The organism is Cyclobacterium xiamenense (assembly GCF_009467825.1).
Lineage (GTDB): Bacteria > Bacteroidota > Bacteroidia > Cytophagales > Cyclobacteriaceae > Cyclobacterium > Cyclobacterium xiamenense.
On record NZ_WIOK01000020.1, the window covers coordinates 1 to 57,671 of the forward strand.

The following is a 57,671-nucleotide window of genomic DNA, read 5'->3' on the forward strand; positions in this document are numbered from 1 at the left end:
TTTATCAGTGCCACCAAATAGTGGAGATTCAAACTTTTCCGAATATTCGGGAAAAATAGCCGCATAAAAAAGGCTGCCCTTTTCGGACAGCCTCTTTTTGTATTTCCTGTAAGCAAAAATATCCGGCAGCTGAAGAGATCGCTGCGCTGGCTGACCGAAATCCAGGCAATACGAAGCCAAATGCGTTACTGACAAGGGCAAGATGTGAAGAAAGGCTTAGTATGTTCCCTGAACATTACGAGAGTAAACCCTTTATGAAAGACTGTCGGGGAAAGTTAGACCCACCAGAGAAAAGCTGTCCACAATTCGGTATTATCTCCCTTGCTGAGCAACTCTTATCTAGGCAGGTTTGACCAATATATGAAGGGATTGAATTGGCCGCAAGTCAGAATATCCCTTTTTGAAAGGTCTGGACAGAGGAATACCGCTTGTACCCACAATTCTGTAAAAGGGGTAAATATAGAAAATTTAATTTTTTATCTTTACACTAATCGATTGACTATACCGATTAACTTCAGACCGGCGATAGAAATTAATTATTTCTTGTGATGGTAATTATAGGGATTCTTGCGTAGTTAAGGAAGATATCAACAATTCAAATACCTGGAAAATATGGCAGAAAACAGACGCTCATTTTTGACTAAGATCGGTTGGTTGACAGGGGGTTTGATCACGCCTGTAAATACGATTCGGGCCAGGGTTCCTTTCAAATTGGCAAATGACCGGGTCTATTTCACCAATGGATTTAAAGTGATGGAAGTTTCCCAGAATGAAGCGATCATCTGGACCAGGTTATGCGCCAATGAAAAACCCAATCCCCTCATCCACCTGAAAGAAAAACACAAAAGTCAGAATAACGAATACCCCATTGATTTTAATGAACAAATGCCAGTTGAGGAAATGGATGGAGGAGTGACCGGCTCAACGGGATGGGTAAGGGCAATTTTGGAAAACCAGAGGGATAAGCATGTATCAGACTGGCAGAAGGCAAGTTCCGATGGGGATTTTACTGTCAGTTTTCCCTTTACAGGTTTGAAATCCGCTACCGAATACAAGGTGCAGTTGGAGGGAAAAACGGAAAAAGGTAAAATCACGGCCCACCAATCCGGATCCTTTAGGACAGCTGGTAGTGAAGAAAGGCCTTCTGAACTATTGCTCACCACCTCGACCTGCCAGTATTTTTGGAATTACGACGATAAAAACCGGGGCTTTAAAACCTATGATGCCATGCGTCAATTAAAACCCGATTTTTTCATTCATACAGGAGATTATGTGTACTACGACCGCATAGGTCCCATGGTGGATAACCTGGAAAAGGCCCGGCACAAATGGCATGCCATGGATGGCTGGCCTTCGTTGAAGGAATTTTACCAGCAGGTGCCCATCTACATGCTGAAGGATGATCATGATCTTTTAAAGGATGATGTGTATCCGGATAGCAGCCCATTAGGTGAGTTTACCTTGGAGCAAGGGTTGAAAGTATGGCGTGAAAATGTACCAATAAAAGATAAACCATACAGAACTTTCAGATGGGGAAAGGATTTACAGATTTGGCTGGTGGAAGGACGAGAGTTTCGGAGCCCAAGGGATTTTCAGGAAGGTGGCGATATAACCATCTGGGGAGACGAGCAGAAGCAGTGGTTTGTAGATACTATGGAGGATTCAGATTCGACTTTTAAATTACTATTTTCCCCTACGCCTGTGGTAGGGCCTGACAGAGAAAATAAGAGGGACAACCATGCCAATAAGTTATTTGAAGAAGAAGGCAATTGGTTAAGGCAATTTCTTTCCGGTAAAAAGGGTGTTTTTGTGGTCAATGGAGATCGGCATTGGCAATATTATTCCATTGATAAGGCCACCGGTTTGAGGGAATTTGGTGCAGGTCCCGTATCCGACGCTCAATCAGGAGGCTGGTCTCAAGATGATAAACGGCCTGAACACCAGTTTTTAAGGGTTAATGGAGGATTTCTGGGCATCAAAGTTTTCAGAATGGAAAACGTCCCGAAAATTGATTTCAGGCATTATGATGTAGAAGGAAATGTGATGAATCAGATAGTTTTTGAACGCTAAAGACTAGGAAACCTGAAGCTATTTGAGATCCAGGTTTAATAGAAAAGAAGAATATAATGAAATGGTTTTTAGGTATTTTAATCTCAATCTCAATTTTAATTTTAAAACGTTATCCCGTTATATGACGAATCCCAACTACTTTATAGTTTACCAGGATCTGAGTAGAATTACCTATTTGAAAATGGCTGTTATCGGCACTTTGCTGCTGTGCTTTGGACTGCCTTTTCAAAATCATGCCCAGGATTTCGGCGAACAAGGTCATCCAATGAATAAAAACACGGATAGCAGGGAGATCCTTAACTATTGGGGCACTACTTCCGATGCTGATCAAAAATTTTATGAATCGGCTTATACCGTTTTATCATCGGGAAAAAATAGCTCCTATGCCGACCTTATGGAATCAACTTTATTTAATCAACTGGTTGAAAGTCAGGGAAGAAAAATTTTGGCTGGCCCCATGCTTGGCCAAATCAAATCCGATGGTGCTACAGTATGGGTTAGAACATTGGAACCGGCAAAGATTGAAGTGGAAATAGAAAAGGAAGATGGAATAGTTGTTTTTGGTCCGGCATATTCCAATTTTGAAACGGATTTATCTGTTGAAATAAGGATTGATGGGTTACAATCTTCCTCTCGCTACCCCTATCAACTAATAGTTAACGACAAGGATATTTCTCCCAGCACCGATCAAGTGATCAATACCGTGCCGGAATTGGGAACAAACCAAGAGGTTAAAATTGCCTTTGGTTCTTGTCCTCACCGTTGGGGCTTGGGAAATCACAACTTATTGGAACAGATCAGGAATAGGGGTAATCATGCCATGTTATTATTGGGAGATATTGCGGTACAGGATCGAAATGATCATCTGGGTTTGCATCGTGCCGATTACCTGCTCAGGGATTTTTTGCCTGCCTGGAAACAATTCGCTTCAACCGTCCCCGTTTATGCTTCCTGGGATGATCACGATTATTTTGATAATGATAAAGCCGGAATTCCGGAGGGATATTCCGAAAAAGATCGGGATGCCGTTAGAAAAGTTTTCCAGGAATCCTGGGTGAATCCATCTTACGGTGATAAATCTTTAAACCAAGGAATTTTCACCCGGGATAGGATAGGACCATTTGATATTATCATGACGGACAACCGATTTTTCAGGACCGGAGAAAAGGGGTCATTTTTGGGAAAGAGCCAGATGGATTGGTTAAAGGAACAGTTATTGGACTGTAAAGGACCCTTTATTATTTTATCCTGCGGCACGATGTGGAGTGATTATGTATCCGGGGGTAAGGATTCCTGGGGAGTAAACGATCCCGAGGGAAGGGAGGAGATTTTTAGGTTTATTGAAGAAAACAAAATCGGTGGGGTGCTTTTGATATCCGGTGATCGACACGGTGCCCGTGGATTTACGATTCCCTGGAAATCCAACTTTGGATTCTATGAATTTGAAGCGGCAAGCCTGGGGGCAAGAGTTGGACCCCCGGCACAGGATCCTTCCTGGGATACCCAGTTGTACGGTATTGATGGGGAATTTGCCTTTGGTGAATTTACTTATCATCCTTCCAACGAGGATCCAGCTGTTACCTTCCGACTTGTTAGTGAAGATGGTAACTACCTATTTGAAAAAACCATAAATAAAGGTGAATTGACACCATGATGATCAAAATAATTCTTGGTCGATGTCGACTCTATTTAAAACAACATCAAGTTATGTTAAAATAAAAATTTTTTACCCATCACCTTTTTTCAAAAAAGCAAATCTAGCATGAAGTAATTCCATTTTATTACTACTCAAAAAAGTTCTAAATTAGGGAAAAATGGAAATTTAACACTACACCCAAAAGCCTTTTTTGCATGAAAAGCATTTACCCGTTTTGGATTATGCTGCCTGGGTTTATCTTGATTTTGCTGCTTTATTCGTCGTTCGAGGTAAACCGTAAGAGGTCAGAGAAACCCAACATCATCCTAATCAACGTCGACGATCTGGGATGGAAAGACCTGGGCTTTATGGGAAGCGCCTACTACGAAACCACAAATCTGGATGCATTGGCAGGGCAAGGCATGGTTTTTTACCATGCCTATGCCGCCGCTGCCAATTGTGCACCCAGTAGGGCCTGCATGATGAGCGGTAGGAATACACCCAGCCACGGGGTCTATACGGTGGACAATTCGGAAAGGGGCCATCCAAAAACCCGCCAACTTATCCCAACCCCCAACCGGCATTTTCTGCCCGATTCGATCTATACCCTGGCGATGATGCTACGGGATCATGGGTATGTAAACGGTACTTTTGGGAAGTGGCACATCAACGAAGATCCGCTGCAGGCGGGTTTTCACGTAAACGTGGGCGGCAGCCATCGGGGCAATCCCGGGAGCGGCGGGTATGTTAGCCCCTACAAGATCGATTTTATCGAAAACGGTCCGGAAGGAGAATACCTGACCGACCGCCTGACTGACGAAGCCATACGCTTTGTTAAGGCAAACAAAGAAAGCCCCTTTTTCCTGTACCTGCCGTTTTATTCGGTACATACGCCCATCATGGGAAAGCAGGAACTGATCGCAGCCTTTGCCGATAAGCCCGGAACGAATGGCCAGGACCGGGCTGATTATGCAGCCATGGTGGCCTCGGTGGATCAGAATGTGGGGAGATTGCTGGCGGTTTTGGACGAACTCAAGCTGGCAGACAATACGCTGGTGATTTTCACATCCGATAACGGAGGCATCCGGGATATTTCCTACCAGTCGCCCCTGCGCGCAGGAAAGGGTTCCTACTACGAGGGCGGTATCCGTGTTCCGTTGGTCATCCGCTGGCCTGGCAAGGTGCAGGCGGGAAGCAAGACGGATGTTCCGGTGACGAACATGGACATTTATCCCACCCTAAAAAACATCATCGGAGCTAAAATACCAGACCATAGACAGTTGGAGGGTAGGGACCTTGCGCCCCTTTTTCGCAACCAACCGCTGGAGGAGCGAGCGCTGTTTTGGCACTTTCCCATCTACCTTCAGGCGTACAATCCCAAAGAAGACGGCGGAAAGGATCCCCTGTTCCGAACACGACCCGGGTCTGTCATTCGGAAGGGAAAATGGAAGTTGCACCACTATTTTGAACAAAATGACTACGAACTCTACGATCTGGAAAAAGATCCGGGGGAAACAACGAACCTGGCGGAAAGTCAACCAGCAATCCGGGATCGAATGATTCAATTGCTCGATGATTGGCGGGAGCAGGTCAACGCACCCGTTCCGGATCAGGCAAATCCACGTTACGATAAGGAATTTGAAACCAACCTAATAAAATCAAAATTGGATGAAGATTAAATGGATTGTATGTTCAGCGCTGACACTGTTGTCCCTGTTTCAGCCAAACCGCATTTTTGGGTTTAGTCCGGCAGATAAAAAGCCCAACATTATTTTTATCCTTACCGATGATTTGGGATACGGTGACCTGGGCGTCTTGTTTCAGAATCAACGAAAAGCCGAAGGGAAACCGTATCACCAAACTCCAAACCTGGATAAGATGGCGCAAGAGGGAATGATACTGAGCCGGCATTACGTGCCCGCGCCGGTATGTGCGCCTTCCCGGGCAACGCTATTGCTCGGCTTGCATCAAGGGCATGCCGCTATTAGAAATAACCAATTTGATAAAGCACTCCCCGCCAACCACAATCTCGCCACCGTCCTAAAAGAGGCCGGTTACGCAACCGCATTGATTGGTAAGTACGGACTTCAGGGGCAGGAGGGAGACAGTCCTTCGAGCTGGGAAGCGTATCCGACGAAGCGTGGATTCGACTATTTCTTCGGATATGTTCGTCACCGTGACGGCCACAATCACTATCCGGCACACGATGTGGCAAGTCGCGGGCCCATGGAACTCTACGATGGCAACCAGGAGATATCTGCTGCACTGGCAGGCTGTTATACCACCGATTTGTTTACCGCACGGGCAAAGAAATACATTCAAGACCATAAAACTGGCAATCCGGAACAACCGTTTTTTATGTACCTGGCCTACGACACGCCCCATGCAGGTCTGGAAATACCCAGCATGCCCTATCCTTCCGGGGGAGGTACGAGCGGAGGCGTGCAGTATCTGGGAGAAAAAGGCAATTTTATCAATACAGCCAACGGAGAAATAAACAGCTTTATCCATCCCGAGTACCGCAAGGAAGAATGGCCGGAAGTGCAGCGACGCTTTGCCAGCATGGTTCGGCGCATTGACGACGCAGTAGGCGATCTGATTCACTTATTGCAAGACCTGAATATCGACGAGGAAACACTGATCGTCTTTACCTCGGATAACGGTCCGCACCTGGAATCCTACGGATACGGGGACTATGCGCCTACCTTTTTCGAAAGTTATGGGGAAATGGACGGTACCAAACGGGATACCTGGGAAGGAGGAATTCGGGTTCCGGCACTTGTGCGCTGGCCGGGAAGCATACAGGCCGGCTCCAGAAATGATTCCCCGTCCGGTTTCCATGATTGGTTGCCCACCTTTGCCGAGTTAAGTGGTTTGCCCGCCCCGGCGAATACAGATGGGCGTTCGCTTTGGCCCATTCTCTCCGGAAAGGAAACGGTGCATCCGGGCAAGGTGTACATCGAATACCAGGTCAATAACGCTACGTCTGATTATGCGTCGTTTCTTGAATCCCGACGTGGGCAAAAGCGGGGAGAGATGCAGGTACTCTACCTAAACGGATACAAAGGCATCCGATACACTATTTTATCACATCAAGATGATTTCAGCATTTTTGATACCCAAACCGATCCTGGAGAAAGCAACGACCTCGCCGGAACGAACGACGAGTATGTTGCACTTCAACAAGAAATGAAAAATAGCGTGTTGCGCTGGCGAAGGGCGAATAGCTCCGCCGAACGCCCCTACGACAAGGAACCGGTTCCTGCATTGGACCTAAATGCGATTCCAGCTAGAGGGGTTCAGGTTGCCAGCTACGTAGGGGACTTCCCCTGGGTGCCGTTGATTAATACAGAAAATGAAATGCCAAAGGAGCTTGTCCTTTTGTCGCGCTTGCAGGACCATGTACCGAAAAAGGGTGCTGACGTACTGGTTTTCCAGGGGCTGCTAAAAGTTGAGCGAACCGGCACCTATGACATTAGCTTCCAAACCAACGGCGGACTGGTCATGCACGTTCACGAGGCCCTGGTGATTGATAATGACAACCCAAACCTGGCAACAGAATCCGGTAGTTCCCAGTTACTTTTGGAAGAAGGGTATCACCCAATCAAATGGGTGACCAAAAAGCCCAAGGATGCTGAAAACCTAACCCTCGAGCTGAAATGGTCTGGACCGGGTATTCAAGGCGAGCCTTTGCCCTTGTATCAACCTACTCTCCGCCACTAGTATGCGCAACCTTTTAACTATATGGGTACCGTATCCGCTGCTGTTTTCTGGGTTTACCCTTCTGGCGTTAGCCCTTTCCTGCCAGCAAAAGGCAGATCCTTTGAAGACAAGGCCAAACATCATCTACATCATGGCAGATGATTTGGGATACGGAGATGTGGGCTTCAATGGTCAAGAACACATACAAACGCCACGCATCGATCAGTTGGCATCCGAAGGAATGGTTTTCACCCAACATTATGCGGGATCAACGGTTTGCGGTCCCTCGCGGTCCGTCCTGTTAACCGGGCAGCATACGGGTAGAACGCGGGTAAGAGGCAACCCTACCTGGACCCGGAGCGGGCAACCCGTAGACTTGCTACCTCAGGACGTGACGGTAGCCGAAGAACTGAAACGAGCCGGTTATGTCAATGGCATCGTCGGAAAATGGGGTATGGATGAAACGTTTACCACAGCACATCCCCTGGACCAGGGATTTGACTATTTTTATGGGTATAGAACCCATGTGGAGGCTCACCACTATTATCCGGAATTTTTGTGGCGCAATAAGGAGAAAGTATTGCTAGAAGGGAATGTGCCGGATCAAAAAATAGGGGCGTATTCCCACGACCTGATTACCGAAGAATCCCTGAAATTCATCGAAGCCAACCAGGACACCTCCTTCTTTCTGATGCTGTCCTATACCCTGCCTCATTACGAACTGACCGTGCCCGAAGATTCTAAAAAACCCTATCTGAATAGGGATTGGCCAAAAAGGGAAATGAAACCCGGCCATTATTACCACGACGAAGCGGGGAATGTGACCTACGCGGGAATGGTTTCCAGACTAGACCGCGATGTGGGTCGGGTAATGGATTTGCTGGATGAATTGGAGCTGGCGGAAAACACCCTGGTGATTTTTACCAGTGATAACGGGCCCGTTTATGACAATGGTTTTTTTAAAAGCAATGGAGGCTTGCGCGGTATGAAAAGGGATTTGTACGAAGGTGGCATTCGGGTTCCCTTCGTTGCCCGATGGAAGGACACCATACGGGCAGGTTCCGTATCCAACCACGTTTCCGCATTTTGGGATTTTCTTCCCACTGCATGCGAATTGGCAGGGTTGGAACCGGAGGCACCTACCACCGGACTATCCTATTTACCCAGCCTGCTGGGTGATACGGACAACCAATCGGAACACGAATACCTTTACTGGGAATTCAACGAGGCGAAAGGTCCCATGCAGGCCGTACGAAGCGGTGCCTGGAAAGTGGTGAAACAGTTTCAGAAACCGCCAGAGTTGTACCATTTGGAAAGCGACCCCCGAGAAACCCGAAATTTGGTCCAAGAAAAACCGGAAGTTTTGAGACGCTTAAATGAATTGCTGCAAACTGCCCGGACGCCCCACGAAGAATTCCCTCTGGAAAGAATCGACCGAAATAAGTAGTGAATGATTGGGTGCTTCCGGGAGTTCCTGGCTAAATTTTGAGGGTTTAATTCCGGATTAGTTTGATATCTTTCCTAAAAAAATGGTTAAATTGATGCGTCAATTTCCATAGAACCAAAACAAAATAACGATCGTTGAATGCAAATGCAGTTAAACATACAACCGGCACTGCTGCTCACCCTGCAGCTGAGTTTTCTCCTTTCTTTTACGGTTTTCGCCCAATCGGAAAAGCCCAATATCATCTATATATTATCCGATGATCAGTCCTGGACGGATTACGGGTTTATGGGGCACCCGCATATCGAGACTCCAAACATCGACCAATTGGCTGCGGATGGCCTTACCTTTACCAGAGGCTATGTGACAGCGCCGCTTTGCAGCCCTTCGCTGGCATCCATTATTACCGGCTTGTATCCCTACCAGCACGGTATTACCGGAAATGATCCCGAATTCACCTTCGAAAAACCCCGCTACCAGACCGACTGGCAGGAGGCCCGCTCGCGGCTTTACAAGGACTACCTGGACGAGTTTCAAAAACATCCAACCGTACCGCAGTTATTACAAAAATTGGGTTACGTGTCGTTTCAGTCTGGTAAATGGTGGGGTGGCCACTGGAAAGAAGGTGGATTTACCGATGGCATGACCCACGGCGATCCTACCCGGGGCGGTAGGCATGGAGACGAAGGACTGAAAATTGGAAGGGAAGGGATGGAGCCCATTTTTGATTTTATGGATAAGGCCATTGCAGACAACGATCCGTTCTTCGTTTGGTATGCACCTTTTCTGCCCCACTCCCCACATACCCCACCAGATTCGCTGCTAAACAAGTACCTATCGAAGGCGCCTACCAAGGCAGTTGCCGCTTATTGGGCCATGTGCGAATGGTTGGATATTACCGTAGGACAGCTACTCGATAAGGTGGAACAGGAAGGTCTAACGGAAAATACCCTGGTGGTGTTTGTTACCGATAATGGTTGGATTCAGGACCCGGAGCGGCCTAACCGATACGCACCCGGTTCCAAACAAGATCCCCAGGACATGGGTATTCGCACGCCTATCATTTATAAATGGCCGGGGAAAATAACGCCACGTATGGAAACCGAGTACCTGACAAGCAGCATCGATATGGTCCCGACCACGCTTGCAGCGGTGGGCATGGACCCCCTTCCGGAGATGCAAGGCATCAACGTTATTGACCGAAAAGCACTGGCCCGTCGCAAGCGGATTTACAGCATGGACTTCTCGCACGATATGGTGGCGGTGGATCAACCGGAAAAAACCCTGGAAAGTCGCATGATTATCAGCGGTACCTGGAAGCTAATTGCTCCCGGCCCGGCAAACCCCAATACGGGTGAAATACAGCTCTATGATATTCTACAGGATCCAATGGAACAACAGAATCTGGCCGAAGCAAACCCAAAAGTGGTCAAACAGCTGCTGGCCAGCCTGGATGGTTGGTGGCCCGGGGACGGTAGGTGAAAATACGCAAGTCAACAAACAACTGATTTTACCATAGTAAGCGGGGCAATGATCCCCGCTTTTTTTTTTGGATGGGTTTTTGCAGGAGTATCGGGTAAAAAACAACTAAAATTATGAAAAGGCTTAGCAAAATTTGCAATTACCTCTCGGTTACTTTCTTTTTATACCTGCTTCAATTTCGTTACGCTTTGGGCCAGGCAGACGAAGCGTATGCAGACGAATATCCGTTAAACCCTTCCCGTTTTTGGGTGGTTATCGCCATGATTATCTCATTTGTTGTGATTGGGGTGGCGGTTAAATTGCTCTACCGACCCCGGAAAAAGCAAAATCCCTGAAAGTCGTTGACCGAAAAAAAACGGTCGGGGCATCCATGTGCAGACTAAAGGGAGGCCTACTTTTTTAAAGATAAAATTGGGACTGCTCCCGCTCGCTAGTACTTCCATCACCGGTACGTTGCTGGCAATACGGTACAAAGGAAGGGGAGAACCCACTCGGATTTAGATCCTGCTGCAAACGGCAGGAGCCCTATTAACAATTGAAGGAATAGAAACGCTTTCTTCTCCACTTATTGGCGCTGTACACCATTAATAGAATAAAAATTTAATTTTATACGATTTTTTGTATTTTTAATATATTATTAATCGAAAAAATCGATTTTTAATAAAATAATACCTAAAATAATATGTTAAAATTTGCGTATTTACTACTAAAAGTTATATTTATCCATGGTGTCGCTTTTTCTCAATCCACACTTAATGGAAAAGTGCGGGACCAATCCTCTAAAGAAACGCTTCCCGGGGCCTACGTATTTGTTACCAGTGTCGCGGGAGATACCCTGCATACGACGTTTACCGATGAGAATGGCCGCTTTTCATTTGAGCGCCCTACCCAACGTACCCTGGACCTCAGCATTAGTTTTGTGGGCTACGAGACCTTGGAAAAGCGCGTGCAGGTCACCAATCGGAAAAATTTAGGTGCCTTTGAGATGGTGGAAGAAGGAAGCCTGCTGGAAACCTACGAGCTGGAGGCGCAGACCATGAGCGGTCAAATGAAAGGCGATACGGTATCCATGAATGCCGCCGCTTACCAGACCAGGGGACAGGCAAGCGCCGGGGAACTGATTCGAAAGATGCCCGGAGTAGTCATGCAAGGTGGTACCGTGGAAGTACAGGGGGAAACCGTGGGGCGCGTTTTGGTAGATGGAGAGCCCTTTTTCGGGGATGACCCGGCCATGGCCCTGCAAAACCTGCCCGTAGAAATCATTGACCGGATAGAATTTTTAGATCAATTGAGCGATCAGGCCCAATTAACGGGTTTTGATGATGGGGAAACCGTCAAAACCATCAACATCATCACCAAGAAAGAAAAGCGAGGGGGGAAATTTGGCCGTCTGTTTGCCGGCTACGGGACGGACGATAACTACCTGGTAGGAGGGAGTGTGAATTTTTTCAACGAAACCCAACGTATTACCGCCCTGGGATTAAGTAATAACATCAATCAGCAAAACTTTTCGGCAGATGACCTTTCCGGTGCCTTTGGAGGAAACGACAATCGGCGAGGCGGGGGAGGCAGGCGTGGAAATCCACTCACCACCCGGGAAATGCCCGGAATTACGCATACCAATGCCATCGGCCTTAACTTTACGGACAAGTTTGACGAAGGGAGAGCCAAACTTACCGGGAGTTATTTTTTTAACGAAAGCCGGAATTTTCTCAACCGAAATTCTTCCCGGGAGTACATCCTGCCCAGCGATAGCCTGCAACTGTACGACGAGATCCGGAATAACGAAGACAGGAGTCAAAACCACCGTTTGGACCTGCGTTTGGATTACGACATGTCCGATAAACACGCCATTATCTGGCGGCCACGAGTTCGGTACGAAAACGGAACATCCAATAGCTTGCTTTCTGCACAAAACCTATTCAATCCCAATACCCCTATCAATGAGACCGAAAATACAAGCTCGGGGGCCAATGAATCCTTTCGATTTTTAAGTGATTTTACCTACCGTTACAAATTTAATAAAGAGGGGCGTACCCTTTCCGCCAAGTTTGATACCCGGATGGACAACCGCAGCAGTGATTCCCGATTGGTGTCAGTTAGCCGGGACTTTCAGACCGGAAATCGAGATAGCCTGATCCAAAATACGCTCGGCAAATCCAATTCCTTCTCGTACGAAGCGGAGATTGAATACACCGAGCCCATAGGCGATCATTCTCAGATCCGGTTGGAGTACGAAGTTGGGAACGATTTGGGCAATACCTTACAAGAGGTTTCCCAACGGGAGATGGAAGCTACCCGTTTTGTGTTGGATTCCACGCTATCCAACGAGTTTGAAAATACCTACTTGCAGCACGAGGTCGGTTTGGGCTATCGTTACAATAAGAACAAAATTCGCATTTACTCCTCATTTGATTACCAGGTATCCCTGCTGGATAGCGACCGGCTGTTTCCTGGCTTCGAAAACACCAACCGCACCTTTAGAAATTTTGTACCGCGAATGGTGTTTATTTACGACCCCAACGAAAACACCAATATCCGGATCTATTATCGAGGAGACACCGATGCTCCCTCGGTTCGGCAGCTGCAGGATGTGATCGACAACAGCAATCCCATTCAGATTTCTACAGGTAATCCAAATCTGGATCAGGAATACGAGCACCGGCTATTTACGCGCATTCGAAAAATCAACCCCGAGACCAACCGTTCGTTTTTTATGTACCTGGGTGGGCGGGTTACCAGCAATTACCTGGGAAACGCTACCTACATCGCCAGCAAGGATACCCTCATTCAAGGAGACGTTTTGCTCCGGCAGGGCGGGCAGTTAAACCGACCGGAAAACCTGGATCAATACTGGGACCTGCGCAGCTATTTTTCCTTTGGTTTCCCGCTTAACTTTATGGAGAGCAACCTGAACCTAAGCGCCCGTGCAGGAATTACCAATCGGCCGGGGTTGATCAACGATCAAACCAACTATAATCGGAACGTGTACGTTGGGCCCGGAATTGGAATAAGCAGTAACCTGGGCGAACACCTGGATTTTAACCTGTCTACCCGGGGAAACGTCAATATCGTGCGCAGCAGTTTGCAGGAAAGCCTCAATAATAATTACTATACGCAAAGTACCCGGCTGGACCTGTATTGGAATTTTGCGGGTGGATTTTTTGTCAGCACCAATGTGAATAACCAATGGTTCCAGGGGTTGGGCGAGGAATTTGATCAATCCGTCTGGCTTATGAACGCCGACCTGGGTTACCGATTCCCGCCCACCGAGCAGTTTGAATTGAAGATGACGGTTTTTGACTTGCTCAATCAAAACACCAGTATTGACCGGAACGTCACCGACGTGTACATCGAAGACACCCGCACACAGGTCGTGCAGCAGTTTTTTATGCTCACGCTTACCTACAACCTGAGAGCCTTTGGAGGAACCGGAGCGCCAGGCCGCTAATGCCTTGGCCCTTTGCGGTGCGGTCGAAACCCAACCATCCTATCCATTTCCTGGATGGGCAGAGCAACGAGGTCCGGCTAATCCGATGCAAGCGCCTGTATACCCTTCTGGTTCGAAGAGACCTGCGGGCCTTCCTGTAAAACTAGATTTTTCCATATATGCAGGAAAACCGGCAATAATGCGGGACGATATTTTTTATTTTACTCCCTTCGAAAAAGATGTATTGCATAAAGGTAAAAAAATGCATACTTTATCGAAGTAAAGACCTCCCAACTAACCGGGGTAAAGCGATATCCTGGACCGTTGATCACAATCAATCCACCGTTTCCATTTTTCGATTGAGTAGCAGCCTAAAACTAACCGATATGTAAAGTTCCTATTAACAAGCATTTCATTCACTCACCAAAATCAATAAACCCATGAAAAGCAAAACTACCAAAAGCAACCTGGCGATGGCCGTTCTTTTGTCGGGTTCGCTGCTGCATTTCGGCCTTTCGGCAGAAGAAATGCCCGATCCCTGGACATACGTTCGTCCGTTTGCCGCATCCACTGCCGCCGATCCTAACGGGGATGTCAGGTACATTACCGTCACCGGTACCGTCACCGATCAGGATGGAATCCCCATTCCGGGAGCGACGGTCGTGATTGAAGGAACGACCACCGGAACCGTCACGGATATTCAGGGGCAGTTTTCCATCGAAGCAGATCAGGGAGATGTACTCCAGATTTCGTTTATCGGCTACCAGACGCAGCGAATACCCCTGGAAAACCAGACCCAATTATCGGTGGTGCTCCAGGAAGATCAATCTGATCTGGAGGAAGTCGTGGTCGTCGGCTACGGAACACAGCGAAAAAGTGACCTGACAGGAGCCATATCGTCCATCAGCAGCAAGGACCTACAGGAAACCCCCGCCGGAAATTTTCTGGAACAATCCCAGGGAAGACTGGCAGGTGTGGACATTGTCCGGGCAAATGGCTCTCCCGGTGCGCCGGTACAAATCCGGATACGGGGAAACCGCTCCATCAACGCTTCCAACGAACCCCTTTACGTGATCGATGGAATTCCCACCAGTGCCAATATCAACGACTTTAATCCCAACGATATTGAGTCCATGGAAGTACTAAAAGATGCCAGCGCAGTGGCCATTTACGGCTCCCGGGGTGCCAACGGGGTGGTTTTGATCACCACCAAGCGAGGCAAAACTGGAAAAGCGGTGGTCAGTTACGATGGGTATTACGGAGTGAAGCAGCCCGTGCAAGACCTGAACCTAATGGATGGTCGGGAGTTTGCCGCTTATTCCCGAATTTCCCGGGGACATGCCGGAGATGATCCCAGCTTCGATGCCAATTTTTTCGCACCGCTGGAAATCGAAAATTTGCAAGCCGGGCGGTTTACCGATTGGTTGGATTTGGCCATTCAATCCGGAAGTCAGCAAGACCATCAGGTATCGGTAAGTGGCGGAACGGATAAAATCAACTACTACGTTTCCGGCTCCTTTTTTAGCGAAGACGGGTACATTCCGGATACCGATTTTGAGCGGACGGCCGTTCGGGTAAACCTGGAATCCCAACTGACCGACAAATTGAAGCTGGGGGTGAGCGCCACGGTCAGTGTCAGCGAACGCAACCAAATGTCCAACGCTCCCTACAACAATTCCCTGGGGTATTCGCCATTGGTGGGACCTACCGATGCGGAGGGAAATTTTCTCGCTTTTCCCAATCCACGAGAAGGACTTCTGGCCAATCCCCTGCTGAATTACCAACCCTACCAATACGTAGATGAAACCCGCAGACACCGGATATTTGCTAATATTTATGGCGAATACCAATTCAACGAGTACCTGAAACTCCGTGTAAACTATGGCCCGGACTTCAACCTTTCCCGAAGAGGTACGTACACCGGATTGCTTGAAGGAAACATCAATCGGGGTTCAGTTCGAAACGACATGGACTTTTCCTATACCCAGGAAAACATTCTTTCCTACGACCGAAGTTTTGGCAAACACGCGCTGAACCTGGTGGGATTGTTTTCCATTCAGACCGCGCGGTTTGAGGAATCCTCACTATCGGGGCAGGATATTCCCATCGAGAAATCGCTTTTTTACGATTTGGGCAGCTCGTCAACCATCACGGGTATTGGTAGTTCGCTTGGCGAATGGGGCTTGATGTCCTATATGGGGCGGGTCAATTACCGCTACGACGATAAATTTCTGTTTACCCTGACCGGTAGGGCTGATGGCTCCTCCCGATTGGCTGAAGGGAACAAATGGGCTTTTTTCCCGGCTTTTTCTGCGGGTTATATTTTGACCGAGGAAGAATTCTTGCAGGGCGGACAGGTTTCATTTCTCAAGTTACGCGCCGGATACGGAGAGGTAGGTAATACGGCGATCGACCCTTTTCAGACGCTGGGTGGTTTGGCACGTTCTACCTATATTTTTGGTACAAATGCGGGCTTTGGGTACCGGAATAACCTGATTCCCAATCCGGATTTACGCTGGGAGATTTCCAAGACGGTGAATATCGGACTGGACTACGGCCTCTTTGAAGACCGGATCAACGGCTCCCTGGAATACTACGTGACCAATACCAGCGATTTGTTGCTCAATCGCTTACTGCCCATTACCTCCGGCTACAATTCTGTGCTGCAAAACATCGGCAGCACCCGAAATTCGGGCTGGGAACTCACGGCCAATGCCAATGTAGTTAACCGCCCCTCTGGATTCCGCTGGGACGTAAACCTGAACGTATTTTCCAACCGGGAGCAAATTACGGAGCTATTTGAAGGACAGCGCGATGACGTGGGAAACCGTTGGTTTATCGGGGAGCCCATCAATGTTTTTTATAGCTTTGACCAGGCGGGTATCTGGCAGACCAGCGAAGCAGACCTGGCTGCAGACCAGGGCCAGGCGCCAGGCGATATACGGATTCGGGACGTAAACGGCCGGGGTAGCGACGGCGAGTTGACCGATCAGCCGGACGGACAAATCAATGCCGATGACCGGCGCGTGTTGGGCTCTACCGTGCCCAATTGGTCCGGAGGACTCACCAACCGGGTTTCGTTCAAAGGCTTTGACCTCTCGGTGTTGGTACACGCCCGCATGGGCCAAATGCTACGAAGCGATTACCACAACCTTGGCGGTAACAACTGGCAGGGTAGGTACAATTCCATCAATTTGGATTACTGGACAACGGATAACCCCACCAATGCCTTTCCCCGACCCAATGCAGGGGAGGCACCCCTGTATTCGGATGCGGTGCGCTACTTTGACGGATCCTTTATTAAAATCCGAAACATAGCGCTTGGATATAATTTCCAACCGAGTTGGATCAGCAAATTGGGGATGAGTTCTGCGCGCGTTTACTCCACCGTAAACAATGCCTTTATTTTTTCACCCTATACCACTGTGGATCCGGAGACCTCCAACGGAATCGTTGGCGCGGGAAGCCCGCTTACCACGGCCACGTACATTTTTGGATTAAACCTAAAATTTTAAATTGTAGCGACCATGAAAAATACATGCATACTAATCGGGCTGGCCTTTACCCTTGGGTTGGGCGCTTGTGAAGAAATACTAGTTGAAGACCCGGTGAGCCTGGCCACGGCCGAAGGCTACTACGTTACCCCTGGCGGAATAGAAGATGGACTAAAGGCATCCTATACCACCTTGCGAAGTTTTTACGGGCAGCAGAACGGGTTTTTTCTGACCGTGACCGGTACGGACATATTTACCAACGGCTTTGGCGGCGTTGCGAACAACCCTCATATCAACAATTATTCGCCAAATTTTCTGGGTACCAGCGGCACCGTCACGGCCATCTGGAACGCCCTCTATGTGGGCGTAAACCAATGCAACACGGTGGTTAATCGGGTACAAGACGTCAACGGGCTATCCAATCAGCGAAAAGCAGAAATTGAGGCCGAGGCACGCTTCCTTCGAGGGTTGTACTATTTCCATCTGGTGCAACAGTGGGGGGACGTACATTTTTCCCTGGACGAGACCCAGGGTGTGGAGACGGAAGCCAATCGGACTCCGGTGAATACCATTTACGAAAATGGGATCTTACCGGACTTGGAGTTTGCCGTGGCCAACCTGCCGGTGGCTGCTTCCGAACCGGGTAGGGCCTACAAGGCTGCTGCCGAAGGACTGCTGGCCCGGGTGCAACTAACCATCGGCAACTGGGCCGAAGCCGAACGGCTGGCAGCGAACGTGATCAACAATTACAATTTTGAACTGGTGACGCCCTATGGGGATTTGTGGGACATAAACAACGAGGACAACAGCGAGTTTATCTGGACCGTACAGTTTACCGACGATCCCCTGCTCAACGGACCGGGCAATTCCGGCCATTTGTACTTTATCTTCGATTATACCTTCAACCCGGCCATGGTGCGCGATACGGAAAATGGCCGACCTTTTCAGCGCTTTCTTCCCACCAACTATCTATTCAGCCTATACGACCGGGAAAAGGACGCCCGCTGGAACGGCTCTTTTAAGACCGTTTGGTATGCCAATATATCCGCGGAAATCAACGGACACCCCGTAAACCCGGGGGATACAGCCATTCACATCGTCATGGAGCCGGTACCTGACGAAGTAAAACAAGCCGCGCCTTACTGGATCATTGACTACAAAGGCAACTGGATCGGAGACGTGAGTAGTTACCAGGAAATCGGCACCAACCGTCGACGAAATTACCCCTCCCTGCTGAAATTTCTGGATCCCCTTCGGCCCAGTATCAACGAAACCGCAGGCAGACGGGATTTTCCGGTGATGCGCCTGGCTGAAATGTACCTGATAGCAGGAGAGGCCGCCTGGAGGCAAAACAAAAACGACGTAGCGGCCAACTACATCAACGTACTACGGACACGGGCAGCAATCGACGGCAAGGAAGCCGATATGCAGGTAGCACCGGGCGATATTGACCTGGACTTTATTTTGGAAGAACGGGCCAGGGAATTGATCGGCGAAAAGCACCGCTGGTACGACCTGAAGCGTACCGGTACCCTCCTGGAGCGCGTGCGGCAACACAACCTGGATGCGGCACCCAATATCCAGGAAATGCACCTGGTGCGACCCATCCCCCAAACCCAAATCGATCGGGCGAGCAATCCTGCTGAATTCCAACAAAACCCCGGATACTAAATCATGTATGTTCGGGCAATGGCCTCCGACAAAGTTGTTGGGGGCCATTTATTCAAACCAGCAGGGGTCAAGTACCGCATTTGTTACTACCGGGTGGTTGATGGTTATTTGTGGAGGGTTCGTTTAGCGGGGCGATGGCCAATTCCTGCTGGAAGTCTGCCATTACTCCTTTTCCTACTATTTTTGGTAGGCTGTCAGCACGGGGGAAAGAAATCCATAGCGGAGCGTCCCCATATCCTGATCATCCTGGCGGATGACTTGGGTTACTCGGATTTGGGCTGCTACGGGTCCGAAATAGCGACGCCAAACCTGGATGCGTTGGCAAAAGAGGGCTTGGTATTTCAACGGTTTTACAATGCGGCCCGGTGTTGTCCTACCCGGGCTTCGCTGCTTACAGGCCTGTATCCCCACGAAGCAGGAATGGGAGGGATGGTCAGTTCGGTTTTCGGTGATCCGGAACCCGGCCCGTACCAGGGGTTTTTGAACAAGGAATCCGCCACGATTGCCGAACTGCTTCGGGAAGCAGGATACGCCACCTACATGTCAGGAAAATGGCATGTGGGGGAAAAACGGGAACATTGGCCAAGAAAGCGAGGTTTTGACAGGTATTTTGGATTGATCAGTGGCGGTAGCAGTTATTTTGAGTTGGACAAGGACTCGGTACGGCTGCGGCAAATGGCGTTGGATGACGATTCCTGGGAGCCTCCGGGGGAGAATTTTTACATGACGGATGCCTTTTCGGATCACGCGATCGAATTTGTCCGGGATCATAGCGAGCGCTCGCCGGAAAAACCCTTTCTACTTTACCTTTCCTATACCGCGCCCCATTGGCCCCTGCACGCCTTACCGGAAGATATTCAGAAATACCGGGGGCGGTATGCCATCGGTTGGGATTCCTTGCGGCAACAGCGGTACCAACGGCAGTTGAGTCTGGGTCTATTGGACCCTGCTTTCCGCCTTTCTCCCCGGGAGGCAGGTGTGCCGACCTGGGAAGAAGCAGCGGATAAGCCCGACTGGGCAAGGCGAATGGAAGTGCATGCGGCCATGGTAGACCGAATGGATCAGGGAATCGGTCGGCTGATCAGCGAATTAAAAGCCAATGGAATGTTTGAAAATACCGTTGTTCTATTCCTTTCCGATAATGGGGCATCTCCCGAAGATATTTCCGGAAGAAACATGCACGACCCTGATTCAGAAATAGGCTATCCGGGTTCGTATGTAGCTTTCAAAAAGCCATGGGCCATTGCGGCAACCACCCCGTTTCGTAGGTACAAACGTTGGCTGGAGGAAGCAGGAATGGTCACACCCATGATCGTGCACTGGCCTGCCGGCCTGCATACAAAAGGGATTACCCGGGAAACGGGGCATGTGGTGGATATCATGGCTACCTGCCTGGATTTGGCGGATGCGAGCTATCCGGATGCCTACCAGGGAAAGCCGCTAACCGCCCTTCGGGGCAAAAGCCTTCGGCCGGTTTTTGATGGGGGAGCCATGGAGAAAAGCCGGGAAATGTATTGGGAGCATTTTGGCCATCAGGCCATGCGAAAAGGGAAATGGAAGATTATCTCCAAAGCCCCTGATTTTGACTGGGAATTATTTGACCTGGAAAAAGATCCCACTGAACTCAACGAAATCGGCAGGCAAAATCCACAAATTCTTTCGGAAATGGTTAATGATTACGTTAGCTGGGCTGAAGAGGTTGGTGTCAGATAGAAAATCAATGTAGGTATAGAGCTATCATTTAACCTGAGTTAAATTATGCTGCAGTATGATTTGTTGCTTTCACCTATTCTTGAGCTAATAAGTTCTTGATTGAGAGAAGAGCCACTTGAACAGCTATCCAAATTCTATTTTCAATGGCTCTCCGCCAAGAGATAGGGAGACTGGCTATGGAATTACGTGGCCAGACAATCGTGAAAGAACAAATCCCCCGTTCTCTCAATGGGGAAAAGGGGGATTTAGGGATGAAAATGTAAACTTGTGGTAGGACTAACAATGAATAAAATGTAAACCGGTATACTTTTTTCGGGATGAGTCACTATAGTTTGAAGGATCTCCATCAAGGTCCGGATCGATAAAACTACCGGAATCACCGAAAAGTATATGAATAGAAAAGAGGTATCTATGAGCGTAGCGACTCATTGTCTGACAAGAATTGAATAAAATCAGAACCGAAAGATGAGGTTTTATCGGAACGATGGAAACCATAATATAATTGTATCCAATAAAATGAGTATTCTGACCACGGTTGATTCCACGTTGGCAAGGCAATGGGTTTTAATAGCCAATTAAGGTATAAAGCACATACAGATCACAGGATTTTTAGTTAAATTTAACCGTCTGCATCAGCAAGCCAGGCAAACAGCCGGTTCAGAGCAGATTTGGCCTGAATTCAAGGTTCAGCCGATAAAACACCTTAAATGGATTTATATCACACGTTGATCCAGTTTGCCAGGATGTCCAATGCACCCAATTAAAACCAAATTATCCATGAAAAAAGCTAACAGAAGGGGGTTTTTCAAGAAAACGGGGATAAGTCTCCTTTCACTGATGGCCATTCCAAAAATCTTTGCCCATCCCATCCATAAATTCCTGAATCTGGTTTCAAGGTCCGCAACCGGCGTTTACTTCACCAATGGATTTAAAATCGCCGAAGTGGGAAAGGATTCCGTCATGCTTTGGACCCGGCTCTGTGGGCAGGAATTTCCGCAGCCGGTACGCCATGAGCGGCAGGAAAAAGTGTTTCGGCACCCCATCGATTTTGATGAGGAGCAGCCGGTAAACGAAATGGACGGTGCGGTATCCGGAGCTTCCGGCCAGGTAAGGGCCCGTATCCTGGATAGCAGCGATCAAATCGTATGGACCTCGGACTGGCAACAGGCGCAGCCCGAACAGGACTATACCGTAAAGATGTCCGTGAAGGGACTCCAGCCCGCCACCAAATACCGGGTCCATTGGGAAGCAAAGCCGCTAGACGGAGGATCGATCCGGAAAGAGGAGGGAAGTTTCGCTACGGCGCCGTCGGAACAGGATCCGGTACCCGTACGTTTCACCACCTCTACCTGTCAGTATTTCTGGAGTTTTGACGACGAGCGCAGGGGATTTCAGACCTACGATAGCATGCGAAGGCTGGAGCCTGATTTTTTTGTCCATACCGGAGATTATATCTACTACGATAAGCCCGGGCCATTGGCCAAAAACCTGGAAAAAGCCCGGCATAAATGGCATGCCATGGACGGTTGGCTATCCTTGAGGGATTTCTACCGGCAAGTACCCCTGTACATGGTCAAGGACGACCACGATTTACTCAAAGACGATATGTATCGAGGCAAGGGACCTTATGGGGATTTGACTTTTGACGATGGACTCAAACTTTGGTACGAAAATGTACCCATCGAAGGAAAGCCGTACCGAACCCTTCGCTGGGGCCAGGACCTGCAGGTATGGATGGTAGAGGGAAGGGAATACCGTTCCGAAAACACCATGGAGGACGGTCCGGAGAAGACCATCTGGGCTGAGGAACAAAAGCAGTGGTTTCAGGAGACGGTAAGGGCCTCGGACGCTACCTTTAAGATTTTGATTACGGCCACCCCGGTGGTGGGGCCGGATCGAGAGAAAAAAACAGACAATCATGCGAATGAAAGTTTCCGGCACGAGGGAGAGTGGTTGCGGGGATTCCTTTCGGGTCAAGGCAACATGTACGTGGTCAATGGGGACCGGCATTGGCAATACGTTTCGAAGGATAGCGAAACCGGGCTGATGGAATTTGGATCGGGTCCGGTAAGCGATTGCCATTCCCAGGGCTGGAAAGAGGGAGATGTGCGTCCGGAGCACCGGTTTTTGCGGCTCAAAGGCGGTTTTTTAAGTGTCCAGGTAGACCGCAATTCCGGAAAGCCCGAAATTCGATTCGAGCATCGGGATGTCCTGGGCAAGGTGGTGCACGAGGAAAGGTTTGAGGCTTGATAAGGAAACTTAGCTATTGTGGAATTTTACTGGAGTTCTGCTAGAATTACCAAAGAAATTGACTTAATTTAACCTTAGACGCAGTTCAAGGGCCTAGTTGCCAGCTCCCTTTTGAGACCACTTACACACCATAACGATTCGACGATCGTTCGCCTTATCCGTCAAGGCGATAAGCAGGCCTTTGATGAATTGTATCATCGGTACGTGGATCGCTTGTTGGGTTTTGCAGATGCTTTTTTGGGGGATGCTGACGAGTCCGAGGAGGTGGTTCAGGTACTTTTTGTAGCCATTTGGGAGAAACGGAAACAGCTGAATGCATCCAAAAAAATCGAATCCTATCTGTTCACCTCTATCAAAAATGCAATTCTAAACCGCATCCGGGATACCAAAAAACGCTGCGATTTGACCAGCATACCGCCGGAAACACAGGCCAGTCAGGAGGACATCCTAAAACGCATTTGTTTGCAGGAGTTGACCGAACAGGTATTGGAAAGAATACAAAAAATGCCGGAAGTGCAGCAAAAAGTTTTCCTGCTTAGCAAAATAGAAGGGCTGTCTAACAACGAAATCGCGGAAAAATTGAAGCTTTCCAAGCGAACCATCGAACATCATCTTTATTTGGGAAATAAATTTTTTAAGATCAAAAGTTTTGATAAAGTAATAATTGTTGGGTTTATTAGTACAATTATTTCGATTTTTCGGGTTATCGCGTAACTTTTGTTTGTCGCAGTCTTATTTTTTCCAAAGATCGTTAAGTAAAATTTCAAAGGTCCGTGTACTGTAAGAAAGAACAAGTACATTGGATAAAGCAATCATCGCTCGGTTTTTAAACGGCACGGCTACAGTGGCAGAGGTGGAGCAGGTCATGCGTTGGCTCGGTCAACCCCATGCAGGACAGGAATTGGAGAAATTATTCACCGATGTCTGGGAGGAAGAGGGCTTGCGTCTTCAGGACGAGCTGCGCAGACAAAGACTGCATCACCAGATCAATGAGGCCTTGCAGCGGTCCGTTCCGGATTCCAATAGCAGACGCTCATCTGGGATGTCGGCTTTTCTTCGCACCGCCGCTACCTGGATCCTGCTGTTAGGGGTGGCTTATCTTGGCCTACGGGTTATTCGGGACAATCGCCCTGGTTTGGAAGACCAAATCGGCACGGTTCAATGGGTAGAGAAAACCGTGTTACCGGGTCAGAAATTGCAGTTGGAGCTACCGGACCATACCAAAGTCTGGGTAAATGCAAATTCCGAAATCCGTTTTCCGAAAGCCTTTTCTTCGGATTTTCGAGACGTATACCTGGACGGGGAAGCTTTCTTCGAGGTTCAACAAGAATCCGCTCGTCCTTTTCGGGTCTTTGCGGGTGGTATAACTACCGAGGTATTGGGTACGCGCTTTAATATCAAGGTGCAGGAAGAGAAAACCGAGTTGGCCTTGCTAGATGGGAGTGTTCGGGTCAACATCGGCCAGAACAGGGAAAGTCAGCGTGTATTGAGTCCCGGGCAACAGGCTACCTATTACCCGGATACGTCAGATTTCCTTCGCATTCGTTCCTTTGACCGGGAGAAGGCATTTTTGTGGAAGGACCGGATCATTCACTTTGAAAACCAACGGTTTGCAACCATTATCCCCATGCTTGAAAATTGGTACGGGGTGTCCATACACCATTCCGGGCGCTTTAAAAATAAGGATCGACGGGTGTCGGGTACCTTTAGTAACGATAACCTGGAGAATTTGCTGATCGGACTGGGATTTACCCTGGATTTTACCTTTGAATTACGCAACGATACGGTCACCCTTTATCCCCAATAGCCTATGAAACAATAAACGCAGGGCAAACCATTTCATCGCCAAATTTCCTGGTTCACCCTGCCTGCTTTTATGTGAAATAACAATAAAAACGTTCGAAATTATGAAAAGAAAAATACTTTACCTAATCGCAATGGTATCACGTCAACTGCTGTATGGATTGGTGCTTCAGGTGCTGTTTTTGACCACCCTTCTGGCCAATGACACGGAAGCGCAAATCAAACCCATCGATGAAACATTCATTCGTCTGAACCAATCCCAGTGGCCAATAGCGGCCCTGCTCCGCGAAGTAGAAGCAAAAACCGACTACCACGTGATTTTTGCGGATGATCTGGTTGACTCCTCACAGTCCGTTCAACTCGCCATCGGCAATCAGTCGGTATACGCAGTGCTCTCCGAAATAGCGAAAATCACTCGCCTAAAATTCAAGCAGGTGAACAAGACCATTTTCGTTGGCGCTCTTTCGGAGGAGGGAGCAATCTCTGAGACACTGGAAAACAGCTACGGTCCAGTCAGGGGAACAGTAACCGACGAAAATGGGCAGCCCATACCCGGGGCAACGGTCGTCATTGAAGGGATGTCTACGGGTACCGTAACGGATATCGACGGATCATTTCAATTGGACGTGCCAGAAGGAGCTGCACTCTTGGTTTCCTTTATTGGCTACCAATCCCAACGGATCGAGCCGGGAAACCGAACGCAATTGAGCATCACTTTGCTGGAAGACCAAAAATCCCTGGAGGAAGTCGTGGTAGTAGGCTATGGCGTGCAAGAAAAATTATCCATCACCAATTCCCTGGCGGAGGTTTCCGGAGAAGTATTGGAGAAACGGCCTGTAGCGGATTTTCAGCAATCCCTTCAGGGATTTGCACCCGGTGTGACTGTAGTGGACCAGGGCGGTCGGCCCGGAAACAATAATATCAATATCCGAATCAGAGGAATCACTACCTTGGGTAACAACAATCCCCTAATCATCGTGGATGGTATCGAACAGCGGATCAACGATATCAATCCCAACGATATCGAGTCCGTTACAGTCCTAAAAGATGCTTCTTCTGCTGCGATCTACGGATCCAGGGCAGCCAACGGGGTAATACTCGTCACCACCCGACGGGGATCGGAAGGGAAAATCACCGTGGGCTATGACGGGTATTATGCCTTGCAGGACGTGACCAACCGTCCCGAGCATATGGACGTGGAGAGTTACCTGCGCCTGGAAAACGTGGCCCATGCAAATGCAGGCCGGTCCCTACCGTATACCGAGGAGGCAATTCGGGAGTACGTAGCCAATAGTCCCAGTCCGGAATTCCCGCTTCCCTATCCCTATTGGAGGAGGGATGACTTGGGTATGTTGAAGGTAGCGCCTCAGCAGAATCACACGCTTTCGGTGAGCGGCGGTGGAGAATCGTTCAACGGTCGTTTTAGCGTGCGCCACCAAAGCATCGATGGCGTCGCGCCGAATTTCAGCGATCAACTCAACGAGTTCCGCATGAACCTGGATCTGAAAGCTTCCGAAAAAATCCGGTTTTCTGGAGATTTAAACTACCGGACCAAGGAATCCATGCAGCCCGCCGGCTTATCCGCTTCCGGGGATGGAGAAACCCGGGTGTTCCAATACATGCTGCATGCCAGTAAATTTTCCTGGCCCCGGTATGAAACCGGAGAATATGGGTTGGGACCTCAGGTCAATAATCCGCTGATTTTTGCCGAATTGACTGGCGAAAGCCGCACCATCAACGACTACATCACGGGAAGCGTGAAGTTTGACTACGACATTTTACCGGGTCTTACCTTTTCCACACAGTACGCAATGCGTAACGATCATACCCAGATAAAAACCTTTTCCGACAGGTTTTTTAACCGGGACCCCATTAATGGCAGGGTGGCCCAGCGGCAGGTCAACCGACTCACCGAATTCAGGAGGTACCTGACCGAATATACCTTGAATAGTCTCCTTACGTACAACAAAGAAATTGGTTCTCATGGGTTTACCGGTTTGTTGGGGTATTCGACGATTGACAACCAAACCAATCAGGTGAGCGGCTTTCGTCAGGAGTTCTACAACAACGACGTCCAATCACTCAGTCAAGGGTCGAATGAAAACAGGGATGCCGATGGCTTCGATGCCGAGTGGGGACTGCGTTCTTACTTTGCACGGTTTAATTACAATTATGCCAATAAGTACTTTCTGGAACTGAACGGCCGTTATGATGGATCCTCGCGATTCAGCGAAGATAATCGGTATAGCTTTTTCCCCTCCTTTTCGGCTGGGTGGAGGCTTTCCGAAGAAGGCTTTTGGACGGGCATAAAGGAAACGATCAATGAATTCAAATTGCGCGGCTCCCGGGGAGCTACCGGAAACCAGGCGGTGGGATTGTATACGTACTTCGAGACCCTGAGTGCCATCAACTACTCCTTCAACGAATCTCCTGTTCAGGGTTTTGCCCAGTCGAATCTGGCCAACCAGAACCTGACCTGGGAAACCACCTACCAAACCAATTTGGGATTTGATATGGGCATGTGGGAAGACCGGGTGACCCTTACCTTTGATTACTACAACAAACTAACCGACGGGATTTTATTGCAATTACCCATACCGGCTTTGATCGGATTGGGAGCTCCGGTACAAAACGCCGGAAAGGTAAGAAACGAAGGGTACGAGATCGGTGTGAATTACCGAGGCGGGCAAAAGCTGACCTACGATTTGGGTGTCAATTTCAGTGACAATACCAACGAAGTGATCGACTTGGTTAATTCAGGTCCGTATATTTCCGGAGGAACCACGGCTCCGCGCTTTATCATTGAAGAGGGCTTGCCCATCAATTCCCACTGGGGATACCTTACAGATGGGGTCTTCCAGACACAGGAAGAAGCCGATAACTATCCCAACCTACGGCCCAATACTGCACCTGGAGATGTCAAATACCTGGATATGAACGAGGATGGCATCATCAATGAAAGCGACCACCAATATCTGGGCATGTCGTTTCCGCGGTTTGATTTTGGCCTGAATGGGACCTTTACCTACGGTAACTTTGACCTGTTTCTTCAATTTCAGGGAGCAGCGGGGCATAAGACCCGGTTAGACGGGGCGTTTCAACAAATTGCCACCTATGAGACCTTTACGCACGCCATCTATACGGACAACTATTGGACACCAGAAAATCCCAATGCGGAATTTCCGCGCCCCATTAAAGGAGATCCGAGAAATTTTCAAACCTCAGATACCCAGCTAATCGACGCATCCTATTTGCGGCTGAAAAACATCGTGCTGGGTTACAATTTACCCGCACAGATCATTGACAAACTCTCCGTGGAGCGGATAAGGGTATTTTTGGGAGCCACCAATGTGCTTACCTTTTCCGAACTGAACCGCTGGGACCTGGATCCGGAAATACCCTCCGGCCGGGGACAGTATTACCCGCAGGTAAGTATGTATTCTTTAGGTGCCAATGTACGATTCTAAAATACGGATAGACATGAAAAATTTACGTTATATAGTGCTAGGAATTTCTATCTCCATGATGGGATGGATGGGTTGCCAGCCCGACCTTTTGGAAACCATCCCGAACGATCGGATTTCAAAGGAAATATTTTGGCAGACGATTGAAGACGCCACCTTTGCCGCGAACGCGGTTTATCCTTCTCTGGATGGGACCAGCCTGTTTTCCTACGATGGGCTTAGCGACCACGTGTTGACCAATCATCCCTTCAATGCCAACGTGGAGTTGCAACGCGGATTCGGAACCATTGCCTCTGGCAGGTACTTTAGCGAGTGGCAGAATGCCTACCGTGCAATTCGGCGCGCCAATGATTTTATGGACAACATCGATCAGGTTGAGGAATCCGATCAGGAAGCCATCAACCGCCTGAAAGGAGAGGTGATGACCCTGCGCGCTTACCAGTACATCAAGCTGGCCATGCTGTTTGGGGACGTTCCGCTGATCACTTCGGGATTAGACATTGAGACCGGGAGAACGGTCACCAGAGACCCGGTGAGTCAGGTATGGGATTTTGTATCTGCCGATTTGAGCCAGGCGGCAGATTGGCTTCCCTATCAGAATGGAGGAAGAGTTGGAAAAGGCGCAGCGCTGGGATTAAAAGCCCGAGCCATGCTCTACGCAGGCCGGTACGACGAGGCGGCCGCTGCCGCTAAGACCATTATCGATAGTCAGGAGTACGCGTTGTATCCGGATTATTTTGAGCTCTTTCAGTACGAAGGGGAAAGTAGCCAGGAAGCGCTTTTGTCCAGGGAATTTGCTGCGGATGTCAATGCGCACAATATCTACGCCACCGCCGCGCCTTGGAGTCAGATTCCGGGCAGTACGGGCAGTCTGTATGTTCCGACTCAGACCCTAATCGACCTGTACCCCATGGCCAACGGATTGCCGATTTCAGATCCAAACAGCGGTTACGACCCAAGAAATCCCTTTGAAAACAGAGACCCCAGGCTGTACCATTCCGTGTTCCTTTCCGAACGGACCCCTCTACCGGATGGAGGCACCTATGGCTCGACCCCTGGAACGGACGGATCGGATGCGGTTCAGATCACCGTTTATTCCACCGCGACGGGATACAATATCCGCAAGTACGTAGATGAGGAAGATTACAACAACCCCTCCAATTCCGGACTAAACGTCATGTTGCTGCGCTATGCAGAGGTTTTACTCACCTACGCGGAGGCAAAAATCGAGTTGGGCCAAATCGATCAGTCGGTGTACGATGCGATCAACCAGGTCCGGCAGCGTTCCAGCGTCGGGTTGCCTCCGATTACGCCGGAACAGGCTGGAACCGTAGACGAATTACGGGAGCGGGTACGAACGGAGCGTTCCATTGAACTGGCATTTGAAGGCTTTCGCCTCTTTGATATCCGTCGTTGGGAAGTAGCAGAACACGTGATGCCAGGGGTTCCGATGGGAAGGTATTACGAAGACAATGGTGAATGGGTGCAAATCCGATTGGATGGCTTTGACCGGTCTTTTGACCCAAGCCGGGATTACCTATGGCCCATTCCCCTGCGGGAGCAGGAGTTGAATACCAACTTGACACAGAATCCAGGTTATTAATGAACCCTTCCCTCCGGTGTAGCCCGGAGGGAATTTCTTTCTCACCGTAAATCCGTATCTTTAAAACAAAAACGCATGATGATCAAGCAGGCCTTTCTGGGATTATTCCTTCTAAGCTGGATTTCGGTAAACGCGCAGTCCAGCGACAAACCAAATGTTCTTTTTATTATTTCCGACGACCTGACCACTACCGCCGTTTCTTCCTACGAAAACAGTGCCGGCTACACACCCAATATAGATCGCCTGGCCAGCGAAGGAACCCGATTTACCCGTGCGTACTGCCAATACCCGGTTTGTGGGCCTTCCCGTGCCTCCCTGATGTCCGGCTACTATCCCCATGCCACGGGCACCTTTGGCTACGTGAGTGGACGGGAAAATATTGGACCGGATAAAAAAATGTGGCCCCAGCTTTTCAGAGATAATGGCTGGCATACCGCACGCGTAAGCAAAATCTTTCACATGGGCGTGCCCATTGATATTGAAAAAGGATCCAATGGTACCGACGACGAGGCTTCCTGGACCGAGCGGTACAACAGCCAGGGACCCGAGTGGACCGCTGAAGGAGAAGCAGAATTGGTGCAGAACAACCCCTATGGCCTGTTGCCCAGAAAGGGCGGCAATGTCATGACCATCGTCAAAGCCGACGGAGACGATTTGGTCCATTCGGACGGCAAGACCGCGCAGAAAGCCTCTGAGTTGATTCGGAAGCTGAAGGACCAGCCCTTCTTTTTGGCGGTGGGCCTGGTGCGGCCTCACGTCCCTTTCGTTGCGCCGAAAACGTACTTCGATCGGTATCCCTACGAGCAGACCGTATTGCCTCCAAAAGTGCTCGGTGATTGGGACGATATCCCGGAACGGGGTATTAACTACGTAACCACGCTGAATGCGAAAATGACGGAAGAACAACAGAAGAAAGCCATCGCGGCCTATTATGCTTCCGTCACCTACATGGATGCACAAGTGGGCAAAATCCTGCAAACCTTAGAAGAGGAGGGACTCGAGGAAAACACCATCGTGATCTTTACCTCCGATCACGGCTTTCACCTCGGAGAGCACGATTTTTGGATGAAAGTCAGCCTGAAGGAAGAGTCTTCCCGCGTACCCCTGATCGTCAAGGTGCCAGGGAAAGCCCCACAGGTATGCCATTCCTTTGTCGAGCTAATCGATTTGTATCCCACCGTAACGGAGCTGGCAGGAGTGCAGGCAGTGGACCGGATTCAGGGCAAAAGTTTTGCTCCGGCGTTGGATGATCCCGCTTATCAAACCCGGGAGTTTGCCTTCTCGGTCAATACCTGGAGAGGTACCCATACCTTTCTGATTCGAAACGAAAAGTGGGCCTTTATCCAATATGGAGAGGAAGGAGAGGAAGGGATGGAGTTGTTTGATATGGAGCAGGATCCCAAGCAATACACCAATCTGGCCCAATTACCCGCTTACAAAAAAACGGTGGAACGTATGCAGGAAATACTCCAAACGAAGCTCCGCGAGGTCCGGGATAATGACCTTCCCGAAAAAGGATAAGTAATGCCAGAAGTAAGTTGTCTTAATCAAATGATGATGAGATGGTTATGCCTATTTGGTTCAATGTTTTTTTGCCCATTGATTCTCCCATGCAGGAGCAGCCCGCGGGCAAAAATGTTCCCTTTCCTTTACCTGACTACTGCATCGATGCATTCCAACTACCAAACCCAAATCGGATGAAAACCCCTGTGCACGTTACCTTTTCGCTAGTGCTGCTGCTATCCATTGCCGGGATTGCTACTGCCCAAACTACCGGATCCGGTGGACCGCAGGAGTCAGCGCCAAACATACTGATCATCACGGTAGACAATGTGGGATACGGGGACCTGAGACCGTTTAACGAGGCTTCTCCTATTCACACACCTAACCTGGATTTGCTTGCACGTCAGGGAGCCCTGTTGACGGATTTCTACACGGCGTCCCCCACCTGCACAGCGTCTCGAGCGGCCCTCCTCACCGGCCGGATTCCCCAACGCAACAAGCTATCCGAACAATTGGTAGGCCTTGCAGGTAACTACGGCGTCGGACTTCCCCACTCGGAAGTAATCCTCCCGCAGGTGGTCAAGAACAGTCCGCACGGATACGCCACGGCTGCCTTTGGAAAGTGGAACATCGGCTTTGCTCCGGGGTCCCGCCCCACCGAACGCGGGTTTGACGAATTTTTGGGCATCGCTTCGGGAAATGCCGATCATTTTACCCATGTGTACGCGGGTAGGAAAGACCTGTACCACAATACGAAAGCCATCAACCGGGAAGGGGAGTACAGTACCGATTTGTTTGCGAATGCGGCCATCTCCTTTATCGAGGACAAAACAGACGAGGGGCAACCCTGGATGGTGTACCTGCCCTTTGACGCACCCCACCATCCGGGTGACCGGAATGTGGCGCCTGATGAGCCCAATACCTGGAAAGCGCCGGACCACGCCTTTGCGCCTTATGGCCTGTCGCCAGAGGTAACAGACCCCAAACAGCGCTTCAACGCGGTGGTAACGGCCATTGACCTGGCCATCGGTAGGTTGATGAAGCGCCTCGATGCGTTGGGAATTGCCGACAATACCTTCGTCTTCTTTTATTCGGACAACGGGGCCTTTTATCCCTACCTGGATATTCAGTCCAATGCACCCTTTTCCGGAGCCGGGGTGACCCTTTGGGAAGGGGGTATCCGCGTCCCGGCCATCGTGCGCTGGCCAGGAAGGATCGCTGCCAATTCCCGTATTGGTACCCGCTTGTGGTCACCCGACCTGTTTGTGGCAGCCGCTTCCCTGGCAGATGCTCCCTTGCCGGAGGATCGCTTTATTGATGGAAAGGACCCCTTGCCGGTACTTACCGGTGAAACGGTGCATTCCCCGCATGCAGCCCTTTACTTTCGTTACCAGCAATATGCGGCACTGATTTGGGGAGAGTATAAAATTTTGCGGGAAAAACCCTCCGAGCCATGGAAACTGTTTCACCTTCGCGAGGATCCTTCGGAATCCCTGGATTTGGCGGAAACCCGGCCCGAACTGGTTAAAAAGCTCGAAGAACCTTACCGACTGACCGAAGCAGAGATAGAAAGTTATTTGGAAAGGGAAAAAAATACGCTACCTTAATTCACCCAAATCAATCTGGCACCTCATGAAAAATATCACGTATCTGAACTACCTGTCCCTGTCAACGTTCCTGCTGTTTCTAACGTTTTCCTGCAAGCAATCTACAGAACAAGCGGCCGAGACAGCGCCGGTACTGCCCAATGTGGTCTTGCTATTGGGAGACGACCACGGATGGGACGAGACCGGTTACAACGGGCATCCCTACCTGAATACCCCCGTGCTCGACGAAATGGCAGCGACCGGCCTGCGCATGGATCGCTTCTACTCGGCCTCCCCGGTTTGCTCGCCTACCCGCGGGAGCATCATCACCGGAAGGCATCCCAATCGCTACGGTACCTTCACCCCCGGCTACTCCATACGGCCGGAAGAAATCAGTATCGCCAGCCTGATGCAAGAGGCAGGCTATGCCACGGCGCACTACGGGAAATGGCACCTGGGCCCGGTGAAAGCCTCCTCCCCAACCAATCCGGCAGCGATGGGCTTTCAGGAGTACCTTTCTCACGACAATTTTTTTGAAATGAATCCCCCGCTTTCGGACAACGGTGCCGAGCCGGTGATCTTCCAGGGAGAGAGTTCCGAGATTCTGGTCCGCGAAGCCCAGCAGTTTATGGATCAGGCACTGGAACAAGGCAAGCCTTTCTTTGTAGTTATTTGGTACGGTTCTCCGCACGAGCCCTACAGCGGGCTGCCCGAAGACCTGGCCTTGTACGAGGACCTGCCCGAGGATTTCGGCGACCGGATGGTGCGGTTGACCTCCAACGAAACCGGTGCACCGGTAGAGCGCCTGCAGCGCGAGGTGCTGCAAGAGCGTTTTGCGGAAATTACTGCTATGGACCGGTCCATTGGACAATTGCGCAACTACCTCTCGGAAAAGGGACAGCGGGACAATACGCTACTTTGGTATTTTGGTGACAACGGCACCCCTCAGGAGGGAAATGCCACGGTGCCATTCCGGGAGCAAAAGGGAAGTGTATACGAGGGAGGAATCCGCGTACCGGCCGTGTTGGAGTGGCCGGCCAAACTGTCCCAGGCCCTGGTATCCGACGCTTCTCTGGTGTCAAGCGATGTATTGTCTACGCTGTGTAGCCTGGTAGGCATTCCCCTTCCGGAAAGGCCGCTGGATGGACTGGATATCAGCCCGGTTTTTGAAGGAAAGATGGACCAACGACCGGAGCCCATTGGTTTCTGGAACGGACGGCCCCGCAGCGGAGGAGAGGACCTGGAACCTTACATAGCAGCCGAGTTGCAAACCGGGACCACGCCTCTGGTAAAGCTAATGAATGGCATCGCGACCCGAAACTTCAGAAACTACCGCCATCCAGATATAGAGGAGGAGGATTTTGCCGGTGACCGGGCCTGGCTGGATTACCCCTACAAATTGGTGATCCACGGAAAAACCGGGGAGGATACGAAACGGGAACTCTTCGATTTGTCGACCGACCCGGCAGAGGAGCATAACCTGTATGCCGATCAGCCAGAGCGCGTCGGAACAATGGAGCAGGAGTTGCGAAATTGGCAGCAGTCCGTGCTGGAAAGCCTAACAGGCGCGGATTATTGAGTCAAATCGATTCGCAGCAGTCCGGCTTCCTTGCGAAGCTCTACATCCTGGCTTTTTCCATTCACCGTAATCCGGTACTGGCCAAAGAAAGCCGGTAGTTCCCAGGTTTCTTGGGCATTAAAACGACGTTCTGCTTTTGTCCACCATTGGCCAAATACCAGGTTTTGGTAAGCGTTGGCAGCCGGCCGGGCTTGCCAGTCCCGGGTGTACAGGGAAGAGGCAGGAATCCAGTTGACACCTTCCCAGAATCCCCACATCAGGATGCCTTCCACGGCCGGATGAGCAAAGCAAATGCGGTAGTAGTCCACAAGTTCCTGTGCATTGAGGGCCTCCTCTTCTGCGGTCATCGGCAGTTGGGTATCTCTGTAAAATTTGGAGCGCTGTCCGGGCATGTTGAATTCGGTGATTCGGATGGGTAGCCCAAACTGGGCCAGGGAGTCCAGGCTGGCTTGCAGCGCCATGCGATCAAAGCTGCTGCCGTGCAGGTGTCCCTGAACTCCGATACCGGCGATCGGCAGGCCCTGCGCCAGCAGGTCCCGGATTTGGCGCAGGTAATCCTCCAGTCGGTTGCCCGTTAGGATATCGTAGTCGTTTAGGTAGAGTTTTGCATCGGGATCTCCTTCCAGTACCCACCCGACCATTTTGCCGGTGATACCCGGCCCCAGGCGTTCCTCGTAATAGTTGCCATGAATCATTTCGTTATTGAGGTCGTATTCTGCAAAACGGCCTTTGTAGCGGCGGGCAATGGAAATGGCTCGTTCCCGGATGGTGCGTTCCAGTTCGTCATCGCTCAGTTCTTTTACCCAGGGCTGCACAAATTTCTCAATGCCCCAGAACAGGTTGTGTCCCCGAAGGAGCAGGTTATTCTCCTCGGTCCATGCCAAAATGCCTTCCACGGTTTGGTGGTTGACTTTTCCTTTTTCGGGTTCCATATTGGCCCATTTTAGCGCATTTTCCGTGACAGCACTGTTGAAGTTTTCCAGAAAACGGGCGCTGTACCTGCGCCGGTCGTCCGGGTCCATGCTGCCCGATCCCAGGCCGTTGGCAATGGCGGCACCGAACCAGAATTCGTGAGCGAGCTGGGTAACCTGCACGTTTGCACCCGCAGGGGCGGTAATGAGGAGTTGACCTTTGCGGTGTCGGGAGATGGCCTGGTCCAGGTAATCCGTTTGGGATTGTGCTTGGTGAGCTAAAAAACTTAGAAGAAACAATAGAAAGCCGAATCGAAGCATCGTAAACTGGGTTTTGGAAGGATTGTTTAGGGGTGAAATGTACGGATTTTTAGAACGAAAGGAAAGCAGGTAGGCAGGGTGCGCACTTATTCCCCGGGAATTGTCTGGGTAAATTCCGCCCGGGTCATAAGCAGGGGTAAGGCAATCAGGAACAAGGCTACCAGATTGATCAGTACCACGTTGTAAAGGGCGCCGTAATAGACGGAAACGCCGCTATCGATCAAAAACCAGGAGGTGATTCCGTACCACATGGCCCGGTAGGCCCAGGGTTCCTTCTTTTTAAACGCATTTTCTGAAATCAGTAGCATCAGTGTATGGAACCCGACAATGCTGCCTCCGATAATGCCAAAGAGCCAGTTTTTAAAGACCAGAACCTCCCGGCTAAACGGCTCCCCTTCGAAAAAAACCTGCCGGCTGAAGGCATTGTGTTGGGCAAAAAAGATGGAATTTCCTGCAAAGGCTACCAACAAGCCAACGGCAATAATCAGCAGGTTGGCGTAGGTCAGCCATTTTTGCCAAAAAACGAATCGTTGCTCCCTGTTGCTCATGGGTAAATCCGGTGTGTTTCACGAGTACAGCCCACTTGCAGGGATCCGTTTCCGGTCTGTCAGGGATGGACCAGTGAGCGTCCATATATAGCCTAACGGAATGAGACCTGTCAGGTTTCCAAAACCTGACAGGTTTGGCCTTAAACAGGTAGTCCCCAGCGCAGGCATTTTTGCCAGATTCGGGGCAATCGGTTGATTTGCCAAAAGGAATCCCGTATATTTCCTCTAAATCGACGGAACCGTCCGTCTCAACCCAACCGAATTACCCATGATGCCGAAGCTTCTCCTGCTCCTTTATTTCGTAGGGATTGGTTTGGTGCTGTCTGTTTCTGCACAGCAATCCACCCGACCCAACATTGTCTACATTCTTGCCGACGACATGGGGATTGGTGATGCCTCCTGTTACAACCCCGAGGCTGCTTTTTCCACTCCCCATATCGACCGGCTCGCACGCAACGGCATGCGATTTACCGATGCCCATACCAGTTCGGCCGTGTGTACGCCTACTCGATACAGCATCCTTACCGGGCGGTACAACTGGCGTTCGGAATTAAAAAGCGGGGTACTGGGAGGCTTCTCAGCACCGCTGATTTCCCAGGACCGACTCACGGCCGGCGCCTTCCTGCAGGAAGCGGGGTACCATACGGCCTTTGTAGGGAAATGGCACTTGGGCTGGGATTGGACCTTATCTAAAGAATACACGCAAATCGACGGGTTGAATCAGGTGCTAGAGGTAGATTACACCCAACCCATTCGGAATGGACCCGGGGAGAGGGGATTTAGCTATTCGTACGGGTTTAGCAGTTCCCTGGACATTCCCCCCTATGTCTATGTGGAAAACGACCGGGTGACCGCCCTGCCGGATCGTACCACCCGAAACGTGGACGAGAAGGGCTTTTGGCGCGAAGGCCCCACCGGAGCGGATTTTGATCATACTCAAACCCTACCGCATGTCACCAAAAAGGCACTGGCATACATCGACAGGCAGGCTGCTGCGGGCTCCCCGTTTTTCCTGTACTTTGCCCTGCCTGCTCCCCATACGCCCATACTCCCGCTCTCCGAATTTATGGGAAAAAGCAATGCCAACATGTACGGCGATTTTATGCTGCAGGTAGACGATGTGGTGGGGCAGGTTACCCGGGCATTGGAAGAAAACGGCCTGCTTGACAATACCGTAATTATTTTCACCTCGGATAACGGTTGCTCTCCCCGGGCCGATTATCCGGAACTCGCCCAGGTAGGACACGATCCCAGCAACGGCTGGCGGGGACACAAAGCGGATATCTACGAAGGCGGACACCGGGTGCCTTTTCTGGTGCACTGGCCGGTAAAGGTTGCTGCCGGAAGTGTTTCCGACCAATTGGTCTGCACCACGGACCTGATGGCCACGGTTGCCGAACTCCTGCAAAAACCCTTGCCCGAAGATGCAGCTGAGGATAGCTACAGCTTTCTTTCCGCGCTGATGCGGAAGGAATCGCCGTCAAGACGTACCTCGATTGTCCACCACTCGATCGAAGGGCGCTTTGCCATCCGAAGAGGAGATTGGAAACTGATATGCTGGCCGGGTTCCGGAGGCTGGACCGCGCCACTCAGCAACGGGGGATTGGAGGGACTACCCGATTTTCAGTTGTACAACCTCGCCGAAGATCCCGGAGAGCTAGACAACCTGGTGGAGCGGTATCCGGAACGAGTGGCGGCATTGAAAGAGGAATTGATCGGATTGATCAAAGCAGGAAGAAGTACGCCCGGTCCGGCGCAAAAAAACGATGGGGAACCCATCTGGGAGCAGGTCCGCTGGGCGTATGGGGAGTAATCCAACCACACAAAATGTCCTATTTATCAGGGAATTATCACCCAATACAAAGAGGACAAGGGACGCTGTTGGGCCGGGGATAGTTGCTGACGAATCGGTTTGTATGGGTAATGGGACGTAATATATCAAGCCTCGCTGACAGAAACCGCTTCCGTTTAAAGTTATTTTACACCGAATACCCGAAAAATACAACCGTTGGTACCATACCCATCCGATGGATGCCGCCGGATTGCGAAATTACAGGTAGGGAAGCGGTGGTGCCCAAGCAGTTAATCGCCAATGCATTGGGTATCGAACTATCTCCTGCCGACCATCTGTCAAATGCTTATTTACCCGCTAATTCAATTCGTTACACATGAAATCTGCCCGTTAACCAATAACCACATGCAAGCACTAAAAAATTTCTTCGTTTTCGGCAAGGGGTACTTCTCGAAAAACCTACTGTTTCTTGCCGTCCTGTTCGTTTTTTCCCTGGGCCTCTCGGGTACCGTCCCAGTTGCGGCGAATGATCCCGATCCGGTACAAAACGAAATCCGGATCGTTCGGCAGGTACCCGTACCCATGCGGGACGGAACCATTCTGTATGCCGATATCTACCGCCCGGTCAAACCGGGAAAATATCCGGTGATCGTCACCCGTACGCCCTATGGATTGCAACGGGAAGGCGTGCACCACGAGCGCATGATAAAATTCGCGCAGCGGGGATACATCGGGATCGTGCAGGACGTAAGAGGGCGCTATGAAAGCGAAGGAAAGTGGGATCCTTTCCGGGACGAGGCAAACGACGGCCACGATACCATCGAATGGATCGCTGAGCAGGATTTTTCAAACGGAAAGATCGCCATGCAGGGCGGATCGTACCTGGGCCACAACCAATGGGCGGCGGCCAGTCAAAGTCCCCCCAGCCTGGATGCCATCTTTCCCTCGGTGGCCTCGACCAACCTGTACGCCAACTGGATTACCATGGGTGGTGCTTTTCGGTTGAGTTTTAATTACGGCTGGGGCGTGGTGCGGATGCCCAACCGCATCATGTTGCCCCAAAACTGGCACACGGCGAGTTACACGCCCGAGGAGTTGAGATACGAAAATATCCTGATGCACCTTCCCTTGAAGGATGGGGACCTGCAGAGTGCAGGCTATGCAGTACCGCACTACCGGGATTGGCTGACCCACGAGAGTTACGACGACTATTGGAAATCCATCAGCGACGAAGAACGTTTTGACAAGGTGATGGTCCCCGCCTATAATACCGGCGGCTGGTTTGATATATTCCTGATGGGTACCCTGAATGGGTACACGGGTATGAAAAAATATGGCGGGACAGCCGCTGCCCGCGCCGGCACCAAGCTGCTCGTTGGCCCCTGGGGCCACGGTCCGGGTACCGGGTTTGGCGACCTCGAATTTGGCGACCATGCCTTTGTGGATCTCTTTGAAGAGGAATTGCGCTATTACGATTTTCACCTAAAGGGAATTGCCAATGGCTTGGACAAAGAAAAACCGGTAAAGCTCTTTTACATGGGTGAAAACACCTGGAGGGAGGAAGCGGATTGGCCCATTCCGGGAACGCAGTACAAGGCGCTGTACCTGACGGGGGAGGGTCCGGCCAGCTCCCTGCGCGGGTCCGGAAAACTTACCTTCGACAAGCCGGCCGCCGCGGGTAGCGATACGTATCGTTATGATCCCAATCTTCCCGTCATGACCTACGGGGGAAACAATTGCTGTGGCACCCCGACCATCGCCGGACCCAAGGATCAGCGGGTAATTGAGCGCAGAAACGATGTATTGGTCTATACCTCGGAGTACCTCACAACACCAGTGACTGTGGCCGGCCCGATTACCATGAAATTGCATGCCGCCACCGACGGTCCCGATACGGATTGGATGATCAAGCTCGTCGATGTGTATCCGGATGGAAGCGCCTACCCGGTCTCGGAAGGCATCCTGCGCGCCCGTTTCAAAGACGGCCTGGATCAGATCAATCTGCTCACCCCGAATCAAGTGTACGAGTTCGAAATCGAGATGATGGGGACGGCAAATGTGTTTCAGCCAGGTCATCGCATACGGGTGGATATCACCTCCAGTAATTTCCCACAGTTTGACCGAAATCCCAATACGGGGAAGCCCCTGGGAGCGGATGCGGAGGTGCGCATTGCCGAGCAAACCATTCACCACGGGGGAAACCGCCCCAGTCATATTGTATTACCGATTGTACCCGGATTTTAAAACACGGCTTATGCTTACACGAAGAAAACTACTCAAACGAATCACCGCCATTCCTTTTTTGGGAGGGTTGCTCGGCAGCGGTATGGCGTTGCCGGCTGTCGCAACCGCCGCTGCCGCACCGGCAAAACGGAACGTAATTCAGGAATTGGGCCTGCGGACCTTCATCAATGCCGCTGGTAACTATACCTCCATGACTGCCTCTCTGATGCCCGAAGAAGTCATGGAAACCATAAACGAATCATCCAGGCATTACGTGATGCTTGACGACGTGCAGGATGCAGTCGGCAAGAAAATCGCTGCCCTCTGTCATTCCGAGGCAGCCATGGTAACGGCAGGCTGCTGGTCGGCCCTGGTATTGGGTACGGCGGGAGTACTCACCGGTAAAGATCCTAAGAAAGTAGCCATGTTGCCGTTTCTGGAGGGTAGCGGCATGAAAACAGAAATCATCCTGCAAAAAACTCACGCAAACGGCTACCACCATGCGCTGACGAACACCGGTGCCCGATTGGTGCTGGTGGAGACGCTGGAAGAATTGGAAGCCGCGATCTCTGAAAAAACGGCCATGATGTGGTTTTTAAACCGGGAGGAACCGCAGGGGCAAATCAAGCACCGTACCTGGATCGAAGTTGCCAAAAAGCACGGCATCCCCACCATGAACGACATCGCAGCCGATGTACCGCCGGTGGAAAACCTTTGGAAATACAACGACATGGGCTACGACCTGGTGGCCATCTCGGGAGGGAAGGCCCTATGTGGACCGCAGAGTGCGGGTATCTTGATGGGAAGGAAGGATTTGATAGAAGCTGCCCGGATGCATTCGCCCCCACGTGGCGGAAATATTGGTCGTGGAAACAAAGTCAATAAGGAAGAAATTCTCGGCATGTACGTTGCCCTGGAAACCTTTATCAACCGGGACCATGACAAAATCTGGAAAACCTGGGAAAATCGGGTTGCCTACATTGCTGAGGCCCTGGCCGATATCCCGGGGATACGCACGGAGACCTTTATTCCGGAAATCGCCAATGAAAACCCTACCTTGAAAATTTCCTGGGACAAGGACCGGGTAAAATTGACAGGAAAGCAGCTGGGAGAAAAAATGAGAAACGGCTCGCCCTCTATCGAAACCATTTCCTGGGAAAGTGACGATTACATACGGGTAGCGGTCTTTATGCTGGAAAAAGGACAGGAAAAGATCGTCGCCAAACGACTTCGGGAATCGCTTTTGGAAACCGTGGGCTAAGCCAAATCGGAAATTTTTGGCAGGAGTGCACGATCTCATCCGTAACATAAAGGGCGGTAAATGAAAGCATCGGCAGTCAAAAACCGGATTTTATCTTGCTGTACCTGCCTGGAAGTAGCCTGATTTTTTCTACCTTGGTTCCGAAAAAGCGAAATAAACCCCGAATGAACCGAAGAAAATTTATCAAGCATAACGGCCACTTGGCACTGTTGGTGCCCTTTGCACCGAATTTACTGATACCGGGAAGTGAAGGCTCTCCCGTGCTTCCCTTCGATCGATCGGAAAAGCCCGAGTGGCTGGTCCGGATGATTAAGAAAAACGACGCCAACCTGGCCACCATCTTTCCCCGCCTGGAGGAAGACCGGGATGATCCGGATTTTGGGGCGGTATTGGATGGAAACGGCATGCCCTCACCCCATGCCGCCACCGCATTTCTCAAAACCGGGTGCTGCGCGCTGATTTGCCCCGAATCGGTACATTATGCCGATGCCGGGCTGGTGGAAAGGCTGGGGCGGGCAGCGAATTTCCTGCTGCGTCTGCAGCACAGCGATGGCACCATCGACCTGCTTTCGACGAATTTTCATTCCACCCCCGATACCGGTTTTATTGTCAAATGGCTTGCGCCGGTTTGGCGCCTGCTAGCAGGCAGCAACGTACCGGGAAAAGATAGCATCACCCTGCCGCTCAAACAGTTTCTACTGCAAGGGGGAGAAGCGCTGAAAGTCGGAGGCATTCATACGCCCAACCACCGTTGGGTGGTTTGTTCGGCGTTGGCTGAGCTACACAAAATCGAACAGGACCCGGCCTACCTGGCCCGAGCCGAGCGCTGGCTTTCCGAGGGGATAGACATGGATGAAGACGGTCAGTACGAAGAAAAAAGCAGCTATATCTATTCTTCCCTGAGTAATCGGGTGCTGATCAGCACGGCACGCGGATTCGATAAACCGGAACTGTATGCCTATGTGCGCCGAAATCTGGACATGAATTTTTATTACCTGCACCCAAACGGGGAGATTGTCACGGAAGCTTCCGGGCGGCAGGACAATTCCATCATCGGCACGTTGGAAAATTACTACTACCCGTACCGGTACATGGCGTTGAAAGACGGAAACGGGCAATATGCAGCCGCTTGCCGCCTGATTGAGGAAACAGCCTTCGAAAAGACCGCCGGTTTTCTGTACTATTTCCTCGAAGACGAGCGCTTATGGGAAGAACTGCCTGCAGCGAAACCCTTACCGAGGTCCTATGCAAAGGTGTTTCCGAATTCCAACCTGGCGCGCGTGCGGCGAGGAGCCTACGATGCCTCCATTCTGGCAAAAAGTCCCGTATTTTTCACCTTCCATAAAGCCGGCCTGGCATTGCAGGGAATACGTTTTGCAAGTGCCTTTTTTGGAAAAGGGCAATTTGTCTCCGAAACCCTGACCGAAAACGAGGGAGCCTTTCAGCTCAGCAGTTATTTGCAAGGACCTTATTACCAACCGTTTCCAGCAGATAAAATCCCCGGGGATGGTGACTGGGCCAAAATGCCCCGATCGGAACGCCCCCAATCCGAGGTGCAGAAACTGCACAGCCAGGTAACCGTCCGGGAGGAGGGACAGGGCTTTTCGGTAGAAATCAGTATTGAAGGCACCGAACGGGTCCCGGTCGCCCTGGAACTTATTTTCAGGCCTGGAGGTACTTTTGTCGGAACCGTTCCGCACGAAACGCTGGAGGATACCTACTACCTGAAATCCGGAACGGGAACTTACTCCCATGCCGGTTCGTCCATTCGGTTTGGTCCGGGGCTGCACAGACACCGCTGGGTGCAGATTCGGGGCGCCCTGCCCAAGCAGGATGCGCCGACGGTTTTTTTAACGGGCTACACGCCTTTTCACCACGTTCTTTCCATTACGTAAATTTCTTTGAATGCCGATGAAACAGTTTTCGATACTTTCCTTTTTGATGCAGTGGATTGCATGCCTGGGCTTATTTATTCCCGGTTTGTCTGCAGCACGAACGAACAATCCGGATAAGAAAGCCACCCCCCCAAATCTGGTGTTTTTGATTTCGGAGGACAATTCCCTGCATTTCATGAAGTTGTTTGATCCGAATGGGGTCTCCACACCAGCCATTGAAAAAATGGCTACCGAGGGCCTTACGTATACCCATGCCTTTTCCAACGCCCCGGTATGTTCGGTGGCCCGAAGCACCCTGATTACCGGTACCCTGGCTACGCGAACCGGCATGCACCTGCACCGGAAAATTCAGCCGGTACCCATGCCGGAGGGATTGGACATGTTTCCGGCTTATTTGCGAAAGGCCGGGTATTACACCACCAATAATGCAAAAAAGGATTACAACGCAATCGAAGGAGAAGGGGTGTGGGACGAATCGTCAAATCAGGCTTCCTGGCATAACCGTCCGGAGCCGGGGCAGCCGTTTTTTCATCAGGAAACCTTTACAGGTTCGCACGAAAGTCGTTTGCATTTCGACCAGGCGCGGATGGACGCCTACCGGCCCAATGACGATCCATCTCAGGTCCGGCTTTTCCCCATGTATCCAGATACGCCTTTGTTTCGCTATACCACGGCTTATCACCGGGATAAGATCCGGGAAATCGACGATTGGGTAGCCGAGAAAATCCGGGAATTGGAGGAAGCAGGGCTGCTCGAGAACACCTTTGTGTTCTACTTCGGCGACCACGGCGGTGTACTGCCGGGCAGTAAAGGTTATTTGTACGAAACGGGTTTGAACGTGCCCCTCGTGGTGCGTATTCCCGAAAACTACCAGGAGCTGGTTCCATACCAACGCGGCGAATCTCCGGAGGCTTTCGTTAGTTTTATAGATTTTGCACCCACCCTCCTTCAACTCGCAGGTGTCGAAGTTCCGGAGCCCATGGATGGACAGCCGTTTTTAGGCAAAGACCTGTCCAGGGAGACGCTTGAATCCCGGGATGAAGCATACGGCTACGCTGACCGCTTTGACGAAAAATACGAAATGGTCCGGTCCCTGCGGAAAGGTAAATGGAAATACATCCGAAGTTACCAGCCCTGGTATCCGGATGCCTTGCACAACAATTACCGGTACAAGATGCGGGCATTTGCCGAATGGAGAAGCCTGCACGGGCAAGGCAAGTTGGATCCGACCGAAGGAGCGTTTTTTGAGTCCAAGCCGGTAGAGCGGCTTTACAATATGGAGAATGATCCCTTCGAAACTAATAATCTGGCAACCGAGCCGGGTATGGCTAGCCGGCTTCGGGGCATGCGGCAGGCCTTAAGTGCCTGGTTGGCCGCGCACAACGACCTGGGTTTTCTGCCGGAAAACTGGTTTTTGGAAGAAGCCCTGGCGAACCCGGTGGCCTATGGGCGAAGCCGCCATGCCGACCTGGAACGGGCAATAGCGGTATCCGACTGGGCCACCCGTCCCTGGTCGGCCATTCGGGAGGAACTTATTCAAACCCTACATACCGGTACGCCTCTGGAAAGGTATTGGGGCTACACCGTAGCAGCTTCTTTCGGAAAAGGAATCGGCAGCGACTACGCCCAGTTTCCCGATTGGGAGAAGGAGTCCGAAGCCATGGTGCAGCTACGCGCCATTGAGTTGGCAGGCATTTTAGAGGTCAAAAACCCGTTTCCTGCGCTTTTTTCCTGGATTGAGCGTGCTGGGGATCCGGTCGAAGCGTTAATAGGTCTGAATACGCTGGTGTATTTTCTCGATCACAGTAATTACGAGCCGGAGAGGGACCCTGCCGGGCTGGAAGTAAGTGCCTTGAATCCAGAAGTGGAACGCCGGTTGGCCTACCTCAAAGGTACCTGGTAATCCGGCGTTTGACGGAAAGAAAGGTACGCTCATCAAAAATTGGTACGATCCATAGGGCTTTTTGGCGAACTTCATTAAATTGAACCCGATAAAAAAATAAGAACGATTATGAACATGCATTACAGGCTTTGGCCTTTTGTTATACTACTTGTTTTCGGGCAGTTTTCCTGCTCTTCTTCCTCCGATTCTTCCGAAAACGAAGCGGCAGGAGAAGAAATCACGGACTGTCATGGTACCATTCCCGACCGGTTTGCGGCGGGAAATGCTGCATCCGCACCCGCCATTACTGAGCGAGATGCGCCGGTATCTCACGAGGGAATGGTTTGGATAGAGGGGGGTACGTTTACCCGGGGGGCAACGGACGACCGGGGCCGGCAGGATGAACTACCCGCCCATACGGTAAAGGTGGACGGTTTCTGGATCGATGAAACCGAGGTTACCAACCGGCAATTTGCGGAATTTGTAGAGGCGACTGGCTACGTGACGGTTGCGGAAAAAAAGCCCGATTGGGAAGAAATCAAAAAGCAATTGCCTCCAGGTACGCCGAAACCGCCCGATGAGGTACTCGTCGCAGCTTCGCTTACCTTCCATTCACCCGAGCAGGCGGTTCCCTTAAACAATGCCGGGCAATGGTGGCAATGGACGCCGGAAGCCAGTTGGAGGCAGCCCCAAGGTCCAGGAAGCAGCATTGAGGGCAAAGAGGATTACCCCGTCGTCCATGTGGCCTGGGAAGATGCCATGGCGTACGCCAAATGGGCTGGGAAACGCCTTCCCACCGAAGCCGAATGGGAATTTGCCGCACGGGGAGGCCTGGAAGAGAAATCCTTTCCCTGGGGGGATGATCCCGTTGAAAAAAGTGGATTCATGGCAAATATTTGGCAGGGAGAGTTTCCGGTAACCGACAAGGGTGAGGACGGATTCCAGGGCCTGGCACCGGTCAAGTCCTTTGAAGCCAACCCCTACGGCTTGTACGACATGGCTGGCAATGTGTGGGAATGGACAAACGACTGGTACCGGGAGGATTATTATTCCCGTTTGAAAAACGAAGTGCAGGTAAACCCGCAAGGTCCATCCGACAGTTACGATCCGCAGGAGCCTACTGTTCCAAAAAAGATTGTAAAGGGAGGGTCCTTCCTATGCAATGTGTCCTATTGTGAAGGGTACCGCGTCAGTGCTAAAATGAAATCATCTCCGGATACCGGCCTGGAGCACACGGGTTTCCGCTGTGTCTCCTCAAACTAAGCTCCCCCCATGATTGTCCCAAAAAACCTGATCCTATGTGGCTGTTTTGGCCTGTTGCTGTTGTCTTCCTGCGGAAAAGAAGAACAATCCGAGCCCAGCAGGCCCAATATCCTATTTGCCATTGCGGACGATTGGTCCTATCCACATGCAGGGACCTACGGAACCGACTGGGTAAACACTCCCGCATTTGACCGGGTGGCCAGCGAGGGCTTGTTGTTTACGCGGGCCTATACGCCCAATGCTAAATGCTCGCCCTCCCGGTCGATCATTCTTACTGGCAGGAATTCCTGGCAGCTGGAGGAGGCTGCCAACCACGTACCTTTTTTCCCTGAAAAATTCGCTTCCCACGTCGAAGTATTGGGATTGAATGGGTACTTTACCGGTTTTACCGGCAAAGGATGGGCTCCGGGTAACCCGGGTGAAGCGGATGGAAAGCCCCGCTTGCTTACCGGGCCCCGGTATAGTGACTTAAAATTGGACCCGCCCACAGGGCAGATTAGTTCCGTGGACTATGCGGCAAATTTCAGTGCGTTTCTGGATGAAAAACCAGCCGATACCCCGTTTTATTTTTGGTATGGCTCCACCGAACCCCACCGGGCCTATGCCTACGGTTCAGGGGTAGCCTTAGGTGGCAAGTCGTTGGAGAGCATTGATAAGGTACCGGCTTTTTGGCCAGACAATGATTCTGTACGAAACGATTTACTGGACTACGCATTCGAGGTAGAATACTTTGATCAGCACCTGATGCAAATGCTTCGGGAGTTGGAAGAAAGGGGAGAGCTGGAAAACACGGTGGTGGTGGTGACGGCCGATAACGGCATGCCTTTTCCCCGGGTCAAGGGACAGGCATACGAGTATTCCAATCACCTTCCGCTGGCAATTATGTGGGGAAAAGGCATTCAAAATCCCGGTAGAGTCATTAATGATTTTGTGAATTTTACCGATTTTTCCCCGACATTTTTGGAACTTGCGGAATTGGATGTTGCCGGCACAGCAATGGCCCCTATGGCGGGTAAGAGCCTGGTACCGATCTTTTTCTCGGATGCCTCCGGTAAGACCGACCCGGAACGAAATGCCGTTTTGTTGGGAAAAGAGCGCCACGATATTGGAAGGCCGGATGATCAGGGCTATCCCATTCGGGCCCTGGTGACCGAGGACTACACCTACATCCACAACTTCGAAACGGACCGCTGGCCGGCGGGAAATCCCGAAACGGGTTACCTGAATACCGATGGCAGCCCAACCAAAACCGTGATTCTAAATCAGCGGCGGGTTGCGGGCAACAGCCATTTTTGGAACCTGAATTTTGGAAAAAGGCCGCAGGAAGAAGTATACGATCGCAATAAGGATCCCGAAGGGCTCACTAACCTGGCCTTGCATCCCGAATACCAATCCATCAAGGAAAACCTGAGGGAAGAGCTGTTTCGGCAATTAAAGGCCCAGGAGGATCCCCGGATGTTTGGTAAAGGACATATTTTCGATGAATACGAATACGCTCAGGAAAATCAGCGGGATTTTTACAACCGGTTTATGCAGGGAGAACCCTTCAACACAGGTTGGGTAAACGATACGGACTTTGAAACGGATTTTAGGGAATGAAAAAGATACCGGTAGCTAGCTATTTACTAGCCATTTTGGTCCTCGTTAGCGGTATCCGTGTTTTCGCACAGGATACGCGGCCCAATATCGTGATGATCATAGCAGACGATATCGGCTACGAGGATACCAGTCCTTATGGGCAGGCTCAGGTAAAAACACCAACCTTGGAACGCCTGGCGGCTGATGGGCTTCGTTTTACCAATTTCTATCTGACTGCGAGCTCCTGCAGTCCCAGTAGGTGTAGCCTGATCTCCGGCCGCTACCCGCACAATACCGGAGCGGCCGAATTGCATACGCCCTTACCGGAATCCATTGCCATTTTTCCGGAGTTCTTAAAGAAGGCCGGGTATTTTACCGGGCAGGCAGGAAAATGGCACATGGGTCCGGCCGCCCGGAGGGGGTTTGATCGGATTTACGACAAAGGTCCGGAGATAGGCGATGGGGGAGAGGACATGTGGGTACCCCTGTTACAGGAAAGGCCGCGAGACAAACCGTTTTTTCTATGGCTGGCATCCCTTGATGCACACCGACCCTGGGGCAGCAATTCCTTTTCCGGCACGCATCGGCCCGAGGCTGTGCAGGTACCCCCCTACTTGGCGGAGGCTGCAGCCACAAAAACCGATCTTGCCCGGTATTACGACGAAATTTCCCGTTTTGATGCGTTTATCGGAGAGGTGGAAGCAGAACTCAAGCGGCAGGGAGTCCTCGAAAACACACTTATTGTAGTGCTATCCGACAACGGCCGACCCTTTCCCAGGAGCAAAACGAGGTTGATTGAATCGGGCATCAAGTCCCCGTTGATTATCAAATGGCCGAAGGGTATCGGCAAAGGCGGGATGGTGTCGGAAAGTCTGCTGAGCAGCATTGACCTGGCGCCTACTTTTTTGGAACTTGCCGGAGTGCCGATTCCGGATGCCTTTCAAGGAAAAAGTTTTGGTGCGGTGCTGGAAAACCCCGGTTTGCCTTTCCGGCAATTCGTCTTTGCAGAACACAATTGGCACGACCACGAAGCCCATGCCCGCATGGTGCGAACCAAAGATTACCTGTATATCAAGAACAATCGTCCCGGGTTTAGTAACCCCGGACCAGCAGATTCAAATAGCAGCGATTCATTTGCCGATTTGAAGCGGCTGCGTGAAGCCGGGAGCCTTAACCCGGCTCAGGCGGATGTTTTTATGGCACCCAGACCCGCGGAGGAGCTATACCGCGTGAACGAGGATACCTACCAATTGCTTAACCGGGCCATTCCCGGTGAAGAAGGGGGGATGCTCGATTACATGCGGGGAATGCTTGAACAATGGAGCACAGAAACAGACGACTCCGTACCCGACAGGCTTACGGCGGACTGGTACGACAAGGAAACCGGAAAATCACTGGATAAGGAACGCATCCGCGGACAGATGCCAGGCGGTCCGGATGCGCTCACCACGACCAATAAAGGGCCATTTTAATGAGACAGGAAGGAGGATCAACAAACAGATTTCCCAGCTTGCTGCGGGTAATTCTTAGCTGGACCGCGGGGTTGGTATTGCTTGCTGGCAATTTCGGGTGTGAATCATCGTCGGAGGAAGCTCGTGTACGGCCGATGGATCCCTGGGCCTTCCGGTCGGTTCTTGACAGGCGGCCGCGGATGCTGACCCTGGCCCTGGATTCGGCCTGTTATGCAGCCTATGATTTGGGACAAGGGCAGCTATACAAAGTTTGGAAGGGGGGCGTCCTTCGTGAAGGGACGGTGTTTACCAATAAGAAAAACATCCAACCGAGCTCCTGGGGTGCTTCCTATTACGCCGAAGAATCGCTACCCAACCGGTGGATCGTCAGGCGCAACGGCAAGGAAATGCCGGTTACTACCGAATACAAAGGGTACCTGTTGGAAGGAAACGGGATAACCCTTCGTTTTGAATTGGTGCTGGAAGATGGCCTTCGGGTAACGCTCAGCGAAAGCCCGGAATTTGTACGAAATGAGCAAGGAAAGCCGGGTTTTCGTCGTTCCTTTGCGGGAACTGAAATTCCGGATGGGCTGGAGGTTTTATTGCAATCTCCCGACCAAACCAGGGAGGTAGCACTGGCAAAAACGCTGGTCACAACGGATTTTTTTGAGGATCTTCCCGATCAATCTCCTCCGGCCATTGGGGACAGTTACGATCACCTGGGAATTTTATGGATGGAGAACAGTGATTGCTACACCTGCCACGAAGAGAAGCATGCCATGGTCGGCCCCTCCTTTGAACAAATTGCTACGCGCTACCCAAAAAACGAAGAGAGCTATGCGCTGCTGACATCAAAAATTAAGGAGGGCGGCGCGGGCGTTTGGGGAGATACCCCGATGAATCCCCATCCGGATTTGAATTCCCGGGAGATGAAGACCATGCTGGACTATATCTTTACACACAAGCCGAAGGAAAAGCAACAGTCAGGGAACCGATTGTCGGCGACAAAAAAAGAGGTGTCGGATTCGGGCCGTTCGCCCGCCAGCCCGGGTCACGGAGCTCCCCTCGAAGGTGTCCATCCAAGTTATACACTCGAAACACTGCATAGCGACGCTTTCAAGCCCAGGGTAGGAGGTATGGACTTTTTACCCGACGGCCGTTTGTTGGTCAGCACCTGGGATTCCATCGGAGGGTTGTACGTGTTGGACGGAATATTGGAAGGAGACGCGGCCCCGGTCAGCGTGAAGCGGATCGCATCGGGACTTGCCGAGCCATTGGGCGTAAAGGTAGTGGACGGGGAGGTCTTTGTCTTGCAAAAACACGAACTCACCCAGCTGATCGATCACGATGGAGACGACCTGATGGACGAGTACCGGGTCGTTTGTGACGATTGGGGTGTGCGGGATGATTTCCACGAATTTGCCTTTGGGTTGGTCTACAAAGAAGATCACTTTTACATTACCTTGTCTATGGCCATGCGACTAATGGCGAATGAGCGTCAGTTGGCAGATCGGGGTAGAACCCTGAAAATAGATCGTGATGGCACCTACGAATGGATGGACTACGGGCTTCGAACACCCAATGGTATTGGCCTGGGCATGGAAGACGAGATTTTTGTTACCGATAACCAGGGACAGTGGTTGCCAGCCAATAAACTGATTCACGTGAGAAAAGGCGTATACAACGGCATGGCTTGGGGATTGTCGGAAGAAGCCGCACAAAATCCCCCTGAGATGGTTCCTCCGGCGATCTGGCTGCCAGATAAGGAGATCGGCAACTCGCCCTCCGAACCCATTCTTATGAAAGACGGCCCCTACGAAGGACAGCTGTTGCATGGAGACGTAAGCAATGGAGGCATCAAGCGGGATTTTCTGGAAAAGGTAAACGGAGAATACCAGGGTGCCGTTTTCCGTTTTTCTCAGGGGTTCACGGCCGGGGTCAACCGGCTGGTATGGGGACCTGACGGGGCCTTGTATGTGGGCGAAGTAGGCATGGTCGGTGGCTGGAGTTGGAAGGAAAACCAATATGGCCTGGAAAAGATCCGATACAATGGGCAATCCACCTTTGAAATGCTGGCAATCCGGGCAATGCCCGATGGCTTTGAGATCGAACTCACCGAAGCGATATCACCGGAGGACCTGAATCCATCCCTCCTGGAGTTGCAGCAGTGGAGGTACGAGCCGACGCCGGCCTATGGCGGCCCCAAACTGGATTTAACCCAGCTTGCCGTGGAACGCATCGTACGCTCCGATGATGGCAAAAAAATACAGGTGACGGTTCCCGGGTTAAAGGAAGGCCACGTGGTCTATTTTAAATTACGGGAGGACCTCCGCAGCCAAAACGGAAATTTGCTCTGGTCCTCCGAAGCCTGGTATACCCTCAACCACATTCCAAACTGATCGTCAATCATGAAAAACGAACGCCAATATAGCCTGAGTCGCCGGAATTTTCTTCAAAAAGCCGGTAGTGCGGTTGCCATTGGCAGCCTGGGTACTTTTCCTCATATGGGATTTGCCGGAAGTAAACCCCCAAAGAAAATGAATACGAAGATTAAAATTACGCATACAGATTCCAATTTTGAGCGTGAGCCGCTGTTTCCGTATCGCTTTAAGGGCAGCGCCATTACCGAAGCCTGGCAGACAGTTGCCTTGATGCGGGCGGATAGTGGAAGGCATGCGGTGGGCATCGGTACCCAGGGGACCTTGTGGTCGGACAAGGCGGTTTTCCAGGCCCATTCCACTACTGGTGGAAATGCCCTGATGTATGCCATGACCGAGCGGGCCTTGCAACTGATTAAAGGAACCCATTTTATGGATCCGGTCACGCTACTGGAGGATATTTTACCGGAAGTGTACGCGTATGGGGTAAAAATCACCCGCAATCCAGCACTCAAAAAGACTTTTGCACTGAATGCGCTGGTGCCGGTTGACAATGCGGCATGGATTCTTTTTGGTCAGGAAAACGACCTGCAGACCTTTGATGAGATGATTCCGGATGCCTATCGTCCAGGGTTGTCTCACAAGCACGACAAGGTAGCCAGTATTCCTTCGTTTAGCGTGGGCGCCTCCATAAACGACATCAAGGATGCTGCGGAAAAGGGTCATTTTATCATGAAATTAAAAACGGGTGCACCCGGTACGCAAAAGGAAATGCTGGAAAAGGACATTGAATTCTTGACAGCGGTGCACCGGACACTGGGGCAGCGAGAGACCATTCACACCCAAAACGGAAAGATCCCCTATTATTTTGATGCGAACGGTCGTTATGAAGAAAAGGAGACCCTGGAGCGTTTTCTGGATCACGCAAAAAAAATCGGTGCATTTGATCAGATCGCAGTGATTGAGGAGCCCTTTGCTGAGGAAAACGAAACGTATGTAGGTGATTTAGGGGTGCGCGTGGCAGCCGACGAAAGCGCCCATACGGTGGAAGATGCGTTGGTACGTATCGAACAGGGCTATACGGCGATCGCGGTGAAAGCGATTGCAAAGACGATGAGCATGACCATGAAGATCGCACAGGCCGCCCACGAGCGAAACATTCCTTGTTTCTGCGCTGACCTTACGGTAAATCCCATTTTGGTTGATTGGAATAAAAATGTTGCCGCTCGTTTGGCGCCCTTTCCAGATATGAATTTAGGCTTGCAGGAAACGAACGGACATCAATATTACAAAAATTGGCAGCAGATGCTGGCCTATCATCCCATGTCCGATGCCCCCTGGGTACAAACCCGGGATGGCGTGTATCCTACTGGCGAGGAATTTTACAAAAAGAGTGGCGGTATCCTGGCCCCGAGTACGCACTATGAAAAAATGTTCGATGTGTAGGGGGGACTGTTGGTTGGCGCCGAAATGATTCCATGCGGAAAAAACCATTAATTGTGAAATTAATGGTTTTTTTATAATATATTCCATATAGTCTTTCGAAATTTTCCAGGGGAAAAAAAATTTGCGAAAAAAAGCTGCATTTATCTTTTTAATTTCTAAATCTTGTTTTAAATTTGAAAAAATGTATTTTAAATATATAAAAATGCATATAAAAATATGTATTTGTTAGGTCTTTTTGTTGCAGCCCCATTTGGACCTAAAATGTTTTTTTTATTGGTAAAAATGACAACGTTAATAGGTAACAGGTGAAGATATTATTGGTAGACGACGACCCTATCGTCATTTTATTGCAGAGGAAGTTGATGGAGAAAGCAGGGATAAGCCATCCAGTTGTCCCCTTTAACAATGGGGAAGCTGCTTTGGATTATTTGGTAGAAGACGGGGGCAAAACAGAAGAGTTACTGATGTTTTTGGACATCAACATGCCGGGTCTTTCGGGCTGGGACGTGTTGGATGCAGTAGAAAGCCTGAAATTCTCTCAACTATTGAAAGTCATTATTATCACGTCGTCCATTGAGTCGTCGGACAAGCGCCGATCAGAGGAGTACGAGCGAATCGTCGACTTCTGGGTGAAGCCCTTCAGCATACAGGATTTTACTCAGCTAAAAGATAAATTTCAGTTATAAAAAATCGCCGTATACCGGTTCTTTATTTCGTTTCTTATTTAAGCAGGAATATTTTATTATTTTTGTTACTTCATCTTCTTGCAGCACATGAAACGACCGTATCTTATCATCCTTTCCAGCTTATTTCTTTTTTTTCTTTCTTTTGGGCAGCTGCTGCTTGCCCAAGAGAAATTTCCTGTAGCCGATGGCTACAAAGGAATTTGGTTTACCCTCGGTCAATTTTCCGAATACGGTGATAAATACTCGGGTGGACTGGGTACCTACACCGCGAAGCACATTCCTCTCGCCATCCATGCGCCGGAGGTAAATAAAACATTTTTTGTCTATGGTGGCACGCGCTCACCCGAAGAAAAGCACTTGCTATGCATGATCGGTGTATTTGACCACCATACGGGAATGGTTTCCAGACCCGTGGTAGTGCATGACAAAGAAGGTGTCGATGACCCCCACGATAATCCCAGCCTGGCCCTCGACGAAGAGGGGTACGTGTGGGTGTTTGTCAGTGGGAGAGGCAGACGGAGGATGGGCTATAAATACCGGAGTAGAGAACCGTATAGTGCCGAGTCTTTTGATCTGGTTAGCGAAGAGGAAATGACGTATCCGCAGCCAAAATACCTCGCTGGACTGGGATTTTTGAATTTGTTCACCAAATATACGGGGGTTCGCGAACTGTACATGGAAACCAGCCCGGATGGCATGGATTGGTCTGAGGATCAGAAGTTAGTTTCTATCAAACGAAATGGAGATAAGAACGCGGGGCATTACCAGGTTTCCGGGCAACACGGCGATAAAATTGGCTTTTTCTGCAATTGGCATCCCAATGGAAATGTGGATTTGCGTACCAATTTGTACTATTTCCAAACAACCGATTTTGGCGAGACCTGGACCGATAGTGAAGGAACGGTACTGGAGGTTCCGGTAGTTAACCTGACCTCTTCCGGCCTGGTAAAGGAATATTTTAGCCAGAACCGAAACGTGTATTTAAAGGATATCAACTTTGACGCCGAGGGGAATCCCATGGCCTTGTATGTGGAAGGAATCGGGCATCAGCCCGGCCCTGAAAACGGGTTGCGAAACTGGCACCTGGTGTATTGGGACGGTAGCAGCTGGCAGGACCACCTGATCACCCAGTCGGACCAAAATTACGACATGGGGAGCCTTTGGGTAGCAGAAGATGAATGGACGGTTATAGGCCCCACGGCCGATCGTCCGCAGGCCTGGGGAGCCGGGGGAGAGGTGCAGGTATGGAAAAGCTTCGATCAGGGAAAAACCTGGGAAATGAGCCGTCAGTTGACCCGTAGCAGCAGGCGAAACCACAATTACATTCGGAGAGTTCAGCAGGGTTCCGACCCTTTTTATTACTTTTGGGCAGACGGAAACCCCAATGAATTTAGCGAAAGTCACCTGTATTTTGGCGACAGCGAAGGCCGGGTATGGATGCTGCCTTACGAGATGGAGGAGGACTGGGTAAGGCCCAAAAGGTGGCGAAACGACCTGTTTAACCGTTGGTTTTCCCGGTAACGTTTTTATCCGAATATCTCCTCAATCCCTTTTAGTCAAATCGTTTTATGCGTTGGTGCGAGGCTGTTGGTATACGTGGAGTGGTACGGTATGCGTTGCCGGTTTTATGGATGCGTGTGAATCATGCATTTGCCAGGTACTCCCGTGGTACCTCCATGTTGAAGTAAACGTTTTCGGGCCTTGCCCATATCGAAACATCAGCGAACCGGTTCAGGAAAGATAATTATTTCCCAGTTCTTACCTCGCCGTTGAAGATAGGTTTTCTTTTGAGTTTTTTACAAGTAGCTACAAAGAGCTATTGGATTAGGAGGCAAAATAAGCAATTGTGTATATTGTGGGTCATGAACTAATTCAAGAACTTGTGAGCGCTTACCGACAGCCAACTTTTCTCTATTCCTTCCTTGCCAGCCTGCTGTTCCTGCTGATGGCGTTTTTATTTCCTACCGGATTCAGGGAATGGCTCGGAGAAGTAGCGCGCAGCACCCTCTTCTATTTTGGCGATTTCTACCTGCTGCTCGGATTATTTATGGTTCTGGTATTGCTAGGCATCGCCTTGTCTCCCTGGGGGAAAATTACCCTGGGAGAGGGACCTCTGGCCTATGGCTGGTTCTCCTGGGTAGCCATGCTCTACAGCACGGGAATGGGGGCTGGATTAATGCTTCGAGCGGTTCAGGAACCGGTATTTTACTATACGCAACCGCCACGAGCATCCGAATGGACTCCAGAAGTTTTTGCCTTGGAATACACTTTTTTCCATTGGGGGCTTACCCCCTGGGCATTTTATGGGATGTTTGGGCTGATCATCGGCTACCTCGTATACGGCAAGTCACGTCGCATGCTTAGTTCCTCCATCCTGAATGACCGGTACCAACGGTCCTGGCTGACAGTCCCTATCGATGTAGTGACCATTCTTAGTACCCTATTTGGGGTGGTAGGAGCGGTAGGGCTGGGCAGCCGACAGCTACTCGCTGGATTTAGTGAAATCCTGATTCCCATTGAGTTGAGTTACCTAAATAATTCCTACCTGGTGCTTTTTCTGGGATCCCTGGCCACCATTTCGGCATTTTCCGGACTAAGTCGGGGTATACGGAACATCTCCCGGTTTAACATTGGAATGGCCCTCTTTCTGCTAGTTTTCACCTTGGTAGCCGGAGATACCTGGCACATGGCCGTAAACTTTACCTCGGCGCTTGGCGCGTATCTTTACGATTTTTTACCCATGAGCGTAAATGCCGGGGCAATGCGGGTATCCGAGGATTTTTTGATGGATTGGACCTATTTCTATTGGGCATTTTGGCTTTCCTGGGCGCCATTTACCGGGGTATTTATCGCCCGGATTTCCAAAGGCAGAACCTTCCGGGAATTCATCTTTGGGGTTTTATTGGTGCCTTCTCTCGGAACCTTTGCCTGGTTTGCTGTATTTGGAAGCGAAGCCTTTTTGCAGATCGGATTGCCCGAATCTTACCAGGGGCAGTTTGATTCCCTTTACAACTCAATTTTTCTGTTTTTTAACGGGCTCCCCCTGACGCAATTACTGCAGCCTCTTTCCTTGTTGCTGGTGTTTACTTTTCTTATCACCTCCATCGACTCTGCAATTTTTGTATTGGGCATGTTTGCCGATAACGGGAACAACGAGCCAAGAAGGAGAAATTTACTGGTATGGGGAACAATCCTCGTTTTATTTACCGTCGCCACACTCTTTATCGGCAAAGACCAGCTATTGGCCTCCATCAGCCAACTGTTACTTGTCATGGCCCTGCCTTTTAGTTGGATTTACTTGCTGATGCTGGGTGCATTTCTCTATTCCCTGTACAAAAAAAGCCCATGATGAGCCTGAAAACGAATATCGGATACCAGCTGCTTTACAGCTGCCTGCTGCTACCGCCACTTTTGGCCTGTTCCGCAAGCAAAACCAATGAGACCTTGCCTTCCCTGGACGGGGAAAAACACAGAGGTGTATGTTGGGTAGCTAGTCCCAACCCCCTGCTGGGCGGAGAACTGGCAGCCCTGTCGGAAACGGGTGCCAGCCATATTTCCCAAACGCCTTTTGGCTGGCAGGCCGATATTGCAGCTCCGGAACTGCGT

At 50.5% G+C, this 57,671-nt stretch carries 35 protein-coding genes (1 of these 35 running past the window's edge); 33 read left to right on the forward strand and 2 right to left on the reverse strand.

Annotated features, from left to right (window positions below; translation table 11 throughout):
- The first annotated feature begins 612 nt into the window (after nt 1-612).
- The 19 genes from GCU44_RS15240 to GCU44_RS15330 all read left to right on the forward strand — a co-directional run bounded on the left by GCU44_RS15240 (nt 613) and on the right by GCU44_RS15330 (nt 34,430).
- A complete protein-coding gene (locus tag GCU44_RS15240) occupies nt 613-2,070 on the forward strand; it encodes an alkaline phosphatase D family protein (protein ID WP_154857349.1) in 1,458 nt (485 codons plus the stop codon).
- A gap of 265 nt (nt 2,071-2,335) precedes the next feature.
- Nucleotides 2,336-3,724, forward strand: a complete 1,389-nt coding sequence (locus GCU44_RS15245) for an alkaline phosphatase D family protein (RefSeq protein ID WP_161993948.1) — start codon at nt 2,336-2,338, stop codon at nt 3,722-3,724.
- A 197-nt stretch (nt 3,725-3,921) separates the two neighbouring features.
- Nucleotides 3,922-5,385 (forward strand): sulfatase, encoded by a 1,464-nt coding sequence (locus GCU44_RS15250; RefSeq protein WP_241684975.1) that lies wholly within the window; start codon nt 3,922-3,924, stop codon nt 5,383-5,385.
- Nucleotides 5,375-7,429, forward strand: coding sequence for a sulfatase-like hydrolase/transferase (locus GCU44_RS15255; protein WP_154857352.1), 2,055 nt, complete (start codon nt 5,375-5,377; stop codon nt 7,427-7,429). Before GCU44_RS15250 ends, GCU44_RS15255 begins: the two co-directional genes overlap by 11 nt.
- A 100-nt stretch (nt 7,430-7,529) precedes the next feature.
- Nucleotides 7,530-8,855: an arylsulfatase gene (locus tag GCU44_RS15260; RefSeq protein WP_241684976.1), complete on the forward strand. Its 1,326-nt coding sequence runs from the start codon at nt 7,530-7,532 to the stop codon at nt 8,853-8,855.
- Nucleotides 8,856-8,999: 144 nt separating this feature from the next.
- Nucleotides 9,000-10,334 (forward strand): sulfatase family protein, encoded by a 1,335-nt coding sequence (locus GCU44_RS15265; RefSeq protein ID WP_241684977.1) that lies wholly within the window; start codon nt 9,000-9,002, stop codon nt 10,332-10,334.
- A gap of 113 nt (nt 10,335-10,447) precedes the next feature.
- Nucleotides 10,448-10,669 (forward strand): hypothetical protein, encoded by a 222-nt coding sequence (locus GCU44_RS15270; protein WP_092168707.1) that lies wholly within the window; start codon nt 10,448-10,450, stop codon nt 10,667-10,669.
- 347 nt (nt 10,670-11,016) lie between these two features.
- Nucleotides 11,017-13,785, forward strand: a complete 2,769-nt coding sequence (locus GCU44_RS15275; protein WP_154857358.1) for a TonB-dependent receptor — start codon at nt 11,017-11,019, stop codon at nt 13,783-13,785.
- 419 nt (nt 13,786-14,204) lie between these two features.
- The gene (locus GCU44_RS15280; RefSeq protein WP_154857360.1) at nt 14,205-17,279 is read left to right on the forward strand and encodes a SusC/RagA family TonB-linked outer membrane protein; all 3,075 of its coding nucleotides are present in this window, start codon (nt 14,205-14,207) and stop codon (nt 17,277-17,279) included.
- Nucleotides 17,280-17,291: 12 nt separating this feature from the next.
- A complete protein-coding gene (locus tag GCU44_RS15285) occupies nt 17,292-18,929 on the forward strand; it encodes a RagB/SusD family nutrient uptake outer membrane protein (RefSeq protein WP_154857363.1) in 1,638 nt (545 codons plus the stop codon).
- Between the two features lie 3 nt (nt 18,930-18,932).
- Nucleotides 18,933-20,642: an arylsulfatase gene (locus GCU44_RS15290; protein ID WP_241684978.1), complete on the forward strand. Its 1,710-nt coding sequence runs from the start codon at nt 18,933-18,935 to the stop codon at nt 20,640-20,642.
- 777 nt (nt 20,643-21,419) lie between these two features.
- Entirely contained in the window at nt 21,420-22,892 is a 1,473-nt protein-coding gene (locus GCU44_RS15295) for an alkaline phosphatase D family protein (protein WP_154857365.1), read from the forward strand.
- Between the two features lie 111 nt (nt 22,893-23,003).
- Complete coding sequence (locus GCU44_RS15300; RefSeq protein ID WP_154857367.1) at nt 23,004-23,606, forward strand: RNA polymerase sigma-70 factor; 603 nt, start codon at nt 23,004-23,006, stop codon at nt 23,604-23,606.
- 85 nt (nt 23,607-23,691) lie between these two features.
- Entirely contained in the window at nt 23,692-24,699 is a 1,008-nt protein-coding gene (locus GCU44_RS15305) for a FecR family protein (protein ID WP_154857369.1), read from the forward strand.
- Nucleotides 24,700-24,799: 100 nt separating this feature from the next.
- Nucleotides 24,800-28,162: a TonB-dependent receptor gene (locus GCU44_RS15310; protein ID WP_154857371.1), complete on the forward strand. Its 3,363-nt coding sequence runs from the start codon at nt 24,800-24,802 to the stop codon at nt 28,160-28,162.
- A gap of 13 nt (nt 28,163-28,175) precedes the next feature.
- Nucleotides 28,176-29,762, forward strand: a complete 1,587-nt coding sequence (locus tag GCU44_RS15315; RefSeq protein ID WP_161993949.1) for a RagB/SusD family nutrient uptake outer membrane protein — start codon at nt 28,176-28,178, stop codon at nt 29,760-29,762.
- A gap of 75 nt (nt 29,763-29,837) precedes the next feature.
- Nucleotides 29,838-31,283: a sulfatase gene (locus tag GCU44_RS15320; protein ID WP_154857376.1), complete on the forward strand. Its 1,446-nt coding sequence runs from the start codon at nt 29,838-29,840 to the stop codon at nt 31,281-31,283.
- A 176-nt stretch (nt 31,284-31,459) separates the two neighbouring features.
- A complete protein-coding gene (locus GCU44_RS15325; RefSeq protein WP_161993950.1) occupies nt 31,460-32,872 on the forward strand; it encodes a sulfatase-like hydrolase/transferase in 1,413 nt (470 codons plus the stop codon).
- Nucleotides 32,873-32,897: 25 nt separating this feature from the next.
- The gene (locus tag GCU44_RS15330) at nt 32,898-34,430 is read left to right on the forward strand and encodes a sulfatase family protein (RefSeq protein ID WP_154857379.1); all 1,533 of its coding nucleotides are present in this window, start codon (nt 32,898-32,900) and stop codon (nt 34,428-34,430) included.
- On the opposite strand, the gene GCU44_RS15335 is transcribed toward GCU44_RS15330, so the two are convergent.
- Nucleotides 34,424-35,662 (reverse strand): endo-1,4-beta-xylanase, encoded by a 1,239-nt coding sequence (locus tag GCU44_RS15335; RefSeq protein WP_154857381.1) that lies wholly within the window; start codon nt 35,660-35,662, stop codon nt 34,424-34,426. The two genes, GCU44_RS15330 and GCU44_RS15335, sit on opposite strands and share 7 nt — an antisense overlap.
- Nucleotides 35,663-35,748: 86 nt before the next feature.
- Nucleotides 35,749-36,210, reverse strand: a complete 462-nt coding sequence (locus tag GCU44_RS15340; protein WP_154857383.1) for a hypothetical protein — start codon at nt 36,208-36,210, stop codon at nt 35,749-35,751.
- A gap of 268 nt (nt 36,211-36,478) precedes the next feature.
- Between GCU44_RS15340 and GCU44_RS15345 the strand changes: the two genes are divergently transcribed.
- The 14 genes from GCU44_RS15345 to GCU44_RS15410 all read left to right on the forward strand — a co-directional run.
- Nucleotides 36,479-38,023, forward strand: a complete 1,545-nt coding sequence (locus GCU44_RS15345; RefSeq protein WP_154857385.1) for a sulfatase family protein — start codon at nt 36,479-36,481, stop codon at nt 38,021-38,023.
- A 384-nt stretch (nt 38,024-38,407) separates the two neighbouring features.
- Nucleotides 38,408-40,246, forward strand: a complete 1,839-nt coding sequence (locus tag GCU44_RS15350) for a CocE/NonD family hydrolase (protein ID WP_154857387.1) — start codon at nt 38,408-38,410, stop codon at nt 40,244-40,246.
- A gap of 10 nt (nt 40,247-40,256) precedes the next feature.
- Nucleotides 40,257-41,486, forward strand: a complete 1,230-nt coding sequence (locus tag GCU44_RS15355) for an aminotransferase class V-fold PLP-dependent enzyme (RefSeq protein WP_154857389.1) — start codon at nt 40,257-40,259, stop codon at nt 41,484-41,486.
- 164 nt (nt 41,487-41,650) lie between these two features.
- Entirely contained in the window at nt 41,651-43,381 is a 1,731-nt protein-coding gene (locus GCU44_RS15360) for a hypothetical protein (RefSeq protein WP_154857391.1), read from the forward strand.
- Between the two features lie 16 nt (nt 43,382-43,397).
- Nucleotides 43,398-45,284 carry a sulfatase family protein gene (locus tag GCU44_RS15365; protein ID WP_241684979.1) on the forward strand — a complete coding sequence of 629 codons (1,887 nt, stop codon included), beginning with the start codon at nt 43,398-43,400 and terminating at the stop codon, nt 45,282-45,284.
- A 114-nt stretch (nt 45,285-45,398) separates the two neighbouring features.
- The gene (locus GCU44_RS15370; RefSeq protein WP_154857395.1) at nt 45,399-46,526 is read left to right on the forward strand and encodes a formylglycine-generating enzyme family protein; all 1,128 of its coding nucleotides are present in this window, start codon (nt 45,399-45,401) and stop codon (nt 46,524-46,526) included.
- Nucleotides 46,527-46,535: 9 nt separating this feature from the next.
- Nucleotides 46,536-48,125, forward strand: coding sequence for a sulfatase family protein (locus GCU44_RS15375; protein ID WP_154857397.1), 1,590 nt, complete (start codon nt 46,536-46,538; stop codon nt 48,123-48,125).
- Nucleotides 48,122-49,576 (forward strand): sulfatase family protein, encoded by a 1,455-nt coding sequence (locus GCU44_RS15380; RefSeq protein ID WP_154857399.1) that lies wholly within the window; start codon nt 48,122-48,124, stop codon nt 49,574-49,576. The genes GCU44_RS15375 and GCU44_RS15380 overlap by 4 nt, the downstream gene beginning before the upstream one ends.
- Complete coding sequence (locus tag GCU44_RS15385) at nt 49,576-51,954, forward strand: c-type cytochrome (RefSeq protein ID WP_154857401.1); 2,379 nt, start codon at nt 49,576-49,578, stop codon at nt 51,952-51,954. Before GCU44_RS15380 ends, GCU44_RS15385 begins: the two co-directional genes overlap by 1 nt.
- Nucleotides 51,955-51,963: 9 nt before the next feature.
- Entirely contained in the window at nt 51,964-53,379 is a 1,416-nt protein-coding gene (locus GCU44_RS15390) for an enolase C-terminal domain-like protein (RefSeq protein ID WP_154857403.1), read from the forward strand.
- A 305-nt stretch (nt 53,380-53,684) separates the two neighbouring features.
- Nucleotides 53,685-54,065, forward strand: a complete 381-nt coding sequence (locus GCU44_RS15395; RefSeq protein ID WP_092168760.1) for a response regulator — start codon at nt 53,685-53,687, stop codon at nt 54,063-54,065.
- An 87-nt stretch (nt 54,066-54,152) separates the two neighbouring features.
- Entirely contained in the window at nt 54,153-55,586 is a 1,434-nt protein-coding gene (locus GCU44_RS15400) for a BNR-4 repeat-containing protein (protein ID WP_154857405.1), read from the forward strand.
- 361 nt (nt 55,587-55,947) lie between these two features.
- Nucleotides 55,948-57,414 (forward strand): BCCT family transporter, encoded by a 1,467-nt coding sequence (locus GCU44_RS15405; protein WP_154857407.1) that lies wholly within the window; start codon nt 55,948-55,950, stop codon nt 57,412-57,414.
- A protein-coding gene (locus GCU44_RS15410; RefSeq protein ID WP_241684980.1) for a glycoside hydrolase family 113 crosses the window boundary here: on the forward strand, nt 57,411-57,671 show its start. Its footprint extends 813 nt past the window's final position; only the first 261 of its 1,074 coding nucleotides appear in the window; it begins with the start codon at nt 57,411-57,413; the stop codon falls past the right edge of the window. Before GCU44_RS15405 ends, GCU44_RS15410 begins: the two co-directional genes overlap by 4 nt.

What these genes read in the sequence shown, in the direction of transcription:
- GCU44_RS15265 (WP_241684977.1), top strand. Translation starts at nt 9,000, where the DNA reads ATGCAGTTAAACATACAACCGGCACTGCTGCTCACCCTGCAGCTGAGT.
- GCU44_RS15345 (WP_154857385.1), top strand. Translation starts at nt 36,479, where the DNA reads ATGATGCCGAAGCTTCTCCTGCTCCTTTATTTCGTAGGGATTGGTTTG.
- GCU44_RS15385 (WP_154857401.1), top strand. Translation starts at nt 49,576, where the DNA reads ATGAGACAGGAAGGAGGATCAACAAACAGATTTCCCAGCTTGCTGCGG.
- GCU44_RS15240 (WP_154857349.1), top strand. Translation starts at nt 613, where the DNA reads ATGGCAGAAAACAGACGCTCATTTTTGACTAAGATCGGTTGGTTGACA.
- GCU44_RS15375 (WP_154857397.1), top strand. Translation starts at nt 46,536, where the DNA reads ATGATTGTCCCAAAAAACCTGATCCTATGTGGCTGTTTTGGCCTGTTG.
- GCU44_RS15340 (WP_154857383.1), bottom strand. Translation starts at nt 36,210, where the DNA reads ATGAGCAACAGGGAGCAACGATTCGTTTTTTGGCAAAAATGGCTGACC.
- GCU44_RS15335 (WP_154857381.1), bottom strand. Translation starts at nt 35,662, where the DNA reads ATGCTTCGATTCGGCTTTCTATTGTTTCTTCTAAGTTTTTTAGCTCAC.
- GCU44_RS15275 (WP_154857358.1), top strand. Translation starts at nt 11,017, where the DNA reads ATGTTAAAATTTGCGTATTTACTACTAAAAGTTATATTTATCCATGGT.
- GCU44_RS15330 (WP_154857379.1), top strand. Translation starts at nt 32,898, where the DNA reads ATGAAAAATATCACGTATCTGAACTACCTGTCCCTGTCAACGTTCCTG.
- GCU44_RS15245 (WP_161993948.1), top strand. Translation starts at nt 2,336, where the DNA reads ATGAATAAAAACACGGATAGCAGGGAGATCCTTAACTATTGGGGCACT.
- GCU44_RS15370 (WP_154857395.1), top strand. Translation starts at nt 45,399, where the DNA reads ATGCATTACAGGCTTTGGCCTTTTGTTATACTACTTGTTTTCGGGCAG.
- GCU44_RS15390 (WP_154857403.1), top strand. Translation starts at nt 51,964, where the DNA reads ATGAAAAACGAACGCCAATATAGCCTGAGTCGCCGGAATTTTCTTCAA.
- GCU44_RS15285 (WP_154857363.1), top strand. Translation starts at nt 17,292, where the DNA reads ATGAAAAATACATGCATACTAATCGGGCTGGCCTTTACCCTTGGGTTG.
- GCU44_RS15270 (WP_092168707.1), top strand. Translation starts at nt 10,448, where the DNA reads ATGAAAAGGCTTAGCAAAATTTGCAATTACCTCTCGGTTACTTTCTTT.
- GCU44_RS15255 (WP_154857352.1), top strand. Translation starts at nt 5,375, where the DNA reads ATGAAGATTAAATGGATTGTATGTTCAGCGCTGACACTGTTGTCCCTG.
- GCU44_RS15295 (WP_154857365.1), top strand. Translation starts at nt 21,420, where the DNA reads ATGAAAAAAGCTAACAGAAGGGGGTTTTTCAAGAAAACGGGGATAAGT.
- GCU44_RS15380 (WP_154857399.1), top strand. Translation starts at nt 48,122, where the DNA reads ATGAAAAAGATACCGGTAGCTAGCTATTTACTAGCCATTTTGGTCCTC.
- GCU44_RS15350 (WP_154857387.1), top strand. Translation starts at nt 38,408, where the DNA reads ATGCAAGCACTAAAAAATTTCTTCGTTTTCGGCAAGGGGTACTTCTCG.
- GCU44_RS15365 (WP_241684979.1), top strand. Translation starts at nt 43,398, where the DNA reads ATGAAACAGTTTTCGATACTTTCCTTTTTGATGCAGTGGATTGCATGC.
- GCU44_RS15400 (WP_154857405.1), top strand. Translation starts at nt 54,153, where the DNA reads ATGAAACGACCGTATCTTATCATCCTTTCCAGCTTATTTCTTTTTTTT.
- GCU44_RS15360 (WP_154857391.1), top strand. Translation starts at nt 41,651, where the DNA reads ATGAACCGAAGAAAATTTATCAAGCATAACGGCCACTTGGCACTGTTG.
- GCU44_RS15355 (WP_154857389.1), top strand. Translation starts at nt 40,257, where the DNA reads ATGCTTACACGAAGAAAACTACTCAAACGAATCACCGCCATTCCTTTT.
- GCU44_RS15310 (WP_154857371.1), top strand. Translation starts at nt 24,800, where the DNA reads ATGAAAAGAAAAATACTTTACCTAATCGCAATGGTATCACGTCAACTG.
- GCU44_RS15320 (WP_154857376.1), top strand. Translation starts at nt 29,838, where the DNA reads ATGATGATCAAGCAGGCCTTTCTGGGATTATTCCTTCTAAGCTGGATT.
- GCU44_RS15290 (WP_241684978.1), top strand. Translation starts at nt 18,933, where the DNA reads ATGTATGTTCGGGCAATGGCCTCCGACAAAGTTGTTGGGGGCCATTTA.
- GCU44_RS15280 (WP_154857360.1), top strand. Translation starts at nt 14,205, where the DNA reads ATGAAAAGCAAAACTACCAAAAGCAACCTGGCGATGGCCGTTCTTTTG.
- GCU44_RS15315 (WP_161993949.1), top strand. Translation starts at nt 28,176, where the DNA reads ATGAAAAATTTACGTTATATAGTGCTAGGAATTTCTATCTCCATGATG.
- GCU44_RS15325 (WP_161993950.1), top strand. Translation starts at nt 31,460, where the DNA reads ATGAAAACCCCTGTGCACGTTACCTTTTCGCTAGTGCTGCTGCTATCC.
- GCU44_RS15250 (WP_241684975.1), top strand. Translation starts at nt 3,922, where the DNA reads ATGAAAAGCATTTACCCGTTTTGGATTATGCTGCCTGGGTTTATCTTG.